52 protein-coding genes (1 of these 52 cut by a window edge) are annotated in these 55,984 nt (G+C 75.1%); 30 read left to right on the top strand and 22 right to left on the bottom strand.

All coding sequences use genetic code 11. The annotated features are described in order from the left end of the window. Positions 1–367, bottom strand: the 5' portion of a protein-coding gene (locus tag AC3WT4_RS06550; protein ID WP_492315029.1) for a metalloregulator ArsR/SmtB family transcription factor. 650 nt of this gene lie to the left of the window's left edge; 367 of the gene's 1,017 nt are visible here — the first part of the coding sequence; its start codon is at positions 365–367; its stop codon lies beyond the left edge, outside the window. Next, positions 364–1,470 carry an ACR3 family arsenite efflux transporter gene (gene arsB / locus AC3WT4_RS06545; RefSeq protein ID WP_492315028.1) on the bottom strand — a complete coding sequence of 369 codons (1,107 nt, stop codon included), beginning with the start codon at positions 1,468–1,470 and terminating at the stop codon, positions 364–366. Before arsB ends, AC3WT4_RS06550 begins: the two co-directional genes overlap by 4 nt. Positions 1,471–1,636: 166 nt before the next feature. Here arsB and AC3WT4_RS06540 point away from each other — a divergent pair, with 166 nt between their 5' ends. Beyond that, entirely contained in the window at positions 1,637–2,080 is a 444-nt protein-coding gene (locus AC3WT4_RS06540) for an acetyltransferase (RefSeq protein WP_492315027.1), read from the top strand. Positions 2,081–2,168: 88 nt separating this feature from the next. Beyond that, complete coding sequence (locus AC3WT4_RS06535) at positions 2,169–2,546, top strand: VOC family protein (RefSeq protein ID WP_492315026.1); 378 nt, start codon at positions 2,169–2,171, stop codon at positions 2,544–2,546. A gap of 8 nt (positions 2,547–2,554) precedes the next feature. On the opposite strand, the gene AC3WT4_RS06530 is transcribed toward AC3WT4_RS06535, so the two are convergent. The 3 genes from AC3WT4_RS06530 to AC3WT4_RS06520 form a co-directional block, all read right to left on the bottom strand. Further along, positions 2,555–3,223, bottom strand: coding sequence for a response regulator transcription factor (locus AC3WT4_RS06530; protein ID WP_400112111.1), 669 nt, complete (start codon positions 3,221–3,223; stop codon positions 2,555–2,557). Beyond that, positions 3,220–5,226 (bottom strand): sensor histidine kinase, encoded by a 2,007-nt coding sequence (locus AC3WT4_RS06525; RefSeq protein WP_492315025.1) that lies wholly within the window; start codon positions 5,224–5,226, stop codon positions 3,220–3,222. Before AC3WT4_RS06525 ends, AC3WT4_RS06530 begins: the two co-directional genes overlap by 4 nt. A 170-nt stretch (positions 5,227–5,396) precedes the next feature. Next, positions 5,397–6,092 (bottom strand): hypothetical protein, encoded by a 696-nt coding sequence (locus tag AC3WT4_RS06520; protein WP_074804599.1) that lies wholly within the window; start codon positions 6,090–6,092, stop codon positions 5,397–5,399. Positions 6,093–6,288: 196 nt separating this feature from the next. Here AC3WT4_RS06520 and AC3WT4_RS06515 point away from each other — a divergent pair, with 196 nt between their 5' ends. Continuing rightward, positions 6,289–6,708: a phage holin family protein gene (locus tag AC3WT4_RS06515; protein WP_074804600.1), complete on the top strand. Its 420-nt coding sequence runs from the start codon at positions 6,289–6,291 to the stop codon at positions 6,706–6,708. Between the two features lie 67 nt (positions 6,709–6,775). On the opposite strand, the gene AC3WT4_RS06510 is transcribed toward AC3WT4_RS06515, so the two are convergent. Further along, positions 6,776–8,503 (bottom strand): SulP family inorganic anion transporter, encoded by a 1,728-nt coding sequence (locus AC3WT4_RS06510; protein WP_492315024.1) that lies wholly within the window; start codon positions 8,501–8,503, stop codon positions 6,776–6,778. Further along, positions 8,487–9,824: an ion channel protein gene (locus tag AC3WT4_RS06505; RefSeq protein ID WP_492315023.1), complete on the bottom strand. Its 1,338-nt coding sequence runs from the start codon at positions 9,822–9,824 to the stop codon at positions 8,487–8,489. Before AC3WT4_RS06505 ends, AC3WT4_RS06510 begins: the two co-directional genes overlap by 17 nt. Positions 9,825–10,003: 179 nt before the next feature. Between AC3WT4_RS06505 and AC3WT4_RS06500 the strand changes: the two genes are divergently transcribed. Together AC3WT4_RS06500 and AC3WT4_RS06495 are read left to right on the top strand one after the other, a co-directional pair. Continuing rightward, complete coding sequence (locus tag AC3WT4_RS06500) at positions 10,004–10,501, top strand: DUF1269 domain-containing protein (RefSeq protein ID WP_492315022.1); 498 nt, start codon at positions 10,004–10,006, stop codon at positions 10,499–10,501. Positions 10,502–10,656: 155 nt separating this feature from the next. After that, positions 10,657–11,328, top strand: a complete 672-nt coding sequence (locus AC3WT4_RS06495; RefSeq protein WP_492315021.1) for a GAP family protein — start codon at positions 10,657–10,659, stop codon at positions 11,326–11,328. A 40-nt stretch (positions 11,329–11,368) separates the two neighbouring features. Here the strand turns inward: AC3WT4_RS06495 and AC3WT4_RS06490 are convergent, their stop codons facing one another. Then, positions 11,369–12,658: an AI-2E family transporter gene (locus tag AC3WT4_RS06490; protein ID WP_257419023.1), complete on the bottom strand. Its 1,290-nt coding sequence runs from the start codon at positions 12,656–12,658 to the stop codon at positions 11,369–11,371. Positions 12,659–12,794: 136 nt separating this feature from the next. Here AC3WT4_RS06490 and AC3WT4_RS06485 point away from each other — a divergent pair, with 136 nt between their 5' ends. The 4 genes from AC3WT4_RS06485 (at position 12,795) to AC3WT4_RS06470 (ending at position 14,586) form a co-directional block, all read left to right on the top strand. After that, positions 12,795–13,202, top strand: coding sequence for a DUF7144 family membrane protein (locus AC3WT4_RS06485; protein WP_061268379.1), 408 nt, complete (start codon positions 12,795–12,797; stop codon positions 13,200–13,202). 53 nt (positions 13,203–13,255) lie between these two features. After that, a complete protein-coding gene (locus AC3WT4_RS06480) occupies positions 13,256–13,687 on the top strand; it encodes a DUF6325 family protein (protein WP_108048232.1) in 432 nt (143 codons plus the stop codon). A gap of 63 nt (positions 13,688–13,750) precedes the next feature. Then, positions 13,751–14,086, top strand: a complete 336-nt coding sequence (locus AC3WT4_RS06475; protein ID WP_492315020.1) for an SHOCT domain-containing protein — start codon at positions 13,751–13,753, stop codon at positions 14,084–14,086. 17 nt (positions 14,087–14,103) lie between these two features. Continuing rightward, positions 14,104–14,586: a DUF1269 domain-containing protein gene (locus AC3WT4_RS06470; protein WP_034655964.1), complete on the top strand. Its 483-nt coding sequence runs from the start codon at positions 14,104–14,106 to the stop codon at positions 14,584–14,586. Positions 14,587–14,597: 11 nt separating this feature from the next. On the opposite strand, the gene AC3WT4_RS06465 is transcribed toward AC3WT4_RS06470, so the two are convergent. After that, positions 14,598–15,695, bottom strand: a complete 1,098-nt coding sequence (locus tag AC3WT4_RS06465; protein WP_108048230.1) for a sigma-70 family RNA polymerase sigma factor — start codon at positions 15,693–15,695, stop codon at positions 14,598–14,600. Between the two features lie 142 nt (positions 15,696–15,837). After that, complete coding sequence (locus AC3WT4_RS06460) at positions 15,838–18,087, bottom strand: SpoIIE family protein phosphatase (RefSeq protein WP_492315019.1); 2,250 nt, start codon at positions 18,085–18,087, stop codon at positions 15,838–15,840. Between the two features lie 165 nt (positions 18,088–18,252). Between AC3WT4_RS06460 and AC3WT4_RS06455 the strand changes: the two genes are divergently transcribed. Next, positions 18,253–18,936, top strand: a complete 684-nt coding sequence (locus AC3WT4_RS06455; protein WP_492315018.1) for a SigE family RNA polymerase sigma factor — start codon at positions 18,253–18,255, stop codon at positions 18,934–18,936. Next, on the top strand, positions 18,933–20,093 hold the full coding sequence (locus AC3WT4_RS06450) for a hypothetical protein (RefSeq protein WP_492315017.1): 1,161 nt from the start codon (positions 18,933–18,935) through the stop codon (positions 20,091–20,093). Before AC3WT4_RS06455 ends, AC3WT4_RS06450 begins: the two co-directional genes overlap by 4 nt. Positions 20,094–20,099: 6 nt before the next feature. On the opposite strand, the gene AC3WT4_RS06445 is transcribed toward AC3WT4_RS06450, so the two are convergent. The 3 genes from AC3WT4_RS06445 to AC3WT4_RS06435 form a co-directional block, all read right to left on the bottom strand. Further along, the gene (locus tag AC3WT4_RS06445) at positions 20,100–20,891 is read right to left on the bottom strand and encodes a 2,3-bisphosphoglycerate-dependent phosphoglycerate mutase (RefSeq protein ID WP_492315016.1); all 792 of its coding nucleotides are present in this window, start codon (positions 20,889–20,891) and stop codon (positions 20,100–20,102) included. 3 nt (positions 20,892–20,894) lie between these two features. Beyond that, entirely contained in the window at positions 20,895–23,840 is a 2,946-nt protein-coding gene (locus AC3WT4_RS06440) for a helix-turn-helix transcriptional regulator (protein ID WP_492315015.1), read from the bottom strand. Between the two features lie 131 nt (positions 23,841–23,971). Then, positions 23,972–24,115, bottom strand: coding sequence for a hypothetical protein (locus AC3WT4_RS06435; RefSeq protein WP_158097151.1), 144 nt, complete (start codon positions 24,113–24,115; stop codon positions 23,972–23,974). 277 nt (positions 24,116–24,392) lie between these two features. Here AC3WT4_RS06435 and AC3WT4_RS06430 point away from each other — a divergent pair, with 277 nt between their 5' ends. Next, positions 24,393–25,541, top strand: a complete 1,149-nt coding sequence (locus tag AC3WT4_RS06430) for a zinc-dependent alcohol dehydrogenase (RefSeq protein ID WP_400112088.1) — start codon at positions 24,393–24,395, stop codon at positions 25,539–25,541. Positions 25,542–25,552: 11 nt separating this feature from the next. After that, positions 25,553–26,179, top strand: coding sequence for a PWWP domain-containing protein (locus AC3WT4_RS06425; protein ID WP_286185792.1), 627 nt, complete (start codon positions 25,553–25,555; stop codon positions 26,177–26,179). 33 nt (positions 26,180–26,212) lie between these two features. Here AC3WT4_RS06425 and AC3WT4_RS06420 read toward each other — a convergent pair whose 3' ends face one another. Beyond that, the gene (locus tag AC3WT4_RS06420; protein ID WP_492315014.1) at positions 26,213–27,010 is read right to left on the bottom strand and encodes a carbonic anhydrase; all 798 of its coding nucleotides are present in this window, start codon (positions 27,008–27,010) and stop codon (positions 26,213–26,215) included. Between the two features lie 242 nt (positions 27,011–27,252). Between AC3WT4_RS06420 and AC3WT4_RS06415 the strand changes: the two genes are divergently transcribed. The 3 genes from AC3WT4_RS06415 (at position 27,253) to AC3WT4_RS06405 (ending at position 32,288) form a co-directional block, all read left to right on the top strand. Next, on the top strand, positions 27,253–27,945 hold the full coding sequence (locus AC3WT4_RS06415; protein WP_240696626.1) for a hypothetical protein: 693 nt from the start codon (positions 27,253–27,255) through the stop codon (positions 27,943–27,945). A 35-nt stretch (positions 27,946–27,980) separates the two neighbouring features. Continuing rightward, a complete protein-coding gene (locus tag AC3WT4_RS06410) occupies positions 27,981–28,352 on the top strand; it encodes a UBP-type zinc finger domain-containing protein (RefSeq protein WP_400112279.1) in 372 nt (123 codons plus the stop codon). Positions 28,353–28,772: 420 nt separating this feature from the next. Continuing rightward, positions 28,773–32,288 carry a LamG-like jellyroll fold domain-containing protein gene (locus AC3WT4_RS06405; protein WP_492315013.1) on the top strand — a complete coding sequence of 1,172 codons (3,516 nt, stop codon included), beginning with the start codon at positions 28,773–28,775 and terminating at the stop codon, positions 32,286–32,288. Between the two features lie 138 nt (positions 32,289–32,426). Here AC3WT4_RS06405 and AC3WT4_RS06400 read toward each other — a convergent pair whose 3' ends face one another. Further along, on the bottom strand, positions 32,427–34,175 hold the full coding sequence (locus AC3WT4_RS06400) for a SpoIIE family protein phosphatase (protein ID WP_492315012.1): 1,749 nt from the start codon (positions 34,173–34,175) through the stop codon (positions 32,427–32,429). 197 nt (positions 34,176–34,372) lie between these two features. Here AC3WT4_RS06400 and AC3WT4_RS06395 point away from each other — a divergent pair, with 197 nt between their 5' ends. The 4 genes from AC3WT4_RS06395 to AC3WT4_RS06380 all read left to right on the top strand — a co-directional run bounded on the left by AC3WT4_RS06395 (position 34,373) and on the right by AC3WT4_RS06380 (position 37,401). Next, positions 34,373–34,720 (top strand): S-adenosylmethionine decarboxylase family protein, encoded by a 348-nt coding sequence (locus AC3WT4_RS06395; RefSeq protein ID WP_286185789.1) that lies wholly within the window; start codon positions 34,373–34,375, stop codon positions 34,718–34,720. Next, on the top strand, positions 34,717–35,472 hold the full coding sequence (locus AC3WT4_RS06390; protein ID WP_108048209.1) for a DUF4178 domain-containing protein: 756 nt from the start codon (positions 34,717–34,719) through the stop codon (positions 35,470–35,472). The genes AC3WT4_RS06395 and AC3WT4_RS06390 overlap by 4 nt, the downstream gene beginning before the upstream one ends. Positions 35,473–35,551: 79 nt before the next feature. Next, positions 35,552–35,782: a DUF350 domain-containing protein gene (locus tag AC3WT4_RS06385; protein ID WP_034656213.1), complete on the top strand. Its 231-nt coding sequence runs from the start codon at positions 35,552–35,554 to the stop codon at positions 35,780–35,782. Positions 35,783–35,784: 2 nt separating this feature from the next. Next, complete coding sequence (locus AC3WT4_RS06380; protein ID WP_492315011.1) at positions 35,785–37,401, top strand: polyamine aminopropyltransferase; 1,617 nt, start codon at positions 35,785–35,787, stop codon at positions 37,399–37,401. A 25-nt stretch (positions 37,402–37,426) separates the two neighbouring features. Here AC3WT4_RS06380 and AC3WT4_RS06375 read toward each other — a convergent pair whose 3' ends face one another. Genes AC3WT4_RS06375 through AC3WT4_RS06365 form a run of 3 tightly spaced genes read right to left on the bottom strand, consistent with a single transcriptional unit; the run spans position 37,427 to position 41,337 of the window. Next, the gene (locus tag AC3WT4_RS06375; protein ID WP_492315010.1) at positions 37,427–40,033 is read right to left on the bottom strand and encodes a LuxR C-terminal-related transcriptional regulator; all 2,607 of its coding nucleotides are present in this window, start codon (positions 40,031–40,033) and stop codon (positions 37,427–37,429) included. Positions 40,034–40,040: 7 nt separating this feature from the next. Next, positions 40,041–40,268 carry a hypothetical protein gene (locus AC3WT4_RS06370; protein WP_074804645.1) on the bottom strand — a complete coding sequence of 76 codons (228 nt, stop codon included), beginning with the start codon at positions 40,266–40,268 and terminating at the stop codon, positions 40,041–40,043. Positions 40,269–40,317: 49 nt separating this feature from the next. Next, positions 40,318–41,337: an LLM class flavin-dependent oxidoreductase gene (locus AC3WT4_RS06365; RefSeq protein ID WP_074804647.1), complete on the bottom strand. Its 1,020-nt coding sequence runs from the start codon at positions 41,335–41,337 to the stop codon at positions 40,318–40,320. A gap of 101 nt (positions 41,338–41,438) precedes the next feature. Between AC3WT4_RS06365 and AC3WT4_RS06360 the strand changes: the two genes are divergently transcribed. The 3 genes from AC3WT4_RS06360 to AC3WT4_RS06350 all read left to right on the top strand — a co-directional run bounded on the left by AC3WT4_RS06360 (position 41,439) and on the right by AC3WT4_RS06350 (position 44,467). Further along, positions 41,439–42,590, top strand: a complete 1,152-nt coding sequence (locus AC3WT4_RS06360; RefSeq protein ID WP_492315009.1) for a serine hydrolase domain-containing protein — start codon at positions 41,439–41,441, stop codon at positions 42,588–42,590. 105 nt (positions 42,591–42,695) lie between these two features. After that, on the top strand, positions 42,696–43,430 hold the full coding sequence (locus AC3WT4_RS06355; protein WP_074804653.1) for a DedA family protein: 735 nt from the start codon (positions 42,696–42,698) through the stop codon (positions 43,428–43,430). 188 nt (positions 43,431–43,618) lie between these two features. After that, entirely contained in the window at positions 43,619–44,467 is an 849-nt protein-coding gene (locus AC3WT4_RS06350) for a hypothetical protein (protein WP_492315008.1), read from the top strand. A 67-nt stretch (positions 44,468–44,534) separates the two neighbouring features. Here the strand turns inward: AC3WT4_RS06350 and AC3WT4_RS06345 are convergent, their stop codons facing one another. Then, positions 44,535–44,957, bottom strand: coding sequence for a MarR family winged helix-turn-helix transcriptional regulator (locus tag AC3WT4_RS06345; RefSeq protein ID WP_074804658.1), 423 nt, complete (start codon positions 44,955–44,957; stop codon positions 44,535–44,537). 84 nt (positions 44,958–45,041) lie between these two features. Between AC3WT4_RS06345 and AC3WT4_RS06340 the strand changes: the two genes are divergently transcribed. The 5 genes from AC3WT4_RS06340 to AC3WT4_RS06320 all read left to right on the top strand — a co-directional run bounded on the left by AC3WT4_RS06340 (position 45,042) and on the right by AC3WT4_RS06320 (position 50,024). Continuing rightward, positions 45,042–46,046 (top strand): quinone oxidoreductase family protein, encoded by a 1,005-nt coding sequence (locus AC3WT4_RS06340; protein ID WP_286185788.1) that lies wholly within the window; start codon positions 45,042–45,044, stop codon positions 46,044–46,046. A gap of 9 nt (positions 46,047–46,055) precedes the next feature. After that, on the top strand, positions 46,056–47,285 hold the full coding sequence (locus AC3WT4_RS06335; protein ID WP_492315007.1) for a MalY/PatB family protein: 1,230 nt from the start codon (positions 46,056–46,058) through the stop codon (positions 47,283–47,285). A gap of 86 nt (positions 47,286–47,371) precedes the next feature. Further along, positions 47,372–47,662, top strand: a complete 291-nt coding sequence (locus AC3WT4_RS06330; protein WP_074804664.1) for a DUF1905 domain-containing protein — start codon at positions 47,372–47,374, stop codon at positions 47,660–47,662. 152 nt (positions 47,663–47,814) lie between these two features. After that, positions 47,815–49,311 carry a WXG100 family type VII secretion target gene (locus tag AC3WT4_RS06325; protein WP_492315006.1) on the top strand — a complete coding sequence of 499 codons (1,497 nt, stop codon included), beginning with the start codon at positions 47,815–47,817 and terminating at the stop codon, positions 49,309–49,311. Continuing rightward, the gene (locus AC3WT4_RS06320) at positions 49,308–50,024 is read left to right on the top strand and encodes a hypothetical protein (RefSeq protein ID WP_074804672.1); all 717 of its coding nucleotides are present in this window, start codon (positions 49,308–49,310) and stop codon (positions 50,022–50,024) included. Before AC3WT4_RS06325 ends, AC3WT4_RS06320 begins: the two co-directional genes overlap by 4 nt. A gap of 22 nt (positions 50,025–50,046) precedes the next feature. Here the strand turns inward: AC3WT4_RS06320 and AC3WT4_RS06315 are convergent, their stop codons facing one another. Genes AC3WT4_RS06315 through AC3WT4_RS06305 form a run of 3 tightly spaced genes read right to left on the bottom strand, consistent with a single transcriptional unit; the run spans position 50,047 to position 51,719 of the window. After that, complete coding sequence (locus AC3WT4_RS06315; RefSeq protein ID WP_492315005.1) at positions 50,047–50,622, bottom strand: hypothetical protein; 576 nt, start codon at positions 50,620–50,622, stop codon at positions 50,047–50,049. Next, on the bottom strand, positions 50,619–51,131 hold the full coding sequence (locus AC3WT4_RS06310) for a signal peptidase I (protein ID WP_074804678.1): 513 nt from the start codon (positions 51,129–51,131) through the stop codon (positions 50,619–50,621). Before AC3WT4_RS06310 ends, AC3WT4_RS06315 begins: the two co-directional genes overlap by 4 nt. Positions 51,132–51,176: 45 nt before the next feature. Next, positions 51,177–51,719: a hypothetical protein gene (locus AC3WT4_RS06305; protein WP_074804681.1), complete on the bottom strand. Its 543-nt coding sequence runs from the start codon at positions 51,717–51,719 to the stop codon at positions 51,177–51,179. Between the two features lie 269 nt (positions 51,720–51,988). On the opposite strand from AC3WT4_RS06305, the gene AC3WT4_RS06300 reads away from it, so the two are divergent. Both AC3WT4_RS06300 and AC3WT4_RS06295 read left to right on the top strand, forming a co-directional pair. Then, on the top strand, positions 51,989–53,974 hold the full coding sequence (locus tag AC3WT4_RS06300) for a penicillin-binding transpeptidase domain-containing protein (RefSeq protein ID WP_083384912.1): 1,986 nt from the start codon (positions 51,989–51,991) through the stop codon (positions 53,972–53,974). Between the two features lie 456 nt (positions 53,975–54,430). Beyond that, positions 54,431–55,918 (top strand): dicarboxylate/amino acid:cation symporter, encoded by a 1,488-nt coding sequence (locus AC3WT4_RS06295; protein WP_074804685.1) that lies wholly within the window; start codon positions 54,431–54,433, stop codon positions 55,916–55,918. Positions 55,919–55,984: the final 66 nt, after the last annotated feature.

The raw sequence follows: 55,984 nt of genomic DNA, 5'->3' as shown, positions 1-55,984 counted from the left end.
CCTCGAGCGCGGCCGGGGCGAACGACTCCAGCAGGGTGGACACCGCAGCCTTGTACCCGGGCGTGATGCGGTACCAGACCCAGGTGCCGCGCCGCTCCGAGGTCAGGACGCCGACGTCGCGCAGCACCTTCAGGTGGTGCGACACGGTCGGCTGGGACACGTCCGTCAGGGCGGCGAGGTCGCACACGCACGCCTCCCCGGTCGGCGAGGTCGCCACGAACGACAGCATCCGCAGCCGCAGCGGCTCGGCGAGGGCCTTGAGCGCGACCGCGACCGCGCCCGCGACCTCGGCCCCGATCGCGTGCGCGTCGACCTGCGGCGTGCAGTCGGGTTCACGGACGGTCAAGGGCAGGCTGCGAGCGGTCATGACCTCACCTCTTCCAGCTCGGGTGCCTGATCCGCCGCGGCGTAGGGGTCGACGGCGAACCAGCGGCGCGCGACCCACAGCGAGACGTAGACGAGACCGACCAGGACGGGGACCTCGATGAGCGGGCCGACGACGCCCGCCAGGGCCTGTCCCGAGGTGGCGCCGAAGGTGCCGATCGCGACGGCGATCGCGAGCTCGAAGTTGTTGCCCGCCGCGGTGAACGCCAGCGTCGTGGTCCGCGCGTAGCCCAGGCCCAGGGCCTTGCCGGTCACGACCCCGATGCCCCACATGGCGGCGAAGTACGCCAGCAGCGGCAGCGCGATGCGGGCGACGTCGAGCGGGTGGGAGGTGACGGCCTCGCCCTGCAGGGCGAACAGCAGCGCGATCGTGAACAGCAGCCCGTACAACGCCCACGGTCCGATCACCGGCAGGAACCGGTCCTCGTACCAGGCGCGGCCCTGGGCGCGCTCCCCGACCAGGCGCGAGGCGAACCCGGCAGCCAGCGGCACGCCGAGGAACACGAGCACGTTGAGCGCGATCTGCCCCACCGACACGTCCAGGCCCTGGGTGTCCAGGCCCAGCCACCCGGGCAGCACCGTGAGGTAGAAGTAGCCGAGCAACGAGAACGCGACGACCTGGAACACGGAGTTGATCGCCACCAGCACCGCCGCGGCCTCCCGGTCCCCGCACGCCAGATCGTTCCAGATCACGACCATGGCGATGCACCGGGCCAGGCCGACGACGATCAGCCCGGTGCGGTACTCGGGCAGGTCCGGCAGGAAGGCCCACGCCAGGGCGAACATCAGCGCCGGCCCGACCAGCCAGTTCAGGACCAGCGAGGACGCCAGCAGCCGCTTGTCGCCGGTGACCGTACCCACCCGCTCGTAGCGGACCTTGGCCAGCACCGGGTACATCATCACCAGCAGGCCGACGGCGATCGGGAGGGAGATCCCGCCGACCTCCAGCGCGGCGAGCGCGTCGGACACGGCGGGGACGAACCTGCCGAGGGCCAGGCCGACGAGCATCGCCAGCCCGATCCACAGCGGCAGCCACCGGTCGAGCGCCGACAGCCGCGCCCGCGGTGCCGTGCTGGGGGCGCTCACGGGAGTGCCGGACCGTCGGGGGCAGCGATCGAGAGACGCCGTTGTTGTATCGACATGCTTCTATATTGACAGGTCTCGATGCAGATGCCAAGCGTTCCTTCTGCGCAGGAGCTGCTCGCTCAGCTCTCGGAGCAACCCTGCGCCGTGGCGCTGGCATGCTCGTGCCGTGACCGACCACGTCCTCCGCCCCGCCCGCCCCGACGACACGGACGCGCTGGTTGGCGTCTGGCGGCGCGCCGTCGAGGCGACCCACGACTTCCTCGGGCCCGACGACGTGCGCGAGCTCGAGACCGCGGTCCGGGACGAGTACCTGGGCGCCGTCGACCTGACGGTCGCGGAGGTCGACGGCCGGATGGTCGGGTTCGTCGGGATCGTCGGGCACCGGGTCGAGATGCTGTTCGTGGACCCCGCGCTGCACGGGCGAGGGACCGGCCGCGCGCTGCTCGACGCGGTCGGGCGCGGCCTCCCGGTCGTCGAGCTCGACGTCAACGAGCAGAACCCGGGCGCGCTGGCCTTCTACCGGGCGCTCGGGTTCGAGGTCGTCGGGAGGTCCGAGACGGACGACCAGGGGCGCCCGTTCCCGCTGCTGCACCTGCGTCGCGAGGCCTGACGCCGTCGCGCGACCGATGAGCCCGCGGGTCGCGGACGGTCGACCCTGGGGAGAGCGGGCACCGGCCCGCGCGGCCCCAGGAGGAGACATGCTCGACACGGCGTTCAGCGGGTTCTCGGTCGACGACATCGACGCGGCGCGGCGGTTCTACGCCGACGACCTCGGCCTCACCGTCAGCGGGGACGACATGCTCTGGCTCGAGATCGGTGGCGGTGCGCGCGTGCTCGTCTATCCGAAGGGCGACGCCCACACCCCGGCGTCGTTCACGGTGCTGAACTTCCCGGTCGCCGACGTGCCGGGCACGGTCGCCGCGCTCCGCGAGCGCGGCGTGGAGTTCGAGCGCTACGCGGGCACGCCCGTCGAGACGGACGACGACTTCGTCTTCCGCGGCGGCGGCCCGCTCATCGCGTGGTTCACCGACCCGGCGGGCAACGTGCTGTCGGTCATCCAGGACGACGAGGCCTGACCTCCGCGTCAGCCACCGCCCAGCCCTTCCTCGCGTGCCCGCACGATCGCGGCGGCGCGGTCGCGGACGGCGAGCTTGGCGAGGACGTTCGCGACGTGGTTGCGCACGGTCTTGGGGCTGAGCACGAGCCGCCGGGAGATCGACGCGTTGTCGAGCCCGGCGGCGACGAGGTCGAGCACCTCGCGCTCGCGGTCGGTGAGCTGCGGGAACGGCGCGCGCACGGCCGAGCGTCCGCCCACGACGTACGCCATCGCCCGGTCCGCGACGGAGGGGGAGAGGATCATCGCGCCGTCGGCCACCGCACGGACGGCGCGCTCGACCTCCGCGGGGCTCGCGGACTTCACGAGGAAACCCCGCGCCCCGGCGCGCACGGCCGCGACGACGGCGTCCTCGTCCTCGTGCATCGTCACGACGAGCACGCGCGCGGCCGGGTCCGCGCGCACGAGGTCGCGCGTGACGTCCACGCCCGACCCGTCGCCGAGGTCGAGGTCCAGGAGCACGACGTCGGCCCGCGCCTCGGCGCCCCCGGTGCCACCGGGGCCGAGACCGAGCAGCGCCCGCGCCTCGGCCGTCGACGCCGCGCTCCCTACGACGCGCACGCCCTCGAACGAGTCGAGCAGCGCGGCCATGCCGAGCCGGAACACGGGGTGGTCGTCGACGACCACGACCCGGATCACGACGCCGCCCCCCGCGCGAGCGCCCCGGCCGGGACCAGCGGGAGGGTGGCGCGGACGCGCGTGCCCGGGCGCTCGCCGTCGGGCCGCAGCGCGGCGACGTCGAGTCGCCCGCCGAGCTCGTCGGCCCGCTCTCGCAGCGACCGGGAGCCGACGCCGGCGACCGCGTCGGGCGCGACGCCGCGCCCGTCGTCCTCGCACGTGACGACCAGCACGCCGTCCCCGAGCCGGACCGTCAGGCGGCACTCCTGCACCCCGGAGTGACGGGCGGCGTTGACGACGCTCTCGCTCGCGATGGCGTACGCGGCCGCGGCGACGCGCGGGTCGAGGCCGACGCACGGGTCGCAGCGCACGTCCACGACGAACCCGCCGAGCGCCTGGCGCCCCGCGAGCTCGCCGAGCGCGACCTCCAGACCGTGCTCGTCGAGCGACGGCGGCAGGAGGCTGCGCGACAGCGCGCGCACGTCCTCGACGCGCTGCGCCACCTCGACCCCCAGGGCGTCCAGCACCGCGGCCGCGGCCTCGGGGTCGGTCCGCAGCGTGTTCCGCGCGCCCTGGAGCCCGAGGCGCAGGCCCACGAGCCACGGCCCGACGCCGTCGTGCAGCTCCCGGCGGATCACGCGCCGCTCGGCGAGGCGGGCACGGGTCGTGGCGTCGCGCGCCGCCTCGAGCTCGTGCGCGCCCCGGGCGAGCGCGAGACCGGCACCGAGCACGGGCAGGAGCTGCTCGAGCGCGTCGCGCGTCCGGGCGTCGAGCCGCTCGCCGGCCCGCGCGACGACGTGGACGCGGCCGAGCACCCGGCCGCCGTGCTCCACGGGGAGCATGACGGCGTCCCCGGCCGGACGGTCCGGGGGGCCCGCCCACGGTGGGGCGGCCGCGGGGGTGGCGTCCGCCGTCGGGCCGGGCGCGGACCGCTCGATCGTCACGCTCTCCAGGCGCAGCGCCTCGCGCACGCCGACGGCGAGGCTCACGACGAGGTCGTCGGCCGTCGACGCGGACGACAGGTGGCGGCCGACGCTCAGCGCCGCCCGGCCCGGGTCGTTCCCCTCCCCGTAGACGAGCGTGCGCACGCGGTGCCGCAGCCACGTGTGCAGGGGCTGCACCGCGAGCGCGACCCCGACCGCCGCGACGACCTGCGCGGCGGGGCCGTCGACGACGGTCGTCGCGAGCACGACGACCACCGCGTAGACGACGGCGAGGCCGACGGCGAGCATCGCGGCGACGGTCGCGCGCGACAGCACGAGGTCGATGCCCCACAGCCGGTTGCGCAGCACGCACACGAGGATCGCGGCGGGGAACAGCGCCTGGCAGGCGAGGTGCGTGAGGGGGAGCGCGAGGAGCACGTCGGAGCTGGCCCAGGTGCCGAGGAGCGGGAGGAACGACAGCGCCATGAGCGCGGTCCCGAGCGCGAGCAGGCCCAGCCCGCGCCGCTCCGCGACCGGCCCGCGAAGCCGGCGCCACGCCGTCGCGCCCGCGGTGACGAGCCCCATGACGACGACGCCGACGATCGCGGGGCGCGGGTCGTCGGACGGGGCGAGGAGGAAGGACGCGATGGACGCGACGCCGCCCGCGACCCCGCACCACGCGCCCGCGCCGAGCCGCCCGCCGCGCACGAACCACGGCACGAGGACGAAGAGCCCGACCGTCCCCGGCACCCACGCCCACCCGTAGGCGTCCGCGAGCGGCGTGAGCGGGGGCAGGCCGGGGTGGGTCGACGCGTAGCTGCGCCACCCGCCGCCCAGGGCCGCGACCCCGCCGCCGACCGCGGCCAGCGCCACGAGCCACCCGACGACGTGCGGCCGCCGCACGAGGATCACCGCCGCGACCGTGCCGTACACGAGCGCGACCGTCGCGTCCACGACGACGAACAGGAGGTCGCCCAGCAGGAGCGGGACGCCGGACGTGAGCTGGAGCGCGAGCGCGGACACGCCGAGCACCCAGGCGAGGACGCCGATCGTCCAGCCCGTGCGGGGCATCCCGGCGCGGCCGGGCCCGGGCTCGGCCACGGGCCCACGGTAGGGCCGCGGCACGCGCGGCGAGAAGGGCCCGGGCGGGAGATCACCCGGCCGTGGACGACGGCGAGATCGGCGGTCCTGTGCCGGATCGGCGGTCCAGACTGCCGATCCCGACCGGACCCGCCGATCTCGTCGCGCGCCGCCGATCTCGCGCGTCGCGCTCAGCGCCGGTCCCCGAGGGCGAAGCCGAGCGCGGTGACGAGGAGCCAGATCGGGCCGACGAACCCGGCCATGTACTGCAGCGGCGACACGCCCGTGAGGAGCGCGAGCCCGCCGAGCACGAACCCGACGACGCCGAGCCAGCGCGGAGCGGCCGCGTGCCGCAGCGCCGCGACGCCGAGCGCGACCCCCGCGACGCCCGCCCCGACCCACAGCCACGGGATCGTCGCGACCCAGTCGCTGTAGAAGGCGCCCGACTCCGGGACGACGAGCGCCGTGTCGCCGAGGCCGAACAGGAACTGCGTGTCGAGGCCCGAGCCGAGCAGCCCGGCGACGGAGACGAGCACGAGGCCCCAGCCCGCGACCGTCGGGAGGATCGACCCGGCCGGGGCCTGCCCGTCGAGCCGCCGCTTGAGCCCGGCGGCGAACACGAGCACGAGCAGCGCGCACGCGATCGTCGCGGTGTGGAACACGATCTGCGTGCCCGTGCGGCCGGAGAGGTCGGCGACGATCGCCTCCGCGTCGCCCGCGGTCTCCTCCCAGTTGATGCCGAGCGCCATCGAGGACTGGATCGAGACGAGGCCGAGGACGCCGGCGACGACCCCGGTCCAGGCCCACGCGCGGGGCGTCGTGCCGCGGGCGCGGCGGGGCGTGCCGTCGGCGACCGCCGACGGCGTGGTGAGCGAGCTGTCCTGCATGGGACGACCTTCCGTTCGGGGCCGCCTCCCGCGGCCGGGGGCCGTCGCACGGGGCGACGGCCTCCGCAGCGTCGGCCGGGCGGCGTCCCGGGCCCCAGGGGCAGGCGTCCCGACCTCCCGGGCAGGTCGCCCGGGGCGGGCCTCCCGCGCCGCACCAGCGGTTGCGGAACCTCTCGCGCGGCGGGACGGTTGCGGCATGATCCGGTTCCTGCTGAGCTTCGCGATCAACGTGGTCCTCGCCGCCGTGGGCCTCCTCGTCGCCGCGAACGTCTTCGACGGCGTCACGGTGCACGCCTCCGGGTTCACGATCGCCGTCCTCGTGTTCGCCGTGGCCCAGGGGGTGCTCGCCCCCTTCGTGTTCAACGTCGCGCGCAAGTACGCGTCGGCGGTGCTCGGCGGCATCGGTCTCGTGTCGACGTTCCTCGCGCTGTGGATCGCGACGCTCGTGGGCGACGGGCTGGAGATCTCCGGGGCCTCCACGTGGATCGGGGTGACGGTCGTCGTCTGGCTGATCAGCGCGCTCGGCGGCTGGCTCCTCGGGTGGCTCGTCCTCACCCGCTGGTGGGACCGCCGTCAGGAGGACAAGCGGATCCGCGAGGCGACGGCGCGCGGCTGACGCCGTCCGCGCCGGTGCCGCGCCGCCGTCGAGCAGCAGCCGTCGAGCGGCCGTCGAGCCCGGTCGCCTAGGTCGGGTCGTCCTCCCGGCGCGCCCAGCGCTCGGCGTCCCGGAACCCGGCCTCCACCGCTCCCAGGACCTCGTCGGTCGCGTCGACGACGGCGTCGGCGCCCAGCTCGTCCACCGTGCCGGTCCGTTCCAGGAGCCGCCGCATCGCGGGTGTCACCCCGGCGAGGACGAGCCGGTTGCCCTGCGCGGAGAGGCGTCGTGCGGTGCGGTGGAACAGGTCGATCACCGCCGAGGAGGGGATGTCGGGGAGCGTCCGGAGCACGAGGACGAGCACGGCGCGCTCGGCGCCGGTGCCGTCGGGGAACTGGTCCTCGACGCGGGGGAGCGAGGCGAAGAACGACGTCCCCGAGAACTCGAGCACGGTGACCTCGCCGGAGCGCAGCCGTGCGGGAGTCCGTCCCGACGTCCGCCAGCGCCCGTCGGGCTCCCGGGTGAGGAGGACGAGGCGGGACTGGCGCGCCGCCTGCACGCAGTAGAGCAGGAGGGACAGGACGGCGCCGAGGACGATCGCCTGCTGGAGGGGGAGCTGGGTCGTCGCCGCGAAGGTGACGATCATCGCGAGCGACGACAGGGGCGACGTCCGCAGCACGAGGAGGATCTCGTGGCGCTTCCCCCAGACCAGCTCGCCGCCTACGACTAGGATGAGCCCGCCGATCACCGGCATGGGGATGAGCTCGGCCAGGCCGCCGAGGAGGAGCACGACGAGCGCGAGGAACACGCCGCTCACGACGCCCGCCCAGCGGGTCCGTGCGCCCGCCTCGGCGGCGACGCCCGTGCGGGACATCGAGCCGCCGCTGGGCAGCGACTGGAAGAGGCCGCCGGCCACGTTCGCCCAGCCCTGCGAGCGGAAGTCGGCGTTGGTGTCCGAGCGCGAGCCGTCGGGGTTGGGCATCGACGGGGCGATGGACGCGGCCTGCGCGAGCGCGACGAGCGCGACGGCGACGGCGCCCCCGACGAGCGCGGGCGCGACCGAGAGGTCGGGCAGCGACAGGCCGGGGAGGGCGGACGGGATCGAGGCGATGTCGGCGACCTGGCGCACGTCGATGCCCGCCGCGACCACGACGACGGTGACGACGACCAGGGACACGAGGAGCGCCACGGGCACGAGGCGGCGGACCGACCGCGCCAGCGCCCACACGAGGATCGTCCCCGCCGCGACGAGCGTGGACGCGAGGTCCCACGACGTCACGTGGACGAGCCAGTCGCCGAGCTGGTACAGCCGGTTGTCCCCGCGCGGATCGTAGCCGGTCGCGTCGCCGAGGACCCCCGTGATGATCTGGAGCGCGATCCCCGTCGAGAAGCCCACCATGACCGCGTTGGAGACGAAGCTCATCACGGCGCCGAGGCGCAGCGCGCCGAGCACGAGCATCACCAGGCCCACCATGATCGTCAGCGTGGCGACGTTGGCGGGGTCGGTCGGCTCCAGGCCGGCGGCCGCGAGGACGCTCTGCGACGTGAGCGCGATGGCGCTCGTGAGCGTCGTGACCATGAGGACGGTGCGCGCGGTGATCGAGCCGACGATCGCGGGCACGATGCCCGCGTAGAGGCCCGCGACCGGGTTGAACCCGGCGATGGAGGCGTACGCCATGCCCTCGGGGATGGAGAAGAGCCCGGTCACCATGCCCGAGACGACGTCGGAGCGGGTCGGTCGCCCGGCGCGCCGCAGCATCCCGGCCGGGCCGCGCCGCCTGGGCGGTGGCGTGGCGTCGTCACCGGGCCCCGTCACGGTCACCTTCCCCGGCCGTGCCCGTCCGGTCGGCAGCAGGGGCGAGCGCGGGGAACTCGGGGGTCCCCGGAGGGAGGTCGACGCGCAGCGGGCGCATCGAGCGGGCGACGAGCCACAGCGGCAGGACCGCCAGGCAGAGCACGGGGAGCAGGTGCACGTCGCCGACCGTCACGGCTGCCATGAAGAGCGCGAGCCAGCCGTCGCGCGCCACGACGAGGACGGCGCCGAGCACGCCGGCGGAGACGGCGATCGCGGGCGGCACGGCGGGCACGAGGGACGACGCCGAGAGGCCCAGGGCGACGCCGATGAACACCGCGGGGAAGATGCGGCCCCCGCGGAACCCGGCGGCCGCCGCGACGACGAGGGCCACGACCTTGACGAGGGCGATGAGCAGGATCGTGGACCAGGCGAGGGTGTCGGCCCGCTGCGCGAGCTCCTTCATCTCGTCGAGCCCCTTGAACAGCGTGAGCGGCCCGCCGAGGACCCCGAGGAGCCCGAGGACGAGCCCGCCGGCACCGAGCGCGAGCACGGGGCTGCGCAGGCGGTGGAACAGCGTGTGCACGACCGGGAGGGCGACCACCGCGAGCGCCGTGACGAGGGCGGCGGCGGCACCGATGAGCACGCTGCTCAGGACGTCGCCGAGGGCCGGGCCGGGGTAGTCGGGCAGGTCGACGGCGAACGTCGGGGCCCCGACCGCCGTCATGGTGACGGCACCGGCCCCGGCCGCGGCCAGGGGTGCGAACAGCCGGTCGAACAGGGGACCGCTCTGCCCGCCGCGCTCCGCGAAGCTCTCCGTGAGGACGAGCGCGGCGGCGACGGGGGTGGCGAACATCGCGCCGATGGTCCCGGCCAGCGCGAGCGCGACGGCGCCCGGGACGGGGACGCCGAAGCGCGGGCGGCAGAGGAACCCCGCGGCGAGCGCGACGTTGAAGGCGACGATGGGGTTCTCGGGTCCGAGGCTCACCCCTCCGGCGAGGCCGAGGACGAGGGCGAGCGCGAGACCGGGCAAGGCCCGGAGCGGGAGCGGTGCCGCGACGAGCTCCGAGGTGGCCGGGTCGATGCCGGCGTGCCCCGGGGCCCACCGGACCGTGGCGCCCACGAGCAGCCCCGTGACGGTGAGCACGAGGACGGTCCACCACGTGCGCGTGCTCGCGACCCCCCAGGCCTCCGGCAGCCGGTCCCACACGAGGTGCTGGATCCACGTCGCGAGCTCCGACAGGGCGAGCAGCGTCAGGGCGCTGACGACCCCGACGACGAGGGCCGGCACCACGGACCGCAGGAGGCGACCCGACGTCGTGGCGGCTGCCGGCGCGTCGGACACACGGGAAGAGAACCACGCACCCGACCGCACCGCATCCGGAGCCGCGGCGCCGCGCCCCGGCCCGCCGCGGGGTCCTCGGTGCTCGCCGCGCGCGACCCGGGAGGCGGGGATACGTTCGACGCGTCACGGGGCGCGACGGCGCGCCCCCGCCGAACGAACGATCCGGAACGAGGTCTGACGTGGCAACGCTCACCGTGTGGAAGTTCGACACCCCCGAGGGCGCCCAGCGCGCCGAGGACGCGCTCCTCGCCCTCCAGAAGCAGGAGCTCATCCAGGTCCAGGACGCGGCCACCGTGTCCTGGGAGGAGGGCAAGAAGAAGCCGAAGACCCGCCAGGGGAACAGCACGACCGCCGTCGGGGCGCTCGGCGGCACGTTCTGGGGCCTGCTGTTCGGGCTCCTGTTCTTCGTCCCGCTCCTGGGCGCGGCCATCGGTGCGGCGTCCGGCGCCATCGCCGGCGCGCTGACGGACGTCGGCATCGACGACGACTTCATCGACTCCGTGCGCAGCAAGGTCACGCCGGGCACGTCCGCGCTGTTCGTCCTCACGTCGGGCGCCGTCGTCGACCGCGTGCACGAGGCGCTGCAGGCCGAGGGGATCCACGGCGAGCTCGTCCAGACGAACCTCTCCGCCGACGAGGAGGCCAAGCTCCGCGCGGCCTTCGACGAGAACGCCTGAGCGCTCCGCGGCCCGCGAGCCCGCACGGGTGAGGTGCCCGACGGCGGTGCGTGACGCCGTCGGGCACCTCGCCCGCCCGCGTGCTCGCGGCGCGAGCCGTCGTCCCCGGAGATCCCGCCGTCCCGTCCGGGACCGGACCACGAAGGAGGCCGCCCATGGGCGCGGCGATCGGCCAGTCCCTCCCCGTCGCGGTCGGCGTGCTCGTGAGCCCGCTGCCGATCGTCGCCGTCGTGCTCATGCTCGTGAGCGGGCGCGCGAAGGCCAACGCCTTCGCGTTCCTCGTCGGCTGGTTCGTCGCGGTCGGCGCGGTGACGCTCGTCGTCGCGCTCGTGGCGGGGTCCGCCGTCCCGCAGGACGGCGGCCCGCCGCTGTGGGCGGCGATCCTCAAGCTCGTCCTCGGCGTGCTGCTGCTCCTGCTCGCGCTCAAGCAGTGGCGGGGGCGCCCGCGCGACGGCGTCGACCCGCCCGCGCCCCGCTGGATGGCCGCGATCGACGCGTTCACGCCCGTCAAGGCGGCCGGGCTCGCGGTGCTCCTCGGCGCGGTCAACCCGAAGAACCTGCTGCTCGTCGTCTCGGGCGGCGCCGCGATCGCGTCGGCAGCGCCGGGCGACACGACCGCCCAGGTCGTCGCGGCCGTCGTGTTCGCCGTCGTCGCGAGCGTCGGGGTGGCGGCGCCCGTCTTCATCTACCTGTTCATGGGTGCCCGCGCGGCCACGATGCTCGACGCGCTCAAGGCCTGGATGACCCACAACAACGCGGTGATCATGGCCGTCCTGCTGCTCGTCCTCGGGGCCAAGCTGCTCGGCGACGGCATCGCCGCCCTCTGACCGCGTCCGGCGCCCCGCGCCGTCGTCGCGGACCGTGCCGCTAGTCGATGCCCTCGGCGCGCCGCTCGTCGACCGTGCGCTCGGCCTCGAGGTTCGCCTCGCGGTTGCGGCGCCGGCGGCGGGCGGTGCGACCGTCGTCGTCCTTGCCCTTCCCGTCGCCCTTCCCGCTGCCCTTGCCCTTGCCCGGCGTGTGGCCCTCGGAGTCCGGGTCGTGGAGCATGTGCGACTCGATGAGCTCGTGCCGTTGGAGGTAGGTGTTCCCGACGGCCTGGATCGTCGCGGCGATGGGCAGGGCGAGGAACGCGCCCAGCGCGCCGAACACCGCGCCGAACGCGAGCACGACGACGAAGCTCACCGCCGGGTTCATCTCCAGCGCCCGGGCGGAGACCTTGGGGGAGAAGTACAGGTTCTCGAGCTGCTGGTACCCGATGATGAACGCGAGCACGCCCAGGGCCTGCGGCAGCCCCTGCGACGTGAGCGCGACGGCGACGGGCAGCGCGCCGCCGATGTAGGTCCCGATCGTGGGCACGAACTGCGAGACGACGCCCGTGAACACCGCGAGCGGCAGGGCGTACGGCGTCTGGAGGATCAGCAGGAAGACGAACGTGAACACGCTCGACAGCGCGGCGAGCACGATGCGTGAGTTGATGAAGTCCGACACCTTGACCTGGGTGATCTCCCAGAGGCGCAGCACCTCCTCCTGCCGGTTCGGCGTGAGCCAGCGGCACACGGCCGCGCGGAACCGCGGTCCCGCCGCGAGGAGGTAGTAGGTGACGAGGAGGATCGTCAGGCTCGCGAAGACGCCGCCGACGATCGTCGTCGTCACGACGATGGCGCCGGACGCGACGTCGTCGCCGAAGTCGTTGATGACCTGCTTGAGGAGGTCGTCGGAGTCCGGGATGACGACGTCGAAGCGGTCCGCGACGAAGTCCTGGACGCTCGCGTACAGGGCGGGGATCGACTGGACGAGCTGCACGAGCTGCTGGACGAACAGGTTCCCGAACAGGGCGAGCACGACGAGGATCCCGACGAGCGACCCCAGGAGCGCCACGGCGGCGGCCGCGCCGCGGCGCCAGCCGTGCCGCACGAGCCACACGACGATCGGCTCGAGCGCGAGCGCGACGAAGAACGCGATGAGGATGTTGACGCCCAGCGCCTTGAGCTGGCCGAGGGCGTACCAGGCGAAGATGCCGACGAAGACCGCGACGACGGCCATCGCGAGGGCGCGCGGCACCCAGCGCGGCGGGCGTCGCGAGTCGTGCTGGACGGGGCGCGTGCCGGCGTCCGGGACGCCCGACCACGGGTCGTCGGTGGAGGGCGGCGTCGTCATGGCCACGAACCTAGCGGGGCGGCCGGGGAGCGGTCCCGGGACGCGCCGACCTTCCGGATGCCGAACCGTGCGGCCGGTGCCACGATCGATCCGCACGCTCGTCCGGTCGAGGCTCCACGGTTCTCAGGAGGATGGCATGGCACGCTCGTCACAGGTGACGGCATGGGTCGGCTGGGTCTGGTTCGCCGGCATCGTGCTCGTCACGATCGGCTTCTTCAACGCCATCAGCGGCCTGGTCGCCGTGTTCTCCCCGAACAGCCTCGTCGGCGTCTCCGACGCGGGCATCGTCGTCCTCGACGTGTCGACGTGGGGCTGGATCCACCTCGTCATCGGGGTGCTGCTCGTCCTCACCGGCTTCGCGCTGCTGTCCGGCAAGGGCTGGGCGCGCATGGTCGCGATCGTGCTCGTCGTCATCAACGCGATCGCGCAGTTCACGACCCTGCAGGTCACTCCGTGGTGGTCGCTCATCACGATCGTGCTCGACGTCTTCGTCCTGTGGGCGCTCGTCGTGCACGGCGACGAGGCCGAGCGCGCGGCACGCTGACCACCGGCTCGGCACCGCCGTCGCCGCTCGACCCGCTGACAGGAGCACCGTCCATGGCCACGTCCACCTTCGGCCCGGTCGAGATCGTCGCGGTCGCGTTCCCCACCGAGCGCATCCCTGACGGCATCCAGGCCGCCGTCCTCGAGGTGCTCGCGCAGGGCACCGTCACGCTCCTCGACCTCGCCGTGGTCCGGCGCTCGCCCGACGGCGACGTCGAGGTGCTCGAGGTGACCGACCTCGGCGACGAGCTCGCGGTCACCGACGTCGAGCTCTCGGCGGCCGGTCTCGCGGCCGAGGAGGACCTCGACCACGTCGCGGCCGGTCTCGCGCCGGGCACGTCCGCCGTCGTGCTCGTCGTCGAGCACACGTGGGCGCGCGCCCTGGTCGCCGCGACCCGCACGGCCGACGGCGTCGTGCTCCTCAGCGAGCGCGTCCCGGCCGAGGTGGTCAACGAGGTCGCCGACCTCGCGCTCGCCGACGGCTGACCCGCCCCGGTCCGGGCGTCCGCCACCCGGGCGCCGACACGCCCCACAGACAGGAGTGACCACATGCTCGTCCGACGATTCGGGCGCCCCGGGCTCATCGGGACCGCGGCCCGCACCGCCGTCATCGCGGGCACGGCCTCCGCGACCGCAGGCGCCGTGCAGCGCCACCAGGCGAACCGCGCCCAGGAGTCGTGGGAGGCGCAGCGGGCCGCGGGCGCGCAGGACCAGGCGCGCATCGAGGCGGCCGCGCAGCAGGCCGCCGCGCAGTATGCGCAGCCCGCTCCGGCGTCGGTGCAGGACGACCTCCTCGACCAGCTCGAGCGGCTCGGTCAGCTCCACTCCTCCGGCGTGCTGAACGACGCCGAGTTCGCCGCCGCCAAGGCCAAGCTGCTCGGCTGAGAGAAACGGAGAGAACGATGGCCACCTTCACCGTCTGGAAGTTCGACTCCCCCGAAGGCGCCGACGCGGCGTCCCGGATCCTGCACGACTCGGCGTCCGAGCACGCCGTCAAGATCGTCGACACCGCCGTCGTGTCGTGGCCCGAGGGCGCGGCCAAGCCGACGACGCGCCACGGCCACCAGGACGAGTGGCGCGGCACGGGCTGGGGCGCCTTCTGGGGCCTGCTGCTCGGGTCGCTGTTCTTGGTACCCGTGCTCGGTGCCGCGGCCGGGGCGGCGATCGGCGCGTCGACGAAGGCGATGGAGGCCGTCGGGATCGACAAGGACCAGCTCGACCGCATCCGCGAGGGCGTGACGCCCGGGACGTCGGCGCTGTTCGTCGTCACCGAGGACGGCGACCTCGACCGCGTCGGCGAGCGGTTCCACGGGGTCCACGGCACGCTCGTCGCGACGAACCTCACCGACGCCGAGCGGAGCACGCTCCTCGAGACGTTCGGCTGACCCGCGGCGCGTCAGTCGTCGAGGCGCTCCGGGAGCCCGAACAGCGGAAACCACGAGGCCGTGTCGAGGAACGCGTTGATGGCCGTGACGCGGCCGCCCTCCGTCTCGACCACCTGGAGCGCCCACGGCTCGTGACCGCCGCCGGCCGCGCGGCGGTACTGGCCGAACCCGAACGTGCCGTTCACCGCGACCGGGACCATGCGCGAGCCCTCGCACTCGTGACCCGGGCCCGTCATCCACGCGACGATGTCCGCCTGGCCGCGCATCCACAGCGGGTACGGCGGCATCGACAGCGTCGCGTCCTCGTGCAGGATCGCGACCAGCGCGTCCATGTCGTAGCGCTCGAACGCGTCGAGGTAGCGCTCGAGCAGGAGCTTCTCCTCGTCGCCGAGGCCCGCGTTCGCCGCGACCGGCGCGGCGGATCCCGTCTCGTCGCCCAGCCCTGAGCTGTCCCAGTGCGCGCGCGCCGCGAGCGTGGCGCGGGCGCGCTGCAGCGCGCTGTTCACCGACGCCACCGTCGTGTCGAGGAGCTCCGCGACCTCGCTCGCCTGCCAGCGCAGCACCTCGCGCAGCAGCAGCACCGCGCGCTGCCGCGGCGGCAGGAACTGGAGGGCCGCGACGAACGCGAGGCGGATGCTCTCGCGTCCCACCGCGACCTGCGCCGGGTCGCCGTCGTGCGGCAGCACGCGGTCGTCGGGGACGGGCTCGACCCACGTCTCCTCCGGCAGCACCTGGCCCAGGTTCTCCAGCTCCGGGGCCTGCGGCCCGCCCAGGCCCATCGGGCGCTCGCGCCGCTTGCGCGCGCCGAGCGCGTCGAAGCACACGTTCGTCGCGATGCGGTAGAGCCACGAGCGCAGGGCCGAGCGGCCCTCGAAGCGGTCGTAGGACCGCCAGGCGCGCAGGAACGTCTCCTGGACGGCGTCGTCGGCCTCGAACGACGACCCGAGCATGCGGTAGCAGTAGCCGGTGAGCTCGCGCCGGTGGCCGTCGAGGACGGCGTCCAGGTGCTCGCGGTCGGGCAGCGGGGCAGGGGCGGGCGTGGGGGCGGTGCCAGTGGCGGTCGCGGTGGCGTCGCCGCGCAGGGTCGCGGGGGTGGCGAGGTCGGTCATGGTGCTGCCTCTCAGGACTCGGTCGTCTCGACGTGCACGAGGGGTCACGGGTTCGCGCGCGGTGCCCGGGGGGAGTGGCCCACCTCACACACGCTACCGCCGCCCTCCGACACCGCACAGGGGCACCGGACGACCGTCGGGGTCAGCCGTCGAGGTCCAGCTCGAACCACACGGTCTTGACCGCGCGGCCGCCGGCCGCGTCGTCGTCGGCCGCACCGCCGCCAGCCGCACCGCCGCCAGCCGCACCGCTGCCGGCAACGCCGTCGTCGGCAGCGCTGTCGGCCGCCGGGTCGTCGTGGAGGTCGACGCCCCAGCGTGACGCGCACCGTTCCAGGAACTGCACGCCCCGGCCGCCCGTCTCCTCGGGCCGCGGCGAGCGCAGCCTCGGCAGCGCGGTCGACCCGTCCTCGACGCCGACCCGCACCACCCGGTGCCCGACCTCGAGCACCGCCCGGACCGGAGCCGTCCCGTGCTGCACCGCGTTCGTGAGGATCTCGCTCGTCAGGAGCATCGCGACGCGGCGCACCGCGGGCGACACGTCGCAGCTCTCGAGCACGTCGTCGACCCACCGCCGCGCGGGGCCGATCGCCGCCGACGTGTGCTCGACCGGCCGCGTCAGCACGGACGGGCGCCCGGGCGCCGGTGCCCGCGAGACCGTGTGCCGCACGCGCAGGGCGAGGACCGCGACGTCGTCCCGCTGGTCGGCGACGAGGCGGCGGACGAGCGCGTCCGGGAGGGCCGACGTCGCGGTGCCCGCGTGCTCGCCGAGGACGGCCCGCAGGCCGGCGAGGCGCTCGGCGAACGACGTGCCGCGGCGCTCGACGAGGCCGTCGGTGTAGAGGAGCAGCGTGTCGCCCGGCGCGAGGCGCGTGCGGTGGTCGTACCGCGACGTGCTCGGCAGCACCCCCAGCATGAGGTCGGGCGCGGACTCGAGCGTGTCGACCGTCCCGTCGGCGCGCAGCACGAGCGGTGCGGGGTGCCCGGCGTTCGACCACGTGAGGTCGAACCCCTGCGGGGTGCGGTCGAGCCGCACGACGACGGCCGTCGCGCTGGAGTGCAGCGCGAGCCCCCGGTTCGCCCGGTCGAGCAGCCGCAGCAGCACGGCGGGCGGCTCGTCCTGGCACCAGGCGAACGTCCGCAGCATCGACCGGAGCTGGCCCATCTGCGCCGCGGCGCGCATGTCGTGCCCGGTGACGTCGCCGATCATGAGGACGCACGCGTCGTCGTCGAGCACCACCGCGTCGTACCAGTCGCCGCCGACCTGGTCCGTGCGGGTCGCGGACGCGTACGTCGCCGCGAGCTCCGCGCCGCGCACCGGCGGCAGCTCGGTGAGCATCGCGGCCTGGAGGGTCGCCGCGACGCGGTGGCGTTCCTCGAGCAGCCGGACGCGCTCGACCGCGTGCGCGACGTACGACGCGATCGTCGTCTCCGTCTTCACGGCGTCGTCGTCGAACTCGCGGACCGTGTCCCACGCGAGCGCCACGACCCCCAGGAGGCGGTCGTCCGCGAGGACGGGCACGAACGAGCGCGCCTCGACCGTGTCGGGCGCGATGAGCGACGCGGCCTCGGGGAACCGCTCGCCGTACTGCACGTGGTCACGGAAGAACAGGGGCTCGCGCGTCCGTGCCGCGGTCGACGCGGCGCGGTCCGCGTCCACGCGCATGCGGCGGAACGACGCCGGGACCCCCGGCTCCAGGTGGTCCAGCGTCGTGAACTCGAGGCGGGTGCCGCCGCCGTCGAGCAGCGCGAGCCCGGCGTAGCGCGCGCCGATGGCCGCCCCGACGGCGGCCAGCCGCTCGGCGACGTCGCGGACGGACGTCGCGGCGGCGAACGACTCGGACAGCTCCAGGAGCAGGCGCGACCGCTTGTTCGCCGCGAGCGCGACACGCTGCATGCGCCTCGCGCGTGCCCGCGCCAGGCGCAGCCGGAGCTCGGACGTGCACGCGGACGCCAGGTCCGCGAGCGTCGCCAGCTCGTCGTCCGACCAGGTGCGGGGGCGGGGGTCGAACGCGCATAGCGACCCGACCGCACGGCCCTGCGGGTCGAAGATCGGGAAGCCCGCGTAGGCGACGACGCCGATGTCGTCGACGGCCCGCAGCGTGGCCAGGTGCGGGACGGTGCGCGCGTCCTCGACCACGAGCGGGCGGGCCTCGTTCGCCACGAACTGGCAGAACGTGTGGCTGCGCGGGGTCCGGCGCGCCGACTGGTACGGCTCGGGCAGACCGTGCGCTCCGGGCAGCACCGCCTCGTCGTCGAGGACCAGCGTGACGAGCGCCGACGACACCCCGAGCTGCCGGTGCACGAGCCGCGCGAAGCGGTCGAACGACTCGTCCGACGCCGGCTCGGCGAGCCCCGCCTGGACGAGCTCGTGGATCGCCTGGGCGTCGGTCATGGTCCAGTATCACCGGGACGACCCTGGTCAAACAGCGCAACCCGCCCCACCCGGCGCGGCGTCGGGGGTGAAATCGGACAGAAGGGAACGTCGCGTGCGGGTGCTGCGTGTTCCGCTCGTGAGACGACGACACGACGGCGGTCGCTCCCCGAGCGGGGCGGCACGGTGAGCGCGCGGGACCGCCCGAGGCGGTACGAGCTCGTGCTCGAGCAGGAGGACGGGGTGCGGGAGGACGAGGAGCGCAGGCCCGACGACGGGTGGCCGCCCGAGGCGCCGCTCGAGGTCGACGTGGTCGCCCGCCGCACCCGCGACGAGGAGTTCACCGCGTTCATGCGCGAGGCGCGCGACCCGCTGCACCGCATGGCGTACCTCCTGTGCGGGGACCGGCACCGCGCGGAGGAGCTCACGCAGCACGCCCTGGAGCGCACCTACCGCGCGTGGCCGCGAGCGGCGCAGCGCGACCCGCTCGCCTACGCGCGCCGCGTCCTGGCGAACCTGCGGATCGACACGTGGCGCCGCACCCGGCGCGAGGTGCTCGCCGGGCCGGACGAGCTCTCGTCCGCCGAGCGAGCGGCCCGTCCGGCGGCGCGCGACGGCGGAGCGGGCACGGCCGCGGTCGACGACCGGGACGCCGTCGTGCGCGCGCTGCTCGCGCTCCCGGTCCGGCAGCGGCGCGTCGTCGTGCTGCGCCACCTGCTGGACCTCAGCGAGAACGAGGTCGCGGCCGAGCTCGGCATGCCCGTCGGCACCGTGAAGTCGACGGCGTCGCGCGGCCTCGCCCGCCTCCGCACCCTCCTCGGCGCCCTCGACGAGAGCGCCCCCACGACCAGCGGAAGGACCGCCCGATGAGCCGCGCAACCGGTTCGACCCCCGCCCCGCCCGACGACGACTTCCTCGCGCGGCTGCGACGCACGGCCGACGACGCCGTCCCGCCCTCCACGCTCGACCTCGACGTGGTCCTGCGGTCGAGCCGGCGCGGTGCGCAGCGGCGTCGGTCCCTCGCGGGGGTCGCGGGCGTCGTCGCGCTGGGGCTCGTCGGCACGGGCGTCGTCACGGCGGGCGGCCCCGGCGGCGTGCGCGAGCTCGCGCGCGAGGTCGTCACCGGCTCCCCGGGCTACGAGGTGCTGGTCGCCGAGCCGACCACGGTCGACGTCGCGCCCGGCGTCGTCGCCGTCGCCGAGCCCGCGACCTACCTGCGCGACGACGGCACGTACGTCCTCGACCTCGGCCTCGGCGCGTGGCGCGACGGCGACAGGTTCTTCGTCGAGTACGACCCGGGCTCCGAGGCGGAGGGGGCCGCGCCGGCCGTGCGCGTGGTGGCTGGTGACGACGGCGACCTCCGACGCCTCCGGCGTGGTGAGGATGCGGGCACCGTCGTGCGCTCCGGTCACGCGAGGATGGTCGTCGTGGAGCGCGCTGCGAGCGACGAGCGGCTCGTGCTCGGGTTGTCGCCGTTCGACGGCGACGGGGAGCTCTGGGCCGTGCTCGCGGGCGAGGTCACGGATGCGACCGGCGCCTCCGTGACCAGCCTCGCGGTGCCGACCAGCGTCCACGGCGGACGCGTCCTCTACGCGATGGTGCTCGGCACCTCGGCCGCCCCCGGTCCGGAGATCCGGGGCCTGACCTCGTACGACACCGAGGTGTGGAGCACCGAGACGTGCGAGAGCGCCGTGCCGGGCGAGGGCGGGTTCTCCGACTGTCGCACCGAGTACGACCCGGCGACGGGCAGGTCCGACGCGCTGCTGCGCGAGGCTCCGCCGGGCGCCCCCGAAGTCCTGGGCGCGCTGCGCTCCGTCGTGGAGGAACGCGGCGAGCCGGACGTGTACGCGCTCCTGGACGCGTGCCTGGACGTGCGGGGCGAGCCCCGGTCCACGCCGGCCACCGGAGGGTCCCTCGACGTCCCGCCCGGGGTGCGCGGTGACACCTGGCGGCAGTGCCTCATGGACGCCGCGCTCGTGCGCGACGAGTTCTGGCGGGACTACCGGGAGGCGCAGGGCGCGGGATGACGGTCGTCAGGTGCCCCCGCGGGCCCGGAGGTCCGTGACCGCGTGCTCGGCGCCCTGCGCGTCGAGGTAGGTGCCGCCGCGGACGTCGGGGACGAGCGCGGCGTCGGGCCCGGTCGTGAAGCGGTGGACGAGCGGGTGCCCGGTGGGCACGTCGAGGTCCTGGACCTCCTCGGGCGTGAGGTCGTCGACGAGCACGGACAGGGCGCGCAGCGAGTTGCCGTGCCCGACGACGAGCACCGCCTCCCCGTGCAGGAGCCGCGCGCGGGTGGCGGCCCAGAAGGGGCGCAGGCGCTCGACGACGTCCGCGAGGGACTCGGCGTCCGGCCGCAGGGTGGCGCGCGCGGCGTCGGGCAGCCGCAGGAGCGTGTCGTCGACGAGGGCGCGCGCCGGGTCGTCGGCGGCGAGCGGCGGCGGCCGGTGCAGGTACGACCGGCGGTAGCGCCAGTAGGCGGCCTCGCCGTAGTCGCGGCGGACGACGTCGCGCAGCTTGTCGGTGAACGCGCCGTAGTGCCGCTCGACGAGCCGCCACTCGACCGCGAGCGGCGGCGGCCCGGGCAGGGCCTCGGCCACGACGGCGGCCGTCGCGGACGCGCGCACGAGCGGCGAGGTCACGACGCGCCGCGGGGCGAGCGCGGGCTCGCGCGCGACGGCGTCCGCGAGGAGGCGCGACGCGCGTCGCGCCTCGGCGACCCCGACGTCGGAGAGCGGCACGTCGAGCAGCCCGGTGAAGCGGTCGCCCGCGTTGAACGTGCTCTGCCCGTGCCGCACGAGCACGAGCGCCCCGGGCGACGGGTCCACGCGTCAGACCTCGAGCAGGCCGCGCTGGTGCGCGAGCGAGACGGCCTCGGCGCGCCCCGACGCCCCGAGCTTGGCGAGGACGTTCGACACGTGCACGCTCACCGTCTTCCCCGAGATGAACAGGCGCTCGCCGATCTGCCGGTTGGTCAGGCCCTGCGCGACGAGCAGCAGGACCTCCTCCTCGCGCTCGGTGAGGACGGCGGTCGTGGACCGGCGGACGCCGGGCAGGTCGAGGCGACCGCGACGCCCGAGCGCGCGGACCGCCTCGGCGAGCGGCGTCGCGCCCATGGCCTCGGCCTCCTCGAGGGCCTGCGCGGCCTCGATCTCGGCGGCGTTGCGGTCGCCCGCACCGAGCAGGGCCTGCGCCCACCGGAACCGGGACCGCGCGACCTCGTACCGGTAGCCGTAGTCGAAGAGGCGCGTCGTCTCCTCCCACAGCGCGGGGTCGTCCGTGCCGGTGAGGCGCGAGTGCTCCGCCGCGGCGCGCGCGAGCCACGCCCGGCCCTCCGGCCCGAGCCGACCCCCGCGGGGGCGGCCGCGCTCGGCGGTCGTGCGGGCGGCGTCGAGCAGCTCGGCCCCGCGCGCGACGAGCTCGCGGACCGTGGTGGCCCCGGCCGCGCCCTGGAGACGGGCGGCGTCCGCGGCGTCGGCGAGGGCGGCGAGCGCGAGGGCGGAGATCCAGATGCGGCCCAGGAAGTAGTCGCTCCACGTGCGACCCAGGTGGTCGACGAGCTCGACGGCGAGCGCCACGGCCTCGTCGCGGCGTCCGGCCCACGTGAGGGCGTCGATCGAGCACCCGCCGGAGATGAGCGCGATCTGCCCGTCCCGGAACCAGTCGCGGCGCAGCGCGGTGCCCCGGGCGATCGCGTCCGCGTCGCCGCGCGCGACGGCGGCGTAGAGCTGGACGCACGAGAGCTGCGGCGCGGAGCCCTCGGGCATGGTCTCGCCCGCGGTGGCCGTGGGGGTGAGGTCGCCGAGCACGTACCGGACGAGGTCGCGGAACAGGCGCAGCTCGACGCCGTACGCGCTCCACCCGAGGCCGGTCGCCCGCGCGCGGTCGAGACCGTCCTCCGTGACCTGGAGGGCCTCGTCGATGCGGCCCGCGTAGTAGCGGTTCGCGGCGATGTTGTACCAGCAGCGCAGCTCCGTGAGGATGTCGCCCGCCTCGACCGCGCGCTCCCGGGCCTGGGCGAGCAGCACCGCGGCGCGGTCGTCGTCCGCGACCTCGAGGATCGCCATCGTGGTCAGCACGTCGGCCTCGACGTCGGGCGCGTCGAGGCGGTGCGCGACGTCGATCGCCTCGGCCGCGACCTCGGCGGCGAGCTCGTCGAGGTCGGCGTTCATCGCGGCGCGCGCCCGCATGGCCAGGGTCCACGCGCGGTCGAGCGACGGCGGCTCGGCGGGCAGGACGGCGAGCGCCGCCTCGGTGTGCGCGAGGGTCTCCTCGACCTCCTCCGTGCCGAGCAGGTACCGGGACAGCACGTGCCGCAGCGACGCCTGCCGCATCGGGTCGTCGGCGGTGCCCTCGACGACGCGCCGGGCGAGCGCGACCGCGCGGTCCGGCTCGCCCGCGCGGCTCGCGGCCCCGGCGGCGGCGAGCGCCACCGTGACGCGGTCCTCCCCGAGGAGGGTCGCGGCGTCGGGCACGGCCTGCCACAGCGCGAGCACCTGCTCGAGGTGCCGGAGCTCCTCCGCGGGCGCGAGCACGCGCGCCGCCTTGCGCGCCGCGGCGCGCGACGCCGTGAGCGCGGCCGGGAGGTCGTGCGCGGCGAGCGCGTGGTGGGCCCGCAGGGCGGGGGACCCGAGCGCCGGGTCGTCGTCGAGCGCGGCGAGGTACGCGCGGTGCACGCCGACGCGCTCGCCCGGGAGCAGGTCGGACGCGACCGCCTCGGCGAGCAGCGCGTGCCGGAACACGACCGTGTCGCGGGCGCCGTCGCCCTCGACCGCGAGGACGTGGTGCGCGATCGCCTCGCGCAGCGCGGCGTCGAACGGGCGCCCGGACGACCGGTCCGCGGGCTCGCCGTCGTCGGTGTCCCGCGCCAGCGCGGCGCGCAGGAGCGGCTCGCTCACCTGGCGTCCCGAGACCGACGCGACGCGCACGAGGTGCTGGACGGCCGGGTCGAGCCCCTCCAGGCGGGCGCGCAGCACGTCCGCGAGCGACCACGGCAGCTCGTCGCCCAGGCCGGACTCGACGAGCTCCTCGGCGAAGTAGGCGTTCCCCTCGGAGCGCGTGCGCACGGACTCGAACGCCGCGGGCGGCAGCGGGCTGCCGGCGAGCGCCGTCGTGAACTCCCGCAGCTCGCGCTCGGTGAAGGGCGAGAGCTGCACGTGCTCGACGCGCGGGTGGCGCAGCAGCTCCGCGAGCACCGGGCGCAGGGGGTGGCGGCGGTGCAGGTCGTCCGCGCGGTAGCTCGCGACGACGAGGACGTGCTCCGCGCGCAGGCGCGCCACGACGAAACGCAGGACGTCGCGGCTCGACGGGTCCGCCCAGTGCAGGTCCTCGACGACGAGGACGAGCGGCGCCTCAGGCGTCCCGGACGCCGCGATCGCGGCGGCGACGCTCTCGAAGAGCTGGAGGCGCTCGCCCTGGCTCTGCTCGTCGTCGGCCGGGGTGCCGGCGTCGAGCAGGCGCGCGAGCGCGGGACGGGCCGCGACCGTCTCGTCGACGGCGGGGTGCTGGGCGCGCAGGGTCGTGAGCGCCTCGGAGAAGGGGAGGTAGGGGAGGCCGACCTCGCCGAGGTCGACGCAGTGGCTCCACACCACCGTCGCGCCCGTCCCGGCCGCGAGCTCCGCCGCACGGGTGAGCAGGCGCGTCTTGCCCACCCCGGCGTCCGCGCCGACGAGCACGACGCCCGGCTCGCCGCGGCGCGCGCGCTCGACCGCCGCGGCGAGCACGTCGAGCTCGGCCGCGCGGGCCACGAAGGGCGCGCGCGTGGAGGGTCGGGGCACGGTCCCCATCCTCGCAGCGGGCACCGACACGTGACCAGCCGATTGACCGCCCGGCGCCGACCGGGCCACCCCGCCGGACACGACGACGCCGCCGGCGAGAGGTGCCTCGTCGGCGGCGTCGGGCGGCGCGGTCATCGCGCCGGGTGGTCGTGGCGACGACGACGGCCGCGCCACCAGTGCAGCAGCGCGGGCTCGTCGTGCCGCAGGTCCGCCCGCAGACGCTCCGCGCGGTACTCCAGGTCCGCGTCGAACGTCGGATCGATGTGCGTGCTCATGGTCGTCCCCGTCTCCCAGGCTCCCTGCCTGTCCGACACTCACAGTCGTCCTGAGCACCGGGCCGTCGCATCGGTCGACCGCGCACCGTTCGTCGGGGGGTGCCTTAGGCCGGGCGTCGACCGTGGCCTGAGGCGTCTGAGGTGGCCCCCCGTGCCTAAGGCACCGGCGCGGTCGTCCTGGTCCGGTCCGGCGCCGGCACGGTGCTCGCCGCCCTGAGATGCGGGTGAGGGGGGCGCGCGCAGGCTGGGGAGACCAACCGAGCGCCGAGGAGGCACGATGCGCGCCATGACGTACCGCGGGCCGTACAAGGTCCGGGTCGAGGAGAAGCCGGAGCCGGTGATCGAGCACCCGAACGACGCCGTCGTCCGGGTCACGCGGGCGGCGATCTGCGGGTCCGACCTGCACCTCTACCACGGGATGATGCCCGACACCCGGGTCGGCCACACGTTCGGCCACGAGATCGTCGGGGTCGTCGAGGAGGTCGGCCCTTCGGTGCGGAACCTCAACGTCGGGGACCGCGTGATGGTGCCGTTCAACATCTACTGCGGCTCGTGCTTCTTCTGCGCGAGGGGCCTCTACTCGAACTGCCACAACGTCAACCCGAACGCGACGGCGGTGGGCGGCATCTACGGGTACTCGCACACGACCGGCGGGTACGACGGCGGCCAGGCGCAATACGTCCGCGTCCCGTTCGCGGACGTCGGCCCCTCGGTGATCCCGGACTGGCTCCACCCCGAGGACGCGCTCCTGTGCACGGACGCGCTCGCGACCGGGTACTTCGGCGCGCAGCTCGCGGAGATCGCCGCGGGGGACGTCGTGGTGGTCCTGGGCGCCGGGCCGGTCGGGCTCTTCGCGGCCCGCACGGCGTGGTTGCTCGGCGCCGCACGCGTCATCGTCGTCGACCACCTCGAGTACCGGCTCGCCAAGGCCCGCGAGTTCGCTCTCGCGGAGACGGTGAACTTCACCGAGGTCGACGACGTCGTCCTGCACCTCAAGAAGGAGACCGACTGGCTCGGTGCCGACCGCGTGGTCGACGCCGTCGGGGCCGAGGCCGACGGCAACCTGCTCCAGCACGTCACGAGCGCGAAGCTCAAGCTCCAGGCGGGCTCGCCGGTCGCGCTGAACTGGGCGATCGACGCCGTGCGCAAGGGCGGCACCGTCTCCGTCATGGGCGCCTACGGCCCGCTGTTCACGTCGGTGAAGTTCGGCGACGCGATGAACAAGGGCCTCACGCTGCGGATGAACCAGGCGCCCGTGAAGCGTCAGTGGCCCCGGCTCCTGGAGCACGTCCGCGCGGGCTACCTCACGCCGCGCGACGTCATCACCCACCACGTGCCGCTCGAGCACATCGCCGAGGGCTACCACATCTTCTCCGCCAAGCTCGACGGGTGCATCAAGCCCGTCGTCGTCGTGGACGAGGACTGAGGAGGAGCACCATGACGCACGCCGCACCGCACGACCCGTCCACCGCGACCCGGTCGCCCGCCACCGAGACGCCGTACGTCGCCGGCCCCGCCCAGCGGCCCGTGGACGCCGACGCGCTCCGCGCCCGCGTCCCCGGCTGGGGCGTCGACCTGGACCCGAGGGACCGGCCGTCGTACCCACGGGAGATCTACGACCCCGCGGCCACGGGTGCCCACTGGGACGTCCCGGAGCAGCAGCCCGAGCTCCGGCCGCGCGAGCGGTCGGTCGAGCACGCGCACCTGACCCCGGTGTTCGGCACCTCCGCGCCGCTGCACGGGGCGTCGGGCGCCGTGCGGCGGTACGCGTACCGCCGGTTCAGCGAGGGCCGGGCCGCGCACTGGCTCCTGCTCCTCGCGGGCGACCGCGTCGACGCCGTCGAGAGCCACCTGCGGTCGTTCGCCTCGCTGCACCCGGACGACCCGGTGACCGAGACCGGCGTCGTCGGCGAGATCCACGGGCACGGGATCCGCTCGCGGCGCGGGCGGGTCGACACGCGACACCAGGTGCTCGACCCGGTCCTCGTGGCGGGGCCGTGGGTCGCGGCGGCCGGTGTCGGGGTGTGGGCCCTCCGGGCGCTCGTGCGCCGCGCCCGGCGCTGAGACCGGCGCGGGACGCAGCGACGCGATCCGCGGTCAGTCCGTCTCCAGCTCCGTCGCGAGGACCGGTCGTCCGCCGAGCGGCTGGACCGGGCGCGCGTTGCCCTGGGGGAGCTCGGGCCCGTCGAAGAGCTCCCCCAACCCCCGCACCTGGCCCGACGAGAGCGAGCGGACGTCCTGCGCCACGAACCACGTGACGGTCTCGGAGCAGGGCGGCGTCGTGAGCGACCCCGCGTAGGAGTAGACGTCCAGGTCGTCCGGGACGACGCGGTCGAGGGCGAGCGTGACCCGGCGCGCGTCGTCCTCCGGGGATCCCGGCAGGTCGGACAGGACCGGGTGCAGCGCCGCGTCGGCCGCACGTTCGCGGTAGAGCAGGCCCACGACCGCCAGGCTGCCGTCCGGCGCGGCATGGACCAGGTGCAGCTCCACCGGCTGCGCCACCCCGGAGAGCCGGTGCTCGCTCGGCGTGTGGAAGTGGAGCTGACGCAGCGCGTAGGCGGTGCCGCCCACGTCGAGCGTGCCCGCGCCGGCCGGCACGTCGACCTGCACGGTGTGCCCGGTGTGCCGCACCGTCACCTCGCTCGACCGCGCGTAGTCCAGCGCGACGTCCTCGACGGGAGTGCCGTCGGCGTCGGCGGCGGACCCCCGACGGATGTCGACCGGCGACTGCGCGGCGCCCTCGCAGGCCGGGTAGCGGTCGCCCCAGGTCTCCGGTCCTCGCTCGGCGTAGTCCCAGCCGCCCGAGGCGGACGCCGGGACCAGGAAGCCCGTCGCCACGACGGCGACGCCCACGGCGGCCGCCCGTACTCCGGTCCTGCGCACGGCACGAGTCATCGTCAACGCCTCCTGTTGTCCTCTCCGACGCGGCCGGGCGGTCGCTCGGTCGCGTCCAGGACGCTAGGAGCGTCCCGAGACGCTGGACAACACCCCTACGTGGTCTCCGTAGGCGGCCGCGCGCGCCGGTACGGGACGACCCGTACCGAACGTCGTGTGTCGTGCGTCACTCCTCCCGTTGCCAACGGCGGGACCCCGGCGCAGACTGGACGCAGGACCGGACCCGCTGTGGGGGTGACCTCGTGACCGACACCTACGACATGCTGCCGATGCTGGGCCGTGGCAAGCACCGCAACCCGAAGAAGGGTGCGTGCTTCATGGAGCTCGCGTCGTATCTCGCGGGAGAGCGCTGGAGCGACCATCCACGGTGCACGCACCCGCTGCTCGCGATGCTCGCGCGCGCGGTGAACGACCTCACGGTCGACCCGGAGCGCCCGAAGCTCGCGCCGCTCATCCCGTCCGTCATCGGACTGACGAGCGACGACCCGCACTGGGACGTGCGCATCGCGCTGCGCGCCGCGGTGACGGCGCTGCCGATCGCCCCGGCGGACCGGCAGCAGACCCTCGCGGTGGCGATCATCGGCGCCGAGAAGATGCTCGACGTCCTCGACGACCGCCCCGCGGGCACGCTGAGCGCCGAGTCGGCCGACGCGCTCGCGAGCTGCCCGCGCACCGCGCGGTGGGCGCAACGGTTCTGCGAGGGCGCGCGCCTGCGGCCCACCCGGTTCGTGCGCGACGCCGCGCCGAGCATCATCTCCGCGGCGGTGCAGGGCATCGCCGAGGCGTGCGTGAGCGACCCGGACGAGCGTCTGCGCGCGCTGCTCTCCGCGACGATCGACGACTGCCGCGCCTGGGCCGCGGCAGAGCCCGCGCCCGCTCTCGACCCCGAGGCGTGGGCGCCGGTCGTCCGGGCCGCCGGGGCGGGGGCGCGGTGACGACGGACCGCGCGCCGAACGTCAACGGCGAGGGTCTGGACGACCCTGCGCTCGCGGCCGCCCTGGCCACCGCGGTGCGCGTCGAGGTGCCGCCGAGCGGCACCGGGTGCGCCGAGTGCGACGAGGCCGGCGGCTGGTGGGTGCACCTGCGCCGGTGCGCGACGTGCGGGCACGTCGGCTGCTGCGACACGTCGCCCGCGCAGCACGCGACCGCGCACTACGACGAGACCGGCCACCGGCTCATGCGCTCGTTCGAGCCCGGTGAGGAGTGGTACTGGGACTTCGAGACCGAGCAGGTGCTCGAGGGCCCGCACCTCGCCGCGCCGCTGTCCCGGCCGCCCGAGCAAGGGTCGCCGGGCCCCGCCGACCGCGTGCCGCCCGACTGGACGTCGCTCATCCACCGCTGACCCTTTCGCAACCCTCGGCCTCTGGCCGAGGGTTGTGCGTGCGGGGTTCTCTTCCACCGCTCCGGCCGCTCTCGAGGGCGCGGTGCACGATGCGCGCAACGCCGCCCGCGTCGCTTCACGTGTCGCCCGTCGCAGCCCGATGTCGCCACGCCGTGGCCCCGGTCGCCTGTTCTGTGCTGTGACCTGTTGTCTTTTTCTGGTGGAAGTTGTTTGATTCTGGGGAGACGTTGTGCGGTGCGCCAAGGAGGGCGACCGCCGGAGCATCGGTGCCCGGTTCGCCGCCGCGTCGTGCAGTCCCTGGATTCACTCGACGAGGAGGAAGCACGGATGCAGTCCATGACAGCGGTAGCACCCCCACGGGGCAGACCGGCGAGGATCCTGGCGGCGGCACTGGCCGCCGCGCTCACGGTGCCCTTGGCCGTGGCGACGGCGGCGGGGGCGATCGCGACGCCGTCGGCCCCGACCGACGAGGCCACGCAGGACGTCGCGGCCCAGGACCTCGCCCTCGACAACGGGCTCAAGGGCGAGTACTTCCTGTCCGGCGGCCCCGGCTGGCCGCTCACCGACCTCAGGGCCACGATCCCCGACCAGCGGATCGAGTTCCCCAACCTGGTGCCGACGTTCGCCGAGCTGACCGGTCGCGGCGAGCGCACGTCCGCGCGCTGGACGGGGCAGATCACGCCCGACTACAGCGAGGCGTACACGTTCTCCGCGATCGGCGACAACGGCTTCCGGCTGTGGATCGACGACCGGCTCGTCATCGACCACTGGGTCGACGACTGGGACGTCGAGCAGACGTCCGCCCCGGTCCAGCTCCAGGCGGGTCAGGAGTACGCGTTCCGCATGGAGATGTTCCAGAACACGGGTGGCGCGCACCTCCGGTTGCGGTGGCAGAGCCCCTCGCAGGACCGTGAGATCGTGCCGACGGACGCCTTCACGTACCCCGACGACTTCGTCGTCTTCCCCGCGCAGGCCGCGCTCGAGAGCGACGGCGCGAGCCTCAACGTGGCGTTCCAGGGGGCCGCGGGCGGTGTCGACGAGAGCCTCGTCGACCACCTCAAGGTCCAGGTCGACCAGCTCGCCTGGCCCGTCGCGCAGGTCGCGGCGCAGGGCGACGTCCTCGGCATCACGCTCGCCGAGCCCGTCGACCGCGCGTCGACCGCGCGCCTCGTCTACGACGGCGAGGGCGACCTGACGGTCGGCGGCGAGAAGGTCGGGTCGCTCAACCTGCCGGTGACCAACGGCTCCGAGTTCCGGATCCAGACCCCGTGGGCCGACGACTTCGACCCCACCAACCCCCTGCCGGAGTACCCGCGCCCGCAGCTCACGCGCGACGCGTGGCAGAACCTCAACGGCGTCTGGCAGTTCGAGGCGGCGGAGTCCGACGACGCCGTGCCGAGCGGCCGCGACCTCGACGAGGAGATCGTCGTCCCGTACGCGGTCGAGTCCGCGCTGTCGGGCATCGAGCGGCGCGAGGACGACATGTTCTACCGCCGCACGTTCGAGGTCCCGCAGGACTGGGCGGTCGGGAGCGACAACCGGCTGCGCCTGAACTTCGGCGCGGTCGACTACGTCGCGACGGCGTACGTGAACGGCCAGGAGGTCGGCACGCACCGCGGCGGCTACGACGCGTTCTCGTTCGACGTCACCGACGCGCTCGTCGCGGGCACGGAGCAGGAGCTCGTCGTGCGGGTCGTCGACACGACGGACGGCAGCAACCAGGCCGTCGGCAAGCAGACGCTCAACCCGGGCGGCATCTTCTACACCCCGACGTCGGGCATCTGGCAGACGGTGTGGATGGAGCCCGTCCCGGCCGCGGCGATCGACGCCGTCGTCACGACGCCCGACGTCGAGGCCGGCGTCCTCGCGGTGACCGCGCAGTCGGCCTCCGCGTCCGACGCGGCCGAGGTCACCGCCGTCGTGCGGGACGCGGACGGCACCGAGGTCGGGACCGCGACCGGCCCCGCGAACGAGCTGCTCGCGGTCGAGATCCCGGACGCGCACCTGTGGTCGCCCGACGACCCGTACCTCTACGACGTCGACGTCACGCTCACCGACGGGGACTCGACCGACACGGTGGCGTCCTACGCGGGCATGCGCTCGATCGAGGTGTCCGAGGTGGACGGCGTCCAGCGCATCCTGCTGAACGGCGAGAAGACCTTCCTCATGTCGACGCTCGACCAGGGCTACTGGCCGGACGGCATCTACACGCCCGCGTCCGACGAGGCGTACGTGTTCGACCTCCAGGCGCACAAGGACCTGGGCTTCAACACGGTGCGCAAGCACATCAAGGTCGAGCCGGCCCGCTGGTACCACCACGCCGACACGCTGGGCCTCATGGTCTGGCAGGACATCCCGAGCGGGTGGTTCAACAACGGCGACACGGACCCGGCGTCGCGCGTCTTCTGGGAGCAGGAGATGAAGACGATCATCGACCAGCACCGCTCGGTGCCGTCGATCGTCGGCTGGGTGACGTTCAACGAGGGCTGGGGCGAGTGGAACCTGGCCGACACCGCGCGGATCGGGAACACGATCGACGCCTACGACCCGAGCCGGATCCTCAACACGCACTCGGGCTACAACTGCTGCGCGTCGAAGGGCGACTCGAAGACGGGCGACATCATCGACTGGCACCAGTACACCGGCCCGGCGCTGCCGAAGCCGGACGCGACGCGCGCCGCGATCGACGGCGAGCACGGCGGCTTCTCGATGAGCGTCCCGGGCCACATGTGGCCGGGCGTCTCGGCGAACCCGTACGGCGGGGTCGCGAACAGCGAGGCGTTGACCGACGCGTACGTGCAGAACACGGAGAAGCTCGTGCGGCCGGCGCAGTGCTACCTGTCGGGCTCGGTGTACACGGAGATCTCCGACGTCGAGAACGAGCTGAACGGCTTCTGGACGTACGACCGCCGCGTGCTCAAGATGGACGCCGCACGCGTCAAGGACGTCAACGAGCGGGTCGTCGCGGCGGCGGTGCAGGGCTCGGCCCCCGTCGACCCGGGCACCCCGGGGCTGACCGGCACGGGCCGCTGGTCGTTCGACGAGGGCCAGGGCACGACGGCGGCCGACGGCGTGGGCGACCACGCGGCGTCGGGGACCGGCACGTGGGTCGCCGGGCACGGCGAGACCGGGTCCGCGATCAGGCTCGACGGCACGAACCAGTCGTTCGCGACCGAGGGCCCCGTGGTCGACACGACCGGCTCCTACACGGTGTCGGCGTGGGTCCAGCTCGACAAGACGCCCGGGGGCGCGTGGTCGACGATCGTCGGCCAGGACTCGGTCACGGGATCGAGCGCGTTCTACCTCCAGTACGGCGGGGGCGGCCGGTGGGCCTTCTCCTACGACGGCGAACCGCGCGCGGAGTACGTCGTGCAGCCCGTGCTGGGCGACTGGTACCACGTCGTGGGCGTCCGCGACGCGGCCGACCAGAAGCTCAAGCTCTACGTCAACGGTGACCTCGTCGGCCAGTCCGACGTGTGCGGCGGCACCACGCCGTCCGGCCCGCTGACGATCGGGCGCGGGCAGTGGAGCGGCAACCCCGTCGACTACTGGGCCGGCACGATCGACGACGTCCGCGTCTTCGACCGCGCGCTGTCCGACGCCGAGGTCGCCCAGGTCTACGCCGGCGACGACGGCGAGGAGCCGGCGCTCGACGTGACCGTGACGGCCGAGACCCGCTGCCTCGCGGGCAAGGCCTACGTGGCCGTGCGCGCGACGAACGGCGAGGACGTCCCCGTGGACGTCACGCTCGCCACGCCGTTCGGGACGAAGGCGGTCACGGCCGTGGCCCCGGGGGCCAACGCGTACCAGTCGTTCGCGGTGCGCGCCCCGTCCGCCGAGGCGGGCGAGGCGACCGTCACCGCCACGGCGACGGTCGACGGCGAGCAGGTCAGCACGGAGGTCGTCGCGCCGTACGCCGCGACCACCTGCGGCTGACGGTCGGCCGGCGCCGCCGCGCTACCGGCACCGGGGTCGTCCCTCGCCCGTCACGGGCGGGGGACGACCCCTCGCCGTATGCCTCACCGCGCCCCTGGCCGCACCCCTCGTGAGCCCCCGGGACCCGCGGCGCCCCGGTCAGGCCACGGGCGCGCCACGCTCGGACGGCGCCTCGGCCCGGTCGGCGACCGGGACGTCCGCCGGGCCCGCCCGGAGCACGACGAGCGCGACGTCGTCCTCGCCCGGCCCCGGCAGCATCCGCGTGAGCGCCGCCTCGACGACCTCCTCGATGGGCCCGCGGTGCGTGCCCTCCAGCGCGCGGGCGAGGTCGACCAGGTCGTCGCGGAGGTTGTGGCCGCGACGCTCCACGAGCCCGTCGGTGTACAGCACGAGCGTGTCGCCCGGGTAGACCTCGACCGTGTGCTCGGTGCGCGCGGTGCCCGGCGAGAGCCCCAGCGGCAGGTCGTTGCGCCGCGTCAGCGTGTCGACGCGGCCGTCCGCACGGACGAGCATCGGCGGCAGGTGCCCCGCGCTCGTCCACCGCACCGTCCGCACCCCGCGGCGATGCTGCTCCGCGGTCTGCTCGATGCGCGCGAGGACCACCGTGGCGATCGCGCCGCTCCCCAGCGCGAGCCCCTGCACCGCCGCGTCCACGCGCTCGAGGACGCGCGCCGGCGACTCGCCGCTGTCGTAGCCGATCGCCCGCACGAGCCCGCGCAGCTGCCCCATCATGACCGCCGCCGCGAGGTCGTGGCCGACGACGTCGCCCACGACGAGGGTCGTCGCGCCGCCGGGCGTCACGAACCCGTCGTACCAGTCGCCGCCGATGTCGCGGTCGAGCGCGGCGGGCTGGTAGTGCACGGAGACCTGGAGGTGGTCCGGCTCGGGCGGCTCGGTGAGCACCGCCTGCTGGAGCGCGAGCGCGACCTCGCGCATCTGCGCCGTCTGCTCCTCCGAGCGCTCGACCCGCAGCCGTAGCGCGTCCATCGTGGTCCGCAGGCGGACGGCGTCGCGCAGCGCCGCCCCGACCGTCGCGGCCAGGCCGGCGAGGTACCGCGCGTAGTCGGTGTCCCAGGGACGCATCGGGCTCGCCCGGAGCACGAGGATCCCGGCCACGCCTCCACGCAGGGCGTCGCGCAGCGGCTTGACCACGAGGCCCTGCGAGACGATGCGCTGCCGGGTCCGGAACACGCGCTCGACGAGGCGGGTCTCCGCAGCGCTCGGCGCCGGGCCGACCGACCCGACCTCGCGGGGTCGCCCGCCGCGCACGTCGTAGAAGGCGGCGCGTGCGACGTCGGGGCTCCCGGCCAGCACGTCGAGGACCGGGCGGCCGAACGTCGCCAGGTCGGTGAACGTCGTCGGGAGCGCGCCCTGGAGCTCCCCGAGCATCGTGAGGCGGCGCTGGTTGACGACCGCCAGCGTCGTCTCCGTCGAGATGTCGAGCACGCCCGCGATGCGGCCGTCGTCGTCCCGGAGCGGGCTGTAGGAGAAGGTGAAGAACGTCTCCTCGTCGTAGCCGGAGCGGTTCATCACGAGCGGCAGGTCGCGGTCCGACGACGCCCGCCCGGTGCGCAGGACCTCGTCGAACAGCGGCCCGACCTCGTCCCAGATCTCCGCCCACACCTTCGCCGCCGGGGCGCCGAGCGCGCCGGCGTGCTTGGCCGTGCCGAGCATCTCCTCGTAGCCGTCGTTGTAGATCAGCGTGAGGTCGGGACCCCACACGAGCATCACGGGGAACCGCGTCGAGAAGCACAGCTGGACGGCGTGCCGCAGCGCCTCGGGCCACTCGCCGGGCGGGCCCAGCGGCGTCCGCTCCCACGCGACCTCGCGCGCCTGCCGACCCACGGCGCACTGCGCCGTGGCGTCGACGAACCACTCGGCATCCATCCGCGCATCGTAGGCGAACGGCCGTCGCCCGCCCCCTGGACGGCGTCCGCCCGTGCGGGCGGGCGGCGGGTCTCGCGCGGCGGGTCCGTCCGTCGGCCGACGCCGCAGGTCGGCTAGGGTGTGCGCGGCCCGACGGCGGCCACCGGACCGCGGGCCGCTCGCCCGTGCCGGCCGACAGGACCGACATCGACAGGGGCGTGGACGTGCAGCGCAACCTCGTCCACGTGTTCGACGTGACGGGCGCGGACCCGGCGCTGCTCGACGACGAGCCGACCGTCCGCCGCTGCCTCGACGCGATCGTGCGCGAGGCCGGGATGACGCCGCTCGGCGAGGTGTCCCACCGCTTCGAGCCGCAGGGCACGAGCGTCGTGCTGCTGCTCGCGGAGTCGCACCTCGCCGTGCACACCTGGCCCGAGGACGGCGCCGCCTACGTGACCCTCACGACGTGCCGCGCCCCGGCGTCGGCCACGTTCACGGACGACGTGCGCGCGCTCCTCGCCGAGGAGCTCGGCGCGGCCGGGGTCGCCGTGCGGAGCCTCGTGTGAGCCGGACGCCCCGCCCGCGGCTCGCGATGCGCGTCGGCGAGGACCTCCTGGGCGCCCCGCCGCAGCGCGCGACGCCGCGCGCCGTCGCCGTGCTCTCGACCGTGCACGGCGGCTCCACGTTCACGTGGGAGGAGTGGCAGCTCCTCGCCCACGACGGCTCCGACGTCTGGGTCGAGTACGACCACGACACGCGCGACGTGACGCTCCTGCACCCGACCGAGCCGTGGCCGCCCGTCGTCGACCTCTCGGGCCTGCAGACCGGCCGGACCCTCGGGCTGACCCTCGAGGGCCGGCAGCACACGCTCACCGTGCGCGAGCGCGGGACGGGGCGCGTCGAGCACGTCGAGGGGCAGTTCGCCGAGCCGTTCGCCGTCGGGCAGGAGGTCGAGTACGTCGACCTCTCGGCCCGCGGGACGATCGTGTCGATCGAGCGCACGACCGGCCCGTTCGGCCCCGTCACGTCCGTCTACCACGGGCGCCGTCTCGACGCCGCCGAGCAGCAGCGCCTGTTCGGCCGCCGCGTCGCGCCCCGCACGGTCCCCGGCGGGCGGTTCGTCGCCTTCGCGGTCGCGGCGGTCGTGCTGCTCGGTCTCGGGTCGTGCGCGGCCCGCGCCGCCTCGGGCAGCGCGTCGTGCACGCCCCGCTCCGTCGTCACGACGTCGCCCACCACCGGCCAGGTCGGCACGACCGACGACGGCACGTGCGTGCGGCGCACCGTCTACGGCGGGGGCGGCGGGGGGCTCGGCAAGTGACCCGACCCGCGCCCGCTCGTCCCGGCCCCGAACCCCTGCACCCGTCCGCCCGTCCCACGACCCGACCCCGGGAGACCCCGTGATCTCAGCCGCCGCCCCGCTGGCGTTCCTCTGGTCCTTCTTCTCGACCGTCCTCTACTCGGTGCTCGGCATCGTGCTGCTGCTCGTCACGCTCGTCGTCGCGAACAAGGTGTTCCGCCTCAACCTGCACCGCGAGCTCGTCGACGAGCACAACGTCGCGTTCGGCGTGATGATCGCGGGCCTCGCGGTGGCGATCGGCCTCATCATCGCGGGGACGATCAGCTCCTGACCGTGCTCGACCAGCAGGAGGTCCCGCCCGGGGGCCGGCCCGGGGCGGACGCGGAGGCAGACCCCGACCCGCCCACCGGGCGGTCGGGAGCGCACCACCTCGACCGGCCGACGGTCTTCGCCGCCGCGCTCCTCGTCGCCGTCGGCGGGCTCGTCTACGAGCTCATCCTCGGGACCGCGGCGTCGTACCTGTTCGGCGACTCGGTCGTCGCGTTCTCCGTCGCGACCGGGCTCACGCTGTTCGGCATGGGCCTCGGCTCGCTCCTCGCGCCGCGCCTGCAGCGCACCGCGGTGCTGAGCTTCGTGCGCAACGAGCTCGTGCTCTCGCTCCTCGGCGGGACGTCGGTGCTCGCGCTGTTCTGGGCGTACGCCGCCACCGAGCTCGCGTGGGTCGTGTTCGTCGTGCTGTCGCTCGCGATCGGGACGGCGATCGGCGTCGAGATCCCGCTCCTCGTCGCGGTGCTCAAGGAGCGGGGGAGCGAGGGCTCCGTCTCCCTGCTGTCGAAGGTGCTGGCGCTCGACTACTTCGGGGCGCTCGCCGCCTCGCTGCTGTTCCCCTTCCTGCTGCTCCCGTACCTCGGCCTCGTGCGCACCGCGTTCGCGGTCGCGGTGCTCAACGTCGCCGTCGCGGCGTTCATGCTCGCGCGCATGGGCCACCCGCCGCGGTGGTCGGTGCTCGCGGGCGTCACGCTCGTCGTGCTCCTCGCCGGGTTCGCGGCGTCGTCGTGGCTCGAGGCGCGCATCAGCGCGGGGATGTACCAGGACCCGGTCGTCGCGCAGGAGCGCAGCGCCTACCAGCAGGTCGTCGTCACGGAGTACCGGGGCGACACGCGCCTCTACCTCGACAACCAGCTGCAGTTCTCCTCCGTCGACGAGGCGCGGTACCACGAGACGCTCGCGCACGCGGCGATGACGTCCGTCGCGGCGCCCGCGTCCGTCGCGATCCTCGGCGGGGGCGACGGTCTCCTCGCGCGCGAGGTCCTGCGGTACGACTCGGTCCAGGAGGTCACGCTCGTCGACCTCGACCCCGCCGTCACGGATCTCGCGCGCGAGAACCGGCTCCTCACCGCCGTGAACGAGCACGCGCTCGACGACCCGCGCGTCACGGTCGTCAACGCCGACGCGTTCCGCTGGGTCGAGGACACGGCGCAGACGTTCGACGTCGTGCTCGTCGACCTCGTCGACCCCTCCTCCGAGCGCATCGCCAAGCTCTACTCGCAGGAGTTCTACGGCATGGTCGCCGCGCACCTGCGGCCCGGCGGCGCGTTCGCGACGCAGGCGACGTCGTCGTACTTCACGCCCGACGCGTTCTGGCAGGTGGTCTCGACGGTCCGCGCCGCGGCGCCCGGGCGCTCCGTCGTGCCGCTCACCGTCAACGTCCCGTCCTTCGGGGAGTGGGGCTTCGCGCTCTCGCTCCCGGGCGGACCCGCCGACGTCGTCCCCGGTCCCTTCGCGCGCACGCCCCTCCCGGACGGGCTGCGCTTCCACGACGCCACGTCCCTCGCGGCGACCACGCGCCTCCCGGCCGACAACCCGCCCCGCGACCTGCCGCCGTCGACCCTGCTGTCACCGACGGTCCAGCGCACCTACCAGGAGGACATGCGCTCCTGGCGCTACTGACGCCGGACGGGGGGCGTGCCGGGTGTCAGAGCAGGGTGGACAGCTGGTCGCGCGAGGTGATCCCCAGCTTGCGGAAGATCCGGTAGACGTGGTTGTCCACGGTCCGGTCGCTCACGACGAGCTCCCGGGCCACGTCCCTGTTGCTCAGGCCGCGCGCCACCAGCCGGGCGACCTCCCGCTCGCGCGGGCTGAGCGCGTCCGCGGGCGCGACGGAGGGCACGAGCAGCTCGAGCTCCTCGCCGGCGCGTGCCACGTGCGCGTGCAGCCGGTGCGCCTCCTCGCTCGCCTGCGCGGGCCGGTCGTCCTCGCGGAGCAGCCGCACCGCCATCGCGTGCGCCTGGGTCGCGGGGAGGTGGAGACCGCGGGAGCGCAGGTCGTCGGCGACCGACACCAGCGCGGCGGGAGAACGGTCGGCGGCGGCACGGAGGTAGCGCCCGAGGGCGGGCAGCAGGTCACCCTGGGCCGCTGCGGCGTGGTCCGCGAGCCGACGGCACCGCTCGGCGTCGGGCCACAGGATGACGAGCCAGACGGCGTCGAAGACGGCCGCGAGGAGGTAGCCGCGTCGGCCCATCGCGTCGACCACGTCCCACGCGGTCCGGGTCGCCTCCTCGGGAGCCTCGGCGCCCGTGCCCACGGTGAGCTGGGCGACGAGCGGGTACGGACGGGCGAGGGGGGCGGACGCCGCCAGGAGCCGCAGGCCCTCGAGCTGGCGGGCGAGCGACCGGGCGCTCGCCACGTTGCCCTCGAGGAGCGAGAGGGCGCCGCCGAGGCAGAGCAGCCCGGCGCGGGTCGTGGGCCGGAGCGGCGCGGGCGTCCCCGCCGCGAACATGCTCGTGAGGTGCTCCCGCAGGGTCGACAGCCGACCCTCGACGAAGAGCCCGAGCGCGACGACGTAACCGTGCGGCTCGATCTGCGTGGGGTCGAACCGGTCGCGAGCCTGGTCCAGGAGCCGGTGCGACTGCTCGACCGCCGACCGCACCTCGCCGCCGCACAGCACCGCGAGGGACCGCCAGGACGTCGCGTCCTGCCGTTGGGCCTGTTCGGGGAGCGGGAGGTCGACGAGCTCGTCCCGCGCGTCGTCGGTCCGTCCCTGCGCGAGGAGGACCTCGGAGCGCACGAGGCGCACGACGGCGTCCGCGGTGAACACGAGCTCGTCGCCCTGCGGCGGCGGTCTCTCGCCGTCGTGCTCGCCGGCCAGGAGCAGGTCCGGCACGACGGCGCGCTCCTCGTCGCGCGCGTCCCCGGTGGTGAGGAGGATGTGCTGGGCCACGGCGTGGCGGACGGCGGAGCTCTCGTCCTCGACGGGCCCGGTGCGCAGGAGCGCGAGGGCGGTGGCGCGCTCGTGGCGGACGACCCCGCGGTAGACCGCCTCCCAGGCCAGGAGGAAGTCGGACCCGATCGGTTCCTCGGGCACGACCTCGTGCGTGCGCTCCAGGACGGCCTCGATGACGGCCGCAGGCGCCTCGTCGAGCGCGAGGGCGTCCAGGTACTCCACGGTGTTCCGGGTCGACGGCCGACGCTCCCACGCGTCCCGGCGCGCGAGGAGCTGGGCGGCGGTGTGCCGGCGGAGCTCGCGGCCGAGGATCGCCGCCGACTCGCGCGAGGCGGCCCAGCCCGTGGGCAGCTCGGGGGCGGCCGGACGGCCGAGCGGGTCCCAGGTGTCGTGGTCGCTCGCGAGCGCGTCGGCGATCTGGGCGTCCGCGTGCAGCGCCCGGGCGCCCGCGGTCTGCCGCAGCAGCTCCCCGACGAGCGGGGGGTAGAGAGTCACCCCGGTCCGGCCGTCGGCCTCGACGAACCGGAGCAGGCCGTGGTCGTCCAGCGCGACGAGCACCGGCCACGCGAGGAGGCGGCGGGCCGTCGGGAGCTCCGCCGTCCCGACGGCGGCGAGGATCCGGACCGCGTCGTGCTGCTCCGGCGAGAGGCCGGCGAGCAGCCGCCGCACGTCGACCTCCAGGCCGCGGGTCACGAGGTCTCGCCGCGCGACCCAGGTCCCGGACTCCTCGACGAGGTGCCCCGCGCGTCGGGCCCCCGTCGCGATGGAGCGGACGAGGCCGGGCAGTCCCCCGGACAGGCCGTAGATCCGCCCCGCGACCCCGGCGTCGACGTCGCCGCCCAGGAGCGAGCTCGTCGCCCCGTGCACGTCCTCGAACGCGAGGGCGGGCATCGTCAGCGCGGTCGTGGGACGACCGCCCAGCACCGTCTCGACGACGGCCGCCGGCGAGGGCGGCCGCTGGGCGGCGACCACGGGGACGTCGCGGCGCGCGGACGCCGCCGCGAGGACCGCCGCGCTCGTCTCGTCGAGCGCGTCGGCGTCGTCCAGGAGGACGACGGCGGGCCCCGACCCGAGCGCGCGCTCGACGGCGTCGAGCGCGCGGCCGAGGGACACGGGCTGTGCGGGAGCAGGGTCGATCGCACCGGCGAGGACGAGCGACTCGAGCGGCCGGCCGGCTCCCGTGCCCACGCCCGGGACGGACAGGACGCGCCGGTCCGTGCGCAGCGCCGCGTCGCGGAGGAGGGCGAGGAGCCGGCTCCGCCCGGAGCCGGGGAGGCCCGTGAGGAGGACGGACGTGCCCTCCTGCACCGCGCCCAGCACGCCGTCCACGAGGGACGCGCGCGAGGCCCGGGAGTCCATCGGACGATCAGCCCCGCGACCGCTGCCGCTCCGCGCGGGCCTGCGCGTCGCGGTAGACCCGCAGCCGCTCGACCTGGAGCTCGCCGAGCGTGGGGGCGTCCACCTCGTCGGCGAACGCCTCGGAGAGCTGGCGGAGGATGTCGGTCTCGAGGTCGTCGAGCTCCTCGAGCCGACGGCGGTCTCCCGGGCTCAGCAGGGGCCACGTCTCGGTGTAGGTGGGTGCGTGCTCGCTCACCTGCCCATGGTCGGCTCTCCGGCGCGGTCTCGCAGGTCGACGGTTCCCGTCAGGCGGCGGGGCGGGTCACCGCCGCGAGCGCGTCGAGCGCGCTGAACGGGTCGTCCGGCCGGGCGGGGTCGGCCGTCGTGGCGACGAGGACGACGCTCGACACCCCGCCCGCGCCGAGCTCGGCGAGCCGCGCGCGGAAGGCCTCGGGCGCCCCGACGACGGCGAGCGCGTCGACCCACGTGTCGGGCATCGCGGCGGCGAAGTCGTCGGGGGTGGCGCTCGCGTCGCGCAGGGCGCGGAAGTCGTCGGCGAAGGGCAGCGGGTCGATCTGGGCGGACCAGTCGGCCTCGCCGAGCACCGCGAGGTAGGGCCGGACGATCTCGCGGGCGGTCGCGACGTCGTCGTGCACGGCGCCGACGGAGAAGGCGACGACGCGGTGCGCGGGCGGGGCCGCGTCCCCGGCGCTCGCGCGCCCGGCGTCGATCGCGGCGCGCGCGACGGCGAGGTACTCGGGGGTCACGGGCATGTCGAGGATGGTCCCGTCCGCGACGCGGCCGGAGACCTCGAGCGACCGCGGGCCGCGCACGCCCGCGAGCACGGGCGGCGGCGAGGCGGGCGGGGCGTGGAGCGCGACGTCGTCGACGGAGACGTAGCGGCCCGCGACGCTGACGCGCTCGCCGTGCAGCAGCGCGCGCACGGTCGCGGTGGTCTCCTCGAGCATCGCGAGCGGGCTCGCGGGCCACACGCCGATCTGCCGCATCCACGCGGGCATGCCGTGCCCGAGCCCGAGGTGCAGGCGGCCGGGGTGCAGGGCGGCGAGCGTGCCGGCCTCCATCGCGGCGGTCGACGGCGCGCGCGTCGCGGCGGGCAGGATCCCGATGCCGACGGTGAGGCGCTCCGTCGCGGCGAGGACCGTCGCGGCCTGCGCGATCCCGCCGTGGAACGTGAGGTCCTCGACGACCCACAGCTCGTCGAGGCCGACCTCCTCCGCGCGACGCGCGAAGGGCACGATCAGGTCGGCGGGGAGCTCGCGCGGGAGGATCACGCCGAGCGCGGGGGTCGTCGTCGAGGTCGCCATGCGGCGACCGTACCGTGACAGCGCTCCCACCCGTGACGACGTGCGGCTCTCCGGAACAATCTGCTGGCCGGGAGCACCCCGGCCCGCCTACGGTCGGGGCCATGACCGCGCTCGACGACGCCGCTCTCACCGCCCTCGACTCGCACCTGCGCTCCGCCGCGGACGCCGACGACTTCTCCGGCGTGGTGCGGGTCGAACGCCACGGCGAGGTGCTCCTCGAACGCGCCTACGGCGTCGCGTCGCGCCGCTGGGGCGTCCCGGTCCGCACGAGCACCCGGTTCGACGTCGCGTCCGTCACCAAGCTGTTCACCGCCGTCGCCGTGCTGCAGCTCGTGGGCGACGGCCGGCTCGGGCTCGACGACCGCGTCCACGACCACGTCGACCTCGCGGGCACGACGATCCCGCCCGAGGTGACGATCCGGCACCTGCTGACCCACACGTCGGGCATCGCGGACGACGCCGACGAGGAGGCGGGGGAGTCGTACGAGGAGCTGTGGGTCGACCGGCCGAGCTACTCCGTGACGCGGACGGCGGACTTCCTGCCCGGGTTCGTCCACAAGGAGCCGAACTTCGCGCCCGGCGAGGGGTGCCGGTACTGCAACGTCGGCTACGTCCTCGCGGGCCTCGCACTGGAGGCGGTCACCGGGAGCACCTACCGGGAGCACGTCCGCGAGCACGTGCTCGCCCGCGCGGGCATGGATCGCTCCGGGTTCTTCCGCATGGACGAGGCCGAGCCCGACGTCGCAGAGGGCTGGGAGCCCGTGCACGAGGGTCCGGACGACGACGGCCCCGTCACCGGGTGGCGGCAGAACGTCTACTCCTACCCGCCCGTCGGCTCGCCCGACGGCGGCGCGCACGCCACGGCGCGCGACCTCGCCCGCTTCTGGGCGGCGGTGCGCGGCGGCGAGCTCCTCCCGCCCGACCTCACGCGCGCGTTCCTCACCCCGCAGGTGCTGCACGACGACGGCACGGACGACACGGACGGGGCCGAGCCCGCCCCGAGCGTGCACTACGGCTTCGGGCTCGAGTTCGAGCTGCTCGGCGACGGGTCCGTGCGCTCGGCCTACAAGGACGGCATCAACACGGGGGCGAGCGCGATCCTGCGCCACTACCCGGACCCGGTGGCCGCCGGGGACGGCGCCGACGCGCTCCCGCCGGCCGGGGCGCCGGGCGTGACGGTCGTCGTGCTGTCGAACAGCGAGGCGGGCGCCTGGGACCCGATCCGTCGGCTCGACGAGCTCGTCCGCGGCTGAGCGGGCCGACCTCCCCGCGCGTCCCGCGCCTCCGCACGAGACCTCCACACCCTCCCGGCCTCATCGGCGCTCGCGCCACGGACCGCTCGCCTAGGCTCGTGACCCATGCCCTCCGGACTCTCCGCCGCCCTGACGGCCGCCGTGCCCGCCGCCACGACGGCGGAGCCCGCTCTCGACGGCGTCGCCGGCTGGGCGGTCAACCTCATGGAGACGCTGGGCCCGGTCGGGGCCGCGATCGCCATCGCGCTCGAGAACCTGTTCCCGCCGCTGCCGAGCGAGATCATCCTGCCGCTCGCGGGCTTCACGGCGAGCCAGGGGAGCTTCGGGCTCGTCGAGGCGATCCTGTGGACGACGGCGGGCTCCGTCGTCGGCGCCCTCGCGCTCTACGCGGTGGGCGCGATCATCGGGCGCGAGCGCACGCGCTGGATCGCGGAGCGCCTGCCGCTCGTCAAGGTCGAGGACGTCGACCGCACCGAGCAGTTCTTCCTGCGGCACGGCAGCGCGACGGTCTTCTTCGGCCGCTTCATCCCCATCTTCCGCAGCCTCATCTCCATCCCCGCGGGCGTCGAGCGCATGCCCCTGTGGAAGTTCACCGCGCTCACCACCGCCGGCAGCGCCGTGTGGAACACGATCTTCGTCTACGCCGGGTACGCGCTCGGCGAGCAGTGGCACGTCGTCGAGGAGTACGCGGGCGTCCTGCAGAAGGTCGTCATCGCGGTCGTCGCGGCAGCGGTCGTGTGGTTCGTCGTGACGCGCGTCTGGCGCTGGGTGCACGACGACGAGCGCCCCGCCCACGCGCGCGGCCGTCGGGACGCGGCACCCGCGCGCGACGAGGCCTGACCGCCGGGCCCGGCCGCGGCAGCGCCTGACCGCCTCGCTCCGACGTCCGGAGGGCCGGGTCCCGCCCGCGCGGTGCGCCCCGCCGTGGCGGATGATCGGAACGTGCCCGCCCCGACCGAACGGCCCAGCGCGCCCGTGAGCGCGGCCCGCGTCACGCCCACCGCGGGCGCCGCTCCCGGGGCCGCGCGGTGATCCTCTCGCTGCTCGCCGCCGTGGCCGCGAGCCTCCTGTACGCGGTGAGCACGATCATGCAGGCCGTCGCGACGCGCCGGGCCCACGGCCTCGCGGCCGTGGCCCAGCCGCTCGTCGTCGGCGGGCTCGTGGTCGACGGCGTCGGCTGGCTCCTCTCCCTCCTCGCGCTGGACCACCTGCCGCTGTTCGTGGTGCAGGCCGTCGTGGCGGCGTCGCTCGTCGCCGTCGTGCTGCTCGCCCGTCTGGTGCTCGGCGCGACGCTGCGCCGCACGGACCTCGTGATGATCGGCGTCGTCGTGGCGGGGCTCGTGGTGCTGGCGCTCGCGGCGGGGGAGCAGCCCGCGACGCACCCGCCGGCCGGGTTCACGACCTGGGTCAACGTCGCCGCCGCGGTCGTGGCGGTCGGAACCGCCGTCGCGTACCGGCGCGGGCACCCCGTGCTGCTCGCCGTCCTCGGCGGCCTCGGCTACTCGGTCGCCGCGGTGGCGGCGCGCGGCGCGCACGCGTCCGGCGACCTGCTCGACACCGTGCTCCAGCCGCTCGCTCTCGCGATCGTGCTCGGCGGCGTCGCGGGCGCGCTCGCGTACCTGCGCGCCCTGGAGCGCGGCGCCGTTGGGACGGTGGCGGCGACGGTCTCCGTGATCGAGGTGCTCGCGCCGGGGATCGTCGGCCTCGCCGTGCTCGGCGACGTCGTGCGGTCGGGCTGGGCGGTCCCCGCCGTCGTGGCGACGCTGGCCGCCGTCGGCGGGTGCGTCGTGCTCGCGACGAGCCCGGCGAACGCCGCGGCCGAGGAGGGCGCGCCGGTGGCGGCGGCGCCGCAGAGCGCGGGCCCGGAGCGCCCCTAGGGTCGTCGAGCCGACCGGGCGTCGTCCGGCCCGGCGGCCAGGTGCTGCACCGGTCGGCCCGGCTCGGTCACCCGAGGGCCTTGCGCACGAGGGCCGTGAGCTGGTCCTGCTCGTCCGGGGTGAGCCGGCCGACCGCCGCACGGGCGAACGCGAACGCCTCCTCGAAGCGGCGGTTGACCTCGTCGCCCCGAGCGGTCCGAGCCACCAGCCGCGACCTGCCGTCGTCGGGGTTCGGTCGGCGGGTCAGGAGCCCCGCCGTCTCGAGGCGCGCGACGATCTGCGTGACGTTGGACGCGTCGCAGCCCAGCTCCCGGGCCAGCGCTCCCATGCCTCGCGGGGTGCCGAGGCGCCCCAGGACGCACGCCTGGGCGGCGCTCAGCGACAGCCGGGCCGCGGCCTCCTCGTAGGCGCGGTCGTACACGTCGACCAGGTCGAACAGCGCGACCTCGGCCGCGGACGTCGCGGCGACCGGGCCGTTCGAGAGAGCCATGGGGTCACCGTAGCCAGGATGCTTGATGCACTCAACCAACGCTGCTACGTTGATGCTTGATCCAATCAAGAAAAAGGAGCGTCGATGACGACCGCACACCCCGAGCAGCCCTCCGGCGACGAGACCTCCCGCCCGCGGATGCGCGCGGCCGTCCTCGACCGGTTCGGGGGAGCGGACCAGCTCGTGCTGCGGGAGATCCCTCGCCCGGAGGTGGGTCCGGAGGACGTGCTCGTCCGGGTCGAGTACGCCGGGGTCGCGTCGTGGGACGCGGTCGAGCGCGAGGGGGCCTACGACGGCGCGTTCGGGGTGCCGTCGACGTTCCCCTACGTCCTCGGGTGGGACGCGGCCGGGCGGGTGGCCGCCGTCGGACGGGAGGTCACCGGTCTCGCGGTCGGCGACCGGGTCTACGCGGCGACGATGCCGGTGCCGCGCGGCGGCGCGTACGCGGAGTACGTCGTCGTCGCGGCCGAGCACGTCGCGCCCGTGCCCCACCGCCTGCCGACCCAGCAGGCCGGCGTGCTGGCCTGGGACGCCCTGACCGCGCAGAGCGGCCTCGACCTCCTCGACCTGCCCCCGGGCGGCTCGCTCCTGGTGTTCGGCGCCAGCGGCGGCATCGGTCACCTGGCCGTGCACCTCGCGCGGCACCGCGGCCTGCGGGTCCTCGCCGTCGCCTCCGGCGACGACGGCGTCGACCTCGCCCGCCGGTCGGGCGCCGAGGTCGTCGTCGACGGTCGGCGGGACGACGTCGCGGCCGCCGCGTCGGACCTCGCGCCGGACGGTCTCGACGGGGCGCTCGTCACGGCCGGTGGCGAGACGGCCGAACGGTCGCTCCGCGCGGTCAAGGCGTCGGGTCGGATCGCGTGGCCGCACGGCGTGCTGCCCGTGCCCGCGAGGCCGCCGGCCGCGCGGCTGTCGCACTACGACGGGGACCGGAGCCGGCGCGCGCTGGAGCGGCTGAACGCCGTCGTCGCCGCCTCCTCGTTCGAGGTCCACGTCGCGCGGACCTTCCCGCTGGAGCGTGTCCAGGACGCGCACGCCGCCCTGCGAGACCACTACGTCGGCAAGCTGGCGCTGCGGGTCTCGTCCTAGGGTGGTCGGGTGAGCAGCCCGGCCAGGCCCCCCGTGTCCCCGACACCGCTCGACGTCCTCACGCTCGACGAGCTGCGCCGTCGGACGTCGGTCAAGTGGCGCACCTTCGCGCCCGACGTGCTGCCGCTGTTCGTCGCCGAGATGGACGTCGCGCCGTGCGACGCGGTCGTCGAGGCCGTGACGGCCGCCCTGCGCTCCGGCGACACCGGGTACGACGTCGGCACCGCCTACGGCGAGGCGTACGCGCGCTTCGCGGAGCGCCGCTGGGGCTGGACCCTCGACGCGGCGACGTCGCGCACGCTGCCCGACGTCATGGTCGCGATCGTCGAGGTGCTGCGCGTCCTCACCTCCCCGGGCGACGCGGTCGTCGTCAACCCGCCCGTGTACCCGCCGTTCTACGGCTTCACCGCGAACGAGGGGCGACGCGTCGTCGACGCGCCGCTCGGCGCCGACGGGCGGCTCGACCTCGACACGCTGGAGCGTGCTTTCGCCGACGCGACCGGCGTCGCCGCGAACGGCGACGGTCCGGGGAGCGGGCGCCGCGCCGTCTGGCTCGTGTGCAACCCGCAGAACCCGACGGGGACCGCGCACTCGCGCGCGGAGCTGGCGGCCGGGCTGGCTCTCGCCGAGCGGTACGGGGTGCGCGTCGTGGCGGACGAGATCCACGCGCCCCTCACGCGGCCCGGTCTCGACGGGCGCCCGGCGACGACCCACACGCCGCTCCTCACCGTCCCCGGGGCGGGCTCGGCCGTCGCGATCGTCTCCGCGTCGAAGGCGTGGAACCTGCCCGGCCTCAAGGCCGCGGCGGCCGTCGCCGGCCCGGACGCCGCCGACGACCTGCGGCGCATCCCCGAGGAGGCGAGCCACGGCGTCCAGCACGTGCCGGTGCTCGCGCACGTCGCGGCGCTCGACCACGGCGAGGCGTGGCTCGACGACGTCCTCGCGGGCGTCGAGCGCAACGCGTGGCTCCTCGCCGACCTGCTCGCGGAGCACCTGCCCGCGGTGCGCTACCGGCCCGGCGAGGCGACGTACCTCGCGTGGCTCGACGCGCGCGGGCTCCCCGGCCCGGCGGGCGCGGACCCCCGGGCGTGGTTCCTCGACCGCGCGCGCGTCGCGCTGGAGGACGGGCGCCGGTTCGGCCCCGGCGGGCAGGGGCACGTGCGCCTCAACCTCGCGACGGGCGTCGACGTGCTCACCGAGGCGGTCGAGCGCATGGGCGCGTCGGTGCGGGGCGCCTGAACCTCGCCCCACGACGACCGACGAGTTCCCGGCCGTCGACCGGTCAGACCCGCGACCACGACCGCACGACCCATCGGAGCACCGCCATGCCGTTCGAGCCCGTCACCCTCGACCACACGTTCACCGCGCCCGTCGGCGTCGACGTCAAGGGCGACACGTGGCCCTGCGTCGAGGTGCCCGGGGCGCGCGAGCTCTTCGGGTCGCTGCGCGCGGTCCGCGTGGACGCGACCGTCGACGACGTCGCGCTGCGCGACGTCGGGCTCATGCCGACCGGGTCGGGCGGGCTGATGCTGTCGCTCAACGCGGGCGTGCGCAAGCGCCTCGGCAAGGATGTCGGCGACACGGTGGTGGTCCGGCTGGAGCGCCGCCTGAGCTGAGGCGCGCGGCCGCACTGTCGCCTCCCGCGCGCATGGGCAGTTGTCCCCATCGCGGCGGCGGACCCGGCCGCGTACCGTCGGCGTGCGACCGTCGGGGACGAAGGTGTCGGCGCGTGCGCGTGAGGGGACGCGCAGGGGCGGGAGGGGACGGCATGAGCGGGATGTGGGGCGCCGACGTCCGTGCGCTGCGCGCGCTCGCGTCGGGTCTGCGCTCCGGCGCCGACGCGCTCCGGACCCACCGCGCGCAGGTTGCGGCCGTGGTCGACGCCGCGACCCGGTGGGACGGGCCCGACGCCGCGCAGTTCCGCAGCGACTGGGCCACCACGCTCGGCCCCTCGCTCACCGGCACCGCGAGCCTCCTCGACGCCGCGGCCGACCGCCTCGCCACCGACGCCGACCAGCAGGAGTCCGCGAGCGCCGACGGCGGCGCCCTCGCCGGCCCGGGCGGTCCGCCCTCGTCCGGCCCGGGCGGGCCGCAGCAGACCGTCCCCACCCCGACGCCGGGCGAGTACGCCGCGATGGACGCGGACGAGCGCGCCGCGTGGCTCGAGAACGCGACGGACGCGCAGGTCGCGGCGCTCTACGACCAGATGGTGCGCCTCGGCGTCGACCCCGACTCCCCGGGCTTCGCGGAGCTCGCCGTCACCCACTGGACGCGCGTCGCCGCGGGCGAGGCGGGGTTCGACTTCGCCGACTGGGACCCGTCCGCGGGGGCGTCGGCCAACCGCGAGATCATCGAGAGCGTCTACACGTACTACGGCGAGCTCTACCTGGACAACCCGTGGATGCAGTGGGCCGGCATGGCCGCGATGATCGGGCCGTCGTTCGCCGCCGGGTTCTTCGACCTCGACATGATGCGGCAGCTCGCGCAGGGCGTCGCGAGCGGAGCCCGGGCGCTGCCGCCCGGTGTCGACCGGGCGGCGCTCGAGGCGATCGCGACCATGTCGGACGCCGAGCTCGGCTTCTACGAGAACCAGTTCCTGTCGATGCAGCGCGAGATCTTCGTGGACCAGGCCGTCATGCACGAGGCGTACCTGAACGGCGGGCTGGAGGAGATGGAGCGGCTGCTCGAGGCCGGTGTGATCGACGGGCCCGCGTACCAGGCGTGGGCGGACGTCGAGGCCGGCCGCGCGGGCGACGCGCAGGCGCTCGCCGACGGCAACACCGCGTTGCTGTGGCGCGAGCAGAACCAGATCATCGCGGACGACTGGCAGACCATGCGCGACCACCCGGTCACGGGCGAGGCGTTCACGTACCTCATGACGCTCGTCGGCGAGCCGTCGATCCCCGGCGCGGGCACGTACGCGCAGCACGACCCCTTCACGGTGAACGTCGAGACGCCCGGGCCGGAGAACCTCGGGATCCCGTTCACGGGCATCACGTTCGACAACCCCGTCCAGGGCACCGTGACGGTCCAGACGCCGCTGCCGGGCGGCAACATCGCCGACCAGGCGACCCGCTGGGAGTACATCTCGAACGACACGCTGCCCGCCTACCAGCAGCTCGTCACGCAGCACCCGGACCAGGCGGCGCAGATCGTCGGCACCGACGTCTCCGACCGGATCGCCGACTACCGGCTCACGAACCCCGCCCGCATCGGGCGCATCCTTGACAGACTGACCGAGTGGGACGTGGACGTGGACCAGTGAGCCGAGGGTTCCGTCGCGCGCCCGGGTCGCCGCCGAGGGGCGGCGTCGCCGCGGTCCTGCTCGCGGGCGCGCTCGCCGGGTCTCTCGTGCTGACGGGGTGCACCGTGACGTTCGGCGACCCGGACGACGCGGCCACCGGACCGGGCGGGACGACCGCCCCGGGCGGCCCGACGACGTCGGGCGGCGGGGACGTCGAGGGCGGCGGGAGCACGACGGGCACGACGACGATCGACGACATCGAGAGGGGCGAGACCGTGCGCTGGGACGTGAGCAGGCCGATCACCGCGGAGTCCGTCGGGCTGGGCGAGTCGATGGCCGTCGTGCAGGTGCCGGACGGCGCGGCCGAGGTCGAGCTGACGCTCCCCGACGGCACGTGGACCACGACGGCCGAGGAGCTGACGATCCAGCCCCGGCGCGGGTACGTGAGCGCGATCAACGTGTTCCGCACGCTCTCCGGCGGGCAGGCCGTGCACGACCAGCTCGTCGCCGACGCGCAGGCGCTCGGGTTCCCCCGGTCGCAGGTCGACCGCTGGCTCGACGACCTGCCCGCGTCGCTCGACGCGTCGCGCGCGGGCGGGACGCGGGCCCGTACCGGCATCAACGGGTCGAACGGCGACGTCGAGACGTCGGTGCAGATCAGCCACGAGCCGGGGCCGGGCGGTGACGAGTCCGTGCGCCTCTGGTACGTGATCAGCCCGGTCGTGCCGGACTGACGTCCTCCACGGGCGGACACCGTCACGGGCAGGCCGACGCGCCTCCGCCGCCCTGCTCGGCGACCTGGAAGTAGATCGGGCTCTGCCAGTCGGCGCCGTCCCCGCGCACGCGCGGCAGGTCGGAGCACGTCCAGCCCTGCTGCGGGGTGAACTGGCTCCCGGCGACGACGTGGGCGCCGCTCCACTGCCACGAGGTCGCCTGGCCGGTCGCGGCGCGGAGGTCGACGTCGAAGGACACCGACCGCGTGCCGGCCGGCACGGTGAAGGCCACGTAATAGTTGCGGACCTGGCTCCCCGGCTCGCCCCACGTCTCGAACGAGATCGAGCGGACCGCGCAGCCGGAGAGCACGGTGCGTCCCTCGCCGCGCGCGACGCACGTGCCCGCCGTCGTCGTCTGCCACCGGCCGGCGGAGACGGGCGCGGCGGCCCGCGACTGGTCCGTCCACGCGGCCGTCGTGGGCTCGACGGCCGCGTGCGCGACCCCCCACCACGACGCCGTCACGAGGGTCAGGACCGCCAGGAGCAGGCTCAGCGCGCGGCGCCCGGCCGGCTGTCCGGCCGTCGCGTCGGCGCGTCGGCCGGCCCGGGCGCCGGTCATCGGCGGACCGGCGCCCGCCGCGGTGCGGGCGGGACGAGCAGGGTGAGGCCGAGCAGGCCGAGCAGCCCGACGAGGAGGGGGACCGCCACGGCGGGCGTCGTCAGGCGCACGATCGCGGTGCCCCAGCCGGCGAGCTGGACCGCGGGCTTCCAGACGTCGCCCGAGACGGTGTAGTCCAGGGCGTCCGCGAAGGCGTTGTTGTCGCCCTTCATGCTGACCGTGTAGCGGTCGTCGCCCGTCTGCTCGACGGCCTCGACCCGGTGGGTCACGAGGTCGTCGGTCAGCGCGCTCGGCAGGCTGACCACGTCCCCGACGGCCACGTCGGCCGCCGGGACGGGCCGGGCGACCAGGAGGTCGCCCGTCATGATCCCCGGCTCCATCGAGCCGGAGATCACGACGAGGGGCTTGATGAGGCCGGCCGCGGTCGCGCCCCACACCGCCCCGCACACCAGCCCGAAGGCGGCGAGGACCCACAGGACGAGGACGGCGCCGCGCCGCAGTACCTGCATCGGTGGTTCTCCTGTTCTCCTCGTCCTGGGTCCGACGACGCCGGGTCAGGCCGTCGCGGTGGCGGAGACCGTGACGACGAGCGTCCCGGTGGCTCCCTGGTTCGACGGCGCCCAGTCGCTCGGCGCCGTGACGGTGAGCCGGAACTGGTCGCTGGAGGTGCCGCCGGCCGCGTCGAGCGTCGTGGCGAGGCCGGAGACGGACGCGGAGGGGTTCGTGGTGAAGGTCGAGCCGGACGCGAAGCGGACGCTGGACGTGAGCGTGGCGCGGACCGAGCTCTCGTTGCGCACCCACAGGTCGATCGTGCGGGTCTGGCCGGGCAGGAGGTTGGCCAGCGCGTCGGACGGCACGACGAGCTCGATCGCGTCCGGGTCGGCCGAGTCCTTCCAGGTGGTCCCGTCCAGCGACCCCTGGAGGTCGAAGGTCGCGGCCGTCGCGGGCGCCGCGAAGAACGCGTTGTCGGTCCAGGCGGCGCTGGTGAGCGCCGCTCCGATGCCGCCGACGGCGAGGGCTGCGAGCCCGAACGCGGCGAAGGCGCGGCGCTTGTCGCGGCGCGGGGCGGGGGTCGTCTCGGGGGTGTGGAGGCTCATGACTCGAAAAGTACGGAGTCCTCCTCAACTCTGGCGCACCGGTTCCTCAGGAAAGGCGCAGGATCGCCCCGGGATCGCGTCGCGCCCCGCGCACCTGCGCAGACCTGCGCCGGCGGGCAGGGGAGGGGGACGCGGCGCGGCTCCGCGGGACGTGGGAGGTGAAGAAGCGGCGGACGAACCGGGCGGGACCGGCCGCCCGAGCTGGGGGCGTCGGCGCCGTCGGGTAGCGTCCGTCTCGTCCCGAACGGTACGGAGCAGGGGAGCAACGAGTGAGCAGCGTCGCGCGCGACCACGGTCGATCCGGCACGCACGGCCGGTGGCGCGGGAGGACCGCCCGCTGGACGACGGCCGCCGCGCTCGTCCCCGTCCTCGCCCTGCCCCTCGCGGCGTGCACGCCCGACCGTCCGGAGGCGTCCGACGCCGCGGCCGCGCTCGCCGACGCCATCGCGGCCGGCGACGTGAGCGCGCTGGAGTTCCGCAACGGCGCGGCGAAGGACGTCCAGGGGCACCTGGAGGCGGTGCTCGAGCCGCTCGCGCCGTACGAGCGCACGGTCGAGGTGGAGTCGGTGGACGTCGACGAGGAGGGCGACGACGCGGGCGACCGCGCGACGGCGACGCTCGCCTACCGCTGGGAGGTCGGGGGCGATCAGGCGTGGGAGTACACCACCACGGCCGAGCTCACGTTCGCGGAGCCGGGCGAGGGGGAGGACGGCCCGGGCGCCTGGGACGTCGTGTGGGAGCCGGACGTGCTCGTCCCCGAGCTCGGCCAGGGCGGCCGGCTCGCGGTGAGCCGCGTGCCGGCGGTCCGCGCAGGCATCCTCGGCGCCGACGACGTCCCCATCGTCCAGGACCGTCCCGTCTTCCGGATCGGCGTCGACAAGACGCGCGTGGGCTCGGCCCAGTGGGACGGCGCGGCCCGGGCGCTCGCGGGCGTCGTCGGCCTGGACCCGGAGGAGTACGCGCAGCGGGTCGCGGGCGCCGGCGAGAAGGCGTTCGTCGAGGCCATCACCGTCCGCACGGAGGACACCGCGGGCGTCGACGTCGACGCGGCGCGCGGCATCGAGGGCGTCGCGGTGATCGACGACGCGATCCCCCTCGCCCCGACGCGCGAGTTCGCGCGCCCCCTGCTCGGGCGCGTGGGCGACGCGACGGCGGAGATCGTCGAGGAGTCCGAGGGCGCGGTCGCCGCGGGCGACCAGGTCGGCATCTCGGGCCTCCAGCGGCAGTACGACGAGCAGCTGCGCGGCGTGCCGGGCCTGTCGATCGAGGTCGTGCCGGGCGAGGCGGACGCCGACGCCGAGCCGACCGAGGTGTTCTCGGTCGAGCCCGTGGACGGCGTGCCCCTGAGCACGACGCTGCGCCCGGACATGCAGGTCGCCGCCGAGGCCGTCCTCGCCGGCCAGGGGCCGAGCGCGATCGTCGCGATCCAGCCCTCGACGGGCTCCGTGCTCGCGGCGGCGAGCTCGACCGCGGGCGAGGGGCTCTCGACCGCCACGACGGGCCAGTACGCGCCCGGGTCGACGTTCAAGGTCGCGACGACGCTCGCGATGCTGCGCGCGGGGCTCACCCCGGACACGACCGTCTCCTGCCCGCCCACGCTGACCGTCGAGGGCCGCGAGTTCCAGAACGTGCCCGGGTACCCGACGGCCGCGCTCGGCGACGTGCCGCTGCGCACGGCGTTCGCGAACTCGTGCAACACGGCGATGATCGGGCAGCGGGACGCGGTGTCGCAGCAGGCGCTGCACGACGCCGCCGCCTCGCTCGGCCTGGGCGTCGAGTCCGAGCTCGGTGCGCCCGCCTTCTTCGGCGACGTCCCGACGGACTCGCAGGGCACCGAGCACGCCGCGTCGATGATCGGGCAGGGCAAGGTCCAGGCGTCGCCGCTCGCGATGGCGACGGTCGCCGCGAGCGTCGCCGCCGGGCGCACGGTGGCCCCGGTCCTCGTCCACCCGGACGTGCAGACCGTCGCCGAGGAGCAGCCCGCCTCGACCCTCACCGAGCAGGAGGCGGCGACGCTGCGCGAGCTCATGCGCGGCGTCGTCACGGACGGCTCGGCGTCGATCCTCCAGGACCTCCCGGGCGAGCCCGGGGCGAAGACGGGCACGGCGCAGTACGGCGACGGCAGCCAGTCCCACGCGTGGATGATCGCGACGCAGGGGGACCTCGCGGTCGCGGTGTTCGTCGAGACAGGCGAGGGCGGCGCCGTCACGGCGGGCCCGCTCATGCATGCGTTCCTCGACGCGCCGAACGCCTGACTCCCCGGTGCCTGCCGTGCGCTGGCCGTCGCCCCGGAATAGGTCCGGTCGCCGGACGGTTGTCCACGAGCGGGTATGATCGGTTGCCGCGGGCGTCCGTCTGCCCGCGTCCAGCGAGAACCCACCGTTCCGGGAGAACCTTCGTGTTCGTCAGCGTGCCTGCCTGGCAGCTCACCCAGCGCCGCGACGTCGACCTCCGTCGAGTCGCCAGCGCGCTGTGTCGCTGACCCCCCGTCGCCGCTGACGCCTCCCCGCCTCCGCACACCCGTCAGGACCCCGGGTCGCCTCGCGACCTGAGCCGCTGACGCGCGTGGCGCGCCCCCGTCAGGCCGCAGGCCACCTCCGTGCCTGCGTCCCTGCCCGGGCCGCGCTGCTGCCGGCGCCCCGCGACGACGTCCCGAGCCCCTCTCCCGAGAGCGGGCGCTCGTGCGCCCGCGTCACCCCGAAAGGTCCTCCGTGTCCTCGACCCCCTCGACGGCCTCCCCGCAGGCCGACCCGCAGGCGAAGCAGGCTCCGGCCGCCGCGCCCGCGAAGAAGAAGCGCCGGTTCCCCTCGTTCAGCGTGCAGATCCTGCTCGGTCTCGCGGTCGGCGTCGGGCTCGGTGCCCTCGCGCTCGCCATGGGCCCGCAGGACGCCGCAGGCGACGTCCCCAACGGCCTCACCACGACGCTCGACACGATCGGCTCGTCGTTCGTGACGCTGCTCAAGGCGGTCGTGCCGCCGCTGATCTTCACCGCGATCGTCGCGTCGATCGCGAACCTGCGCACCGTCACCAACGCCGCGCGCCTCGCCGGTCAGACGCTCCTGTGGTTCGCCATCACCGCCGCGATCTCCGTGGCCGTGGGCATCGGCCTGGGCCTGCTGTTCCAGCCGGGCAACCGCGCGTCGGTCTCGCTCGACGCGGCCTCCGAGCCGGGCCGGACCGGTACGTGGCTCGACTTCCTCAACGGCCTCATCCCGGGCAACGTCCTGGGCCTCGGCGCGAGCACGCAGGTCGAGGTGACCGACGCCGGCGCGAGCGCCAGCACGTCGGTGAACTTCAACGTGCTGCAGATCCTCGTCGTCGCGCTCGTCATCGGCATCGCGGCGCTCAAGTCGGGCAAGAAGGCGGACCCGTTCCTCGCGTTCAACCGCTCCGCGCTCGCGATCGTGCAGAAGGTGCTGTGGTGGATCATCCGCCTCGCGCCGATCGGCACCGCCGGCCTCATCGGCTACGCCATCGCGGCGTACGGCTGGACGTCCCTCGCGTCGCTCGCGTGGTTCGCCGTCGCGATCTACGTCGGCCTCGCGGTCGTGCTGTTCGTCGTCTACCCGATCCTGCTGCGCACCAACGGCCTGAAGATCTCGAGCTACTTCCGCGGCGCGTGGCCCGCGATCCAGCTCGCGTTCGTCTCGCGCTCCTCGATCGGCACGCTGCCCGTGACGCAGCGTGTCACCGAGCGCAACCTCGGCGTGCCGAGCGAGTACGCGTCGTTCGCCGTGCCGCTGGCCGCGACCACCAAGATGGACGGTTGCGCCTCGATCTACCCGGCCATCTCGGCGATCTTCGTCGCGCAGATCTTCGGCATCGACCTGTCGATCACCGACTACCTGCTCATCGCGTTCGTGTCCGTCGTCGGATCCGCCGCGACCGCGGGCCTCACCGGCGCGATCGTCATGCTGACCCTCACGCTCTCGACCGTGGGCCTGCCGCTCGCGGGCGTGGGCCTGCTGCTCGCGATCGACCCGATCCTCGACATGGGCCGCACCGCGGTCAACGTCGCGGGCCAGGCGCTCGTGCCGACGATCGTCGCGAAGCGCGAGGGCATCCTCGACCTCGAGCAGTACGAGGCCGCGACGGCCGAGGACCTCTTCGTGGACGAGGACGACGACACGACGGCGACGAACGAGACGCCGGAGGCCGCTCCGTCGGCCACGAGGGCCCCGGTGGGCGCCCCCGCCTGACGCCACCACGCCCCCGGCGACCACCGAGAACGGGGTCGGCGACCGGATCCGACGGATCCCGGTCGC

It is taken from the genome of Cellulosimicrobium sp. EB106-03-01-XG111 (assembly GCF_058792115.1).
This window is presented reverse-complemented; position numbering and strand designations above follow the sequence as displayed.

What these genes read in the sequence shown, in the direction of transcription:
- AC3WT4_RS06535 (WP_492315026.1), top strand. Translation starts at nt 2,169, where the DNA reads ATGCTCGACACGGCGTTCAGCGGGTTCTCGGTCGACGACATCGACGCG.
- AC3WT4_RS06520 (WP_074804599.1), bottom strand. Translation starts at nt 6,092, where the DNA reads ATGCAGGACAGCTCGCTCACCACGCCGTCGGCGGTCGCCGACGGCACG.
- AC3WT4_RS06515 (WP_074804600.1), top strand. Translation starts at nt 6,289, where the DNA reads ATGATCCGGTTCCTGCTGAGCTTCGCGATCAACGTGGTCCTCGCCGCC.
- AC3WT4_RS06495 (WP_492315021.1), top strand. Translation starts at nt 10,657, where the DNA reads ATGGGCGCGGCGATCGGCCAGTCCCTCCCCGTCGCGGTCGGCGTGCTC.
- AC3WT4_RS06490 (WP_257419023.1), bottom strand. Translation starts at nt 12,658, where the DNA reads ATGACGACGCCGCCCTCCACCGACGACCCGTGGTCGGGCGTCCCGGAC.
- AC3WT4_RS06485 (WP_061268379.1), top strand. Translation starts at nt 12,795, where the DNA reads ATGGCACGCTCGTCACAGGTGACGGCATGGGTCGGCTGGGTCTGGTTC.
- AC3WT4_RS06480 (WP_108048232.1), top strand. Translation starts at nt 13,256, where the DNA reads ATGGCCACGTCCACCTTCGGCCCGGTCGAGATCGTCGCGGTCGCGTTC.
- AC3WT4_RS06475 (WP_492315020.1), top strand. Translation starts at nt 13,751, where the DNA reads ATGCTCGTCCGACGATTCGGGCGCCCCGGGCTCATCGGGACCGCGGCC.
- AC3WT4_RS06470 (WP_034655964.1), top strand. Translation starts at nt 14,104, where the DNA reads ATGGCCACCTTCACCGTCTGGAAGTTCGACTCCCCCGAAGGCGCCGAC.
- AC3WT4_RS06465 (WP_108048230.1), bottom strand. Translation starts at nt 15,695, where the DNA reads ATGACCGACCTCGCCACCCCCGCGACCCTGCGCGGCGACGCCACCGCG.
- AC3WT4_RS06460 (WP_492315019.1), bottom strand. Translation starts at nt 18,087, where the DNA reads ATGACCGACGCCCAGGCGATCCACGAGCTCGTCCAGGCGGGGCTCGCC.
- AC3WT4_RS06450 (WP_492315017.1), top strand. Translation starts at nt 18,933, where the DNA reads ATGAGCCGCGCAACCGGTTCGACCCCCGCCCCGCCCGACGACGACTTC.
- AC3WT4_RS06435 (WP_158097151.1), bottom strand. Translation starts at nt 24,115, where the DNA reads ATGAGCACGCACATCGATCCGACGTTCGACGCGGACCTGGAGTACCGC.
- AC3WT4_RS06430 (WP_400112088.1), top strand. Translation starts at nt 24,393, where the DNA reads ATGCGCGCCATGACGTACCGCGGGCCGTACAAGGTCCGGGTCGAGGAG.
- AC3WT4_RS06425 (WP_286185792.1), top strand. Translation starts at nt 25,553, where the DNA reads ATGACGCACGCCGCACCGCACGACCCGTCCACCGCGACCCGGTCGCCC.
- AC3WT4_RS06420 (WP_492315014.1), bottom strand. Translation starts at nt 27,010, where the DNA reads ATGACTCGTGCCGTGCGCAGGACCGGAGTACGGGCGGCCGCCGTGGGC.
- AC3WT4_RS06400 (WP_492315012.1), bottom strand. Translation starts at nt 34,175, where the DNA reads ATGGATGCCGAGTGGTTCGTCGACGCCACGGCGCAGTGCGCCGTGGGT.
- AC3WT4_RS06375 (WP_492315010.1), bottom strand. Translation starts at nt 40,033, where the DNA reads ATGGACTCCCGGGCCTCGCGCGCGTCCCTCGTGGACGGCGTGCTGGGC.
- AC3WT4_RS06365 (WP_074804647.1), bottom strand. Translation starts at nt 41,337, where the DNA reads ATGGCGACCTCGACGACGACCCCCGCGCTCGGCGTGATCCTCCCGCGC.
- AC3WT4_RS06360 (WP_492315009.1), top strand. Translation starts at nt 41,439, where the DNA reads ATGACCGCGCTCGACGACGCCGCTCTCACCGCCCTCGACTCGCACCTG.
- AC3WT4_RS06355 (WP_074804653.1), top strand. Translation starts at nt 42,696, where the DNA reads ATGCCCTCCGGACTCTCCGCCGCCCTGACGGCCGCCGTGCCCGCCGCC.
- AC3WT4_RS06345 (WP_074804658.1), bottom strand. Translation starts at nt 44,957, where the DNA reads ATGGCTCTCTCGAACGGCCCGGTCGCCGCGACGTCCGCGGCCGAGGTC.
- AC3WT4_RS06340 (WP_286185788.1), top strand. Translation starts at nt 45,042, where the DNA reads ATGACGACCGCACACCCCGAGCAGCCCTCCGGCGACGAGACCTCCCGC.
- AC3WT4_RS06330 (WP_074804664.1), top strand. Translation starts at nt 47,372, where the DNA reads ATGCCGTTCGAGCCCGTCACCCTCGACCACACGTTCACCGCGCCCGTC.
- AC3WT4_RS06325 (WP_492315006.1), top strand. Translation starts at nt 47,815, where the DNA reads ATGAGCGGGATGTGGGGCGCCGACGTCCGTGCGCTGCGCGCGCTCGCG.
- AC3WT4_RS06315 (WP_492315005.1), bottom strand. Translation starts at nt 50,622, where the DNA reads ATGACCGGCGCCCGGGCCGGCCGACGCGCCGACGCGACGGCCGGACAG.
- AC3WT4_RS06310 (WP_074804678.1), bottom strand. Translation starts at nt 51,131, where the DNA reads ATGCAGGTACTGCGGCGCGGCGCCGTCCTCGTCCTGTGGGTCCTCGCC.
- AC3WT4_RS06305 (WP_074804681.1), bottom strand. Translation starts at nt 51,719, where the DNA reads ATGAGCCTCCACACCCCCGAGACGACCCCCGCCCCGCGCCGCGACAAG.